General features: G+C 66.6%; 52 protein-coding genes (2 of these 52 only partly in view). 26 read left to right on the top strand and 26 right to left on the bottom strand.

Annotated elements, in window-relative coordinates; translation table 11 throughout:
* Together AC07Q9_RS18480 and AC07Q9_RS18475 are read right to left on the bottom strand one after the other, a co-directional pair.
* Window positions 1–48: the beginning of a carbon-nitrogen hydrolase family protein gene (locus tag AC07Q9_RS18480; RefSeq protein ID WP_095747289.1), read on the bottom strand. 771 nt of this gene lie to the left of the window's left edge; the window shows 48 of its 819 coding nt (coding positions 1–48); its start codon is at window positions 46–48; its stop codon lies off the left edge, out of view.
* A complete protein-coding gene (locus AC07Q9_RS18475) occupies window positions 45–4,181 on the bottom strand; it encodes a YhdP family protein (RefSeq protein ID WP_495311183.1) in 4,137 nt (1,378 codons plus the stop codon). The genes AC07Q9_RS18480 and AC07Q9_RS18475 overlap by 4 nt, the downstream gene beginning before the upstream one ends.
* 25 nt (window positions 4,182–4,206) lie before the next feature.
* On the opposite strand from AC07Q9_RS18475, the gene glnE reads away from it, so the two are divergent.
* Both glnE and AC07Q9_RS18465 read left to right on the top strand, forming a co-directional pair.
* A complete protein-coding gene (glnE, locus tag AC07Q9_RS18470) occupies window positions 4,207–7,002 on the top strand; it encodes a bifunctional [glutamate--ammonia ligase]-adenylyl-L-tyrosine phosphorylase/[glutamate--ammonia-ligase] adenylyltransferase (protein WP_495311182.1) in 2,796 nt (931 codons plus the stop codon).
* Window positions 6,995–8,095 (top strand): septal ring lytic transglycosylase RlpA family protein, encoded by a 1,101-nt coding sequence (locus AC07Q9_RS18465; protein ID WP_495311181.1) that lies wholly within the window; start codon window positions 6,995–6,997, stop codon window positions 8,093–8,095. The genes glnE and AC07Q9_RS18465 overlap by 8 nt, the downstream gene beginning before the upstream one ends.
* 3 nt (window positions 8,096–8,098) lie before the next feature.
* On the opposite strand, the gene AC07Q9_RS18460 is transcribed toward AC07Q9_RS18465, so the two are convergent.
* From AC07Q9_RS18460 to AC07Q9_RS18450, 3 genes are all read right to left on the bottom strand, one after another.
* Window positions 8,099–8,566 carry a carboxymuconolactone decarboxylase family protein gene (locus tag AC07Q9_RS18460; RefSeq protein ID WP_062475252.1) on the bottom strand — a complete coding sequence of 156 codons (468 nt, stop codon included), beginning with the start codon at window positions 8,564–8,566 and terminating at the stop codon, window positions 8,099–8,101.
* A gap of 104 nt (window positions 8,567–8,670) precedes the next feature.
* Entirely contained in the window at window positions 8,671–9,561 is an 891-nt protein-coding gene (locus AC07Q9_RS18455; protein WP_495311180.1) for an RNA polymerase sigma-70 factor, read from the bottom strand.
* Between the two features lie 97 nt (window positions 9,562–9,658).
* Window positions 9,659–10,516, bottom strand: coding sequence for a ferritin family protein (locus tag AC07Q9_RS18450; protein WP_095747294.1), 858 nt, complete (start codon window positions 10,514–10,516; stop codon window positions 9,659–9,661).
* Between the two features lie 128 nt (window positions 10,517–10,644).
* Here AC07Q9_RS18450 and AC07Q9_RS18445 point away from each other — a divergent pair, with 128 nt between their 5' ends.
* From AC07Q9_RS18445 to AC07Q9_RS18430, 4 genes are all read left to right on the top strand, one after another.
* On the top strand, window positions 10,645–11,259 hold the full coding sequence (locus AC07Q9_RS18445) for a glutathione peroxidase (protein ID WP_489060649.1): 615 nt from the start codon (window positions 10,645–10,647) through the stop codon (window positions 11,257–11,259).
* A gap of 293 nt (window positions 11,260–11,552) precedes the next feature.
* Complete coding sequence (locus AC07Q9_RS18440) at window positions 11,553–12,899, top strand: NAD(P)/FAD-dependent oxidoreductase (protein ID WP_495311179.1); 1,347 nt, start codon at window positions 11,553–11,555, stop codon at window positions 12,897–12,899.
* The gene (locus AC07Q9_RS18435) at window positions 12,896–13,702 is read left to right on the top strand and encodes a DUF1365 domain-containing protein (protein ID WP_495311177.1); all 807 of its coding nucleotides are present in this window, start codon (window positions 12,896–12,898) and stop codon (window positions 13,700–13,702) included. The genes AC07Q9_RS18440 and AC07Q9_RS18435 overlap by 4 nt, the downstream gene beginning before the upstream one ends.
* Window positions 13,699–14,943: a class I SAM-dependent methyltransferase gene (locus AC07Q9_RS18430; RefSeq protein WP_495311176.1), complete on the top strand. Its 1,245-nt coding sequence runs from the start codon at window positions 13,699–13,701 to the stop codon at window positions 14,941–14,943. The genes AC07Q9_RS18435 and AC07Q9_RS18430 overlap by 4 nt, the downstream gene beginning before the upstream one ends.
* Before the next feature lie 38 nt (window positions 14,944–14,981).
* Here the strand turns inward: AC07Q9_RS18430 and AC07Q9_RS18425 are convergent, their stop codons facing one another.
* Entirely contained in the window at window positions 14,982–15,593 is a 612-nt protein-coding gene (locus AC07Q9_RS18425) for a glutathione S-transferase N-terminal domain-containing protein (RefSeq protein WP_495311175.1), read from the bottom strand.
* Window positions 15,594–15,712: 119 nt separating this feature from the next.
* Here AC07Q9_RS18425 and purB point away from each other — a divergent pair, with 119 nt between their 5' ends.
* The 4 genes from purB to AC07Q9_RS18405 all read left to right on the top strand — a co-directional run bounded on the left by purB (window position 15,713) and on the right by AC07Q9_RS18405 (window position 21,162).
* A complete protein-coding gene (gene purB, locus AC07Q9_RS18420; RefSeq protein ID WP_489060639.1) occupies window positions 15,713–17,092 on the top strand; it encodes an adenylosuccinate lyase in 1,380 nt (459 codons plus the stop codon).
* A gap of 143 nt (window positions 17,093–17,235) precedes the next feature.
* Entirely contained in the window at window positions 17,236–18,360 is a 1,125-nt protein-coding gene (locus AC07Q9_RS18415; RefSeq protein WP_495311173.1) for a PepSY-associated TM helix domain-containing protein, read from the top strand.
* 56 nt (window positions 18,361–18,416) lie between these two features.
* Window positions 18,417–20,567, top strand: coding sequence for a TonB-dependent receptor family protein (locus AC07Q9_RS18410; protein WP_495311172.1), 2,151 nt, complete (start codon window positions 18,417–18,419; stop codon window positions 20,565–20,567).
* A 34-nt stretch (window positions 20,568–20,601) separates the two neighbouring features.
* Window positions 20,602–21,162, top strand: a complete 561-nt coding sequence (locus AC07Q9_RS18405; RefSeq protein WP_495302585.1) for a YaeQ family protein — start codon at window positions 20,602–20,604, stop codon at window positions 21,160–21,162.
* A 13-nt stretch (window positions 21,163–21,175) separates the two neighbouring features.
* Here the strand turns inward: AC07Q9_RS18405 and AC07Q9_RS18400 are convergent, their stop codons facing one another.
* A complete protein-coding gene (locus AC07Q9_RS18400; protein ID WP_495302584.1) occupies window positions 21,176–21,481 on the bottom strand; it encodes a putative signal transducing protein in 306 nt (101 codons plus the stop codon).
* Between the two features lie 2 nt (window positions 21,482–21,483).
* The gene (locus tag AC07Q9_RS18395; RefSeq protein ID WP_489060632.1) at window positions 21,484–21,948 is read right to left on the bottom strand and encodes a DUF3717 domain-containing protein; all 465 of its coding nucleotides are present in this window, start codon (window positions 21,946–21,948) and stop codon (window positions 21,484–21,486) included.
* A 507-nt stretch (window positions 21,949–22,455) separates the two neighbouring features.
* On the opposite strand from AC07Q9_RS18395, the gene AC07Q9_RS18390 reads away from it, so the two are divergent.
* The 3 genes from AC07Q9_RS18390 (at window position 22,456) to AC07Q9_RS18380 (ending at window position 24,202) form a co-directional block, all read left to right on the top strand.
* The gene (locus AC07Q9_RS18390; protein ID WP_495302582.1) at window positions 22,456–23,190 is read left to right on the top strand and encodes a TerC family protein; all 735 of its coding nucleotides are present in this window, start codon (window positions 22,456–22,458) and stop codon (window positions 23,188–23,190) included.
* 86 nt (window positions 23,191–23,276) lie between these two features.
* Entirely contained in the window at window positions 23,277–23,741 is a 465-nt protein-coding gene (locus AC07Q9_RS18385) for a hypothetical protein (protein ID WP_495311170.1), read from the top strand.
* A gap of 104 nt (window positions 23,742–23,845) precedes the next feature.
* Window positions 23,846–24,202 (top strand): phage holin family protein, encoded by a 357-nt coding sequence (locus AC07Q9_RS18380; RefSeq protein ID WP_495311168.1) that lies wholly within the window; start codon window positions 23,846–23,848, stop codon window positions 24,200–24,202.
* 18 nt (window positions 24,203–24,220) lie between these two features.
* Here the strand turns inward: AC07Q9_RS18380 and AC07Q9_RS18375 are convergent, their stop codons facing one another.
* Window positions 24,221–25,792 (bottom strand): M48 family metalloprotease, encoded by a 1,572-nt coding sequence (locus AC07Q9_RS18375; RefSeq protein WP_495311167.1) that lies wholly within the window; start codon window positions 25,790–25,792, stop codon window positions 24,221–24,223.
* Between the two features lie 54 nt (window positions 25,793–25,846).
* On the opposite strand from AC07Q9_RS18375, the gene moaC reads away from it, so the two are divergent.
* Window positions 25,847–26,335 (top strand): cyclic pyranopterin monophosphate synthase MoaC, encoded by a 489-nt coding sequence (gene moaC / locus AC07Q9_RS18370; protein WP_062475294.1) that lies wholly within the window; start codon window positions 25,847–25,849, stop codon window positions 26,333–26,335.
* 10 nt (window positions 26,336–26,345) lie between these two features.
* Here the strand turns inward: moaC and AC07Q9_RS18365 are convergent, their stop codons facing one another.
* Window positions 26,346–28,076, bottom strand: coding sequence for a PglL family O-oligosaccharyltransferase (locus tag AC07Q9_RS18365; protein ID WP_495311165.1), 1,731 nt, complete (start codon window positions 28,074–28,076; stop codon window positions 26,346–26,348).
* A gap of 158 nt (window positions 28,077–28,234) precedes the next feature.
* Between AC07Q9_RS18365 and AC07Q9_RS18360 the strand changes: the two genes are divergently transcribed.
* From AC07Q9_RS18360 to AC07Q9_RS18325, 8 genes are all read left to right on the top strand, one after another.
* Complete coding sequence (locus AC07Q9_RS18360; RefSeq protein ID WP_495311163.1) at window positions 28,235–28,732, top strand: type IV pilin protein; 498 nt, start codon at window positions 28,235–28,237, stop codon at window positions 28,730–28,732.
* 2 nt (window positions 28,733–28,734) lie between these two features.
* Window positions 28,735–29,358, top strand: a complete 624-nt coding sequence (locus AC07Q9_RS18355; RefSeq protein WP_495311162.1) for a GspH/FimT family pseudopilin — start codon at window positions 28,735–28,737, stop codon at window positions 29,356–29,358.
* Between the two features lie 58 nt (window positions 29,359–29,416).
* Window positions 29,417–29,824 carry a type IV pilus modification PilV family protein gene (locus AC07Q9_RS18350; protein WP_495311161.1) on the top strand — a complete coding sequence of 136 codons (408 nt, stop codon included), beginning with the start codon at window positions 29,417–29,419 and terminating at the stop codon, window positions 29,822–29,824.
* 1 nt (window position 29,825) lies between these two features.
* Window positions 29,826–30,962 (top strand): PilW family protein, encoded by a 1,137-nt coding sequence (locus AC07Q9_RS18345; protein ID WP_495311159.1) that lies wholly within the window; start codon window positions 29,826–29,828, stop codon window positions 30,960–30,962.
* A complete protein-coding gene (locus AC07Q9_RS18340) occupies window positions 30,962–31,666 on the top strand; it encodes a pilus assembly PilX family protein (protein ID WP_495311158.1) in 705 nt (234 codons plus the stop codon). Before AC07Q9_RS18345 ends, AC07Q9_RS18340 begins: the two co-directional genes overlap by 1 nt.
* Window positions 31,667–31,696: 30 nt before the next feature.
* Window positions 31,697–35,956 (top strand): pilus assembly protein, encoded by a 4,260-nt coding sequence (locus tag AC07Q9_RS18335; protein WP_495311156.1) that lies wholly within the window; start codon window positions 31,697–31,699, stop codon window positions 35,954–35,956.
* A 396-nt stretch (window positions 35,957–36,352) separates the two neighbouring features.
* Window positions 36,353–36,769, top strand: coding sequence for an IS110 family transposase (locus AC07Q9_RS18330; RefSeq protein WP_495311154.1), 417 nt, complete (start codon window positions 36,353–36,355; stop codon window positions 36,767–36,769).
* Entirely contained in the window at window positions 36,766–36,966 is a 201-nt protein-coding gene (locus tag AC07Q9_RS18325) for a hypothetical protein (protein ID WP_495311153.1), read from the top strand. The genes AC07Q9_RS18330 and AC07Q9_RS18325 overlap by 4 nt, the downstream gene beginning before the upstream one ends.
* Before the next feature lie 107 nt (window positions 36,967–37,073).
* Here the strand turns inward: AC07Q9_RS18325 and AC07Q9_RS18320 are convergent, their stop codons facing one another.
* From AC07Q9_RS18320 to sucC, 9 genes are all read right to left on the bottom strand, one after another.
* A complete protein-coding gene (locus AC07Q9_RS18320; protein WP_495311151.1) occupies window positions 37,074–38,762 on the bottom strand; it encodes a PglL family O-oligosaccharyltransferase in 1,689 nt (562 codons plus the stop codon).
* A gap of 71 nt (window positions 38,763–38,833) precedes the next feature.
* Complete coding sequence (locus tag AC07Q9_RS18315) at window positions 38,834–39,343, bottom strand: pilin (RefSeq protein ID WP_495311149.1); 510 nt, start codon at window positions 39,341–39,343, stop codon at window positions 38,834–38,836.
* 201 nt (window positions 39,344–39,544) lie between these two features.
* Window positions 39,545–40,348, bottom strand: a complete 804-nt coding sequence (locus tag AC07Q9_RS18310) for a 3',5'-cyclic-nucleotide phosphodiesterase (RefSeq protein WP_495311147.1) — start codon at window positions 40,346–40,348, stop codon at window positions 39,545–39,547.
* A gap of 29 nt (window positions 40,349–40,377) precedes the next feature.
* Window positions 40,378–42,639 (bottom strand): CHASE2 domain-containing protein, encoded by a 2,262-nt coding sequence (locus tag AC07Q9_RS18305; RefSeq protein WP_495311145.1) that lies wholly within the window; start codon window positions 42,637–42,639, stop codon window positions 40,378–40,380.
* A 72-nt stretch (window positions 42,640–42,711) separates the two neighbouring features.
* Window positions 42,712–43,362: an FHA domain-containing protein gene (locus tag AC07Q9_RS18300; RefSeq protein ID WP_099794133.1), complete on the bottom strand. Its 651-nt coding sequence runs from the start codon at window positions 43,360–43,362 to the stop codon at window positions 42,712–42,714.
* Between the two features lie 73 nt (window positions 43,363–43,435).
* Complete coding sequence (locus AC07Q9_RS18295) at window positions 43,436–44,245, bottom strand: Stp1/IreP family PP2C-type Ser/Thr phosphatase (RefSeq protein ID WP_489060603.1); 810 nt, start codon at window positions 44,243–44,245, stop codon at window positions 43,436–43,438.
* A gap of 28 nt (window positions 44,246–44,273) precedes the next feature.
* Window positions 44,274–44,957: a TerC family protein gene (locus AC07Q9_RS18290; protein WP_489060601.1), complete on the bottom strand. Its 684-nt coding sequence runs from the start codon at window positions 44,955–44,957 to the stop codon at window positions 44,274–44,276.
* A gap of 116 nt (window positions 44,958–45,073) precedes the next feature.
* On the bottom strand, window positions 45,074–45,967 hold the full coding sequence (gene sucD, locus AC07Q9_RS18285) for a succinate--CoA ligase subunit alpha (RefSeq protein ID WP_495302569.1): 894 nt from the start codon (window positions 45,965–45,967) through the stop codon (window positions 45,074–45,076).
* Between the two features lie 10 nt (window positions 45,968–45,977).
* Window positions 45,978–47,144, bottom strand: a complete 1,167-nt coding sequence (sucC, locus tag AC07Q9_RS18280; RefSeq protein WP_489060597.1) for an ADP-forming succinate--CoA ligase subunit beta — start codon at window positions 47,142–47,144, stop codon at window positions 45,978–45,980.
* A gap of 207 nt (window positions 47,145–47,351) precedes the next feature.
* On the opposite strand from sucC, the gene argC reads away from it, so the two are divergent.
* Window positions 47,352–48,275 (top strand): N-acetyl-gamma-glutamyl-phosphate reductase, encoded by a 924-nt coding sequence (argC, locus tag AC07Q9_RS18275; protein WP_062475332.1) that lies wholly within the window; start codon window positions 47,352–47,354, stop codon window positions 48,273–48,275.
* Window positions 48,276–48,337: 62 nt separating this feature from the next.
* Here the strand turns inward: argC and scpC are convergent, their stop codons facing one another.
* The 3 genes from scpC to AC07Q9_RS18260 form a co-directional block, all read right to left on the bottom strand.
* Window positions 48,338–49,837, bottom strand: coding sequence for a succinyl-CoA:acetate CoA-transferase ScpC (scpC, locus tag AC07Q9_RS18270; protein WP_495311144.1), 1,500 nt, complete (start codon window positions 49,835–49,837; stop codon window positions 48,338–48,340).
* A 68-nt stretch (window positions 49,838–49,905) separates the two neighbouring features.
* Window positions 49,906–50,856 carry a bestrophin family protein gene (locus tag AC07Q9_RS18265; RefSeq protein ID WP_495311142.1) on the bottom strand — a complete coding sequence of 317 codons (951 nt, stop codon included), beginning with the start codon at window positions 50,854–50,856 and terminating at the stop codon, window positions 49,906–49,908.
* Between the two features lie 133 nt (window positions 50,857–50,989).
* Window positions 50,990–51,712 carry a hypothetical protein gene (locus AC07Q9_RS18260; protein ID WP_495311141.1) on the bottom strand — a complete coding sequence of 241 codons (723 nt, stop codon included), beginning with the start codon at window positions 51,710–51,712 and terminating at the stop codon, window positions 50,990–50,992.
* Between the two features lie 114 nt (window positions 51,713–51,826).
* Here AC07Q9_RS18260 and yiaA point away from each other — a divergent pair, with 114 nt between their 5' ends.
* Entirely contained in the window at window positions 51,827–52,267 is a 441-nt protein-coding gene (gene yiaA, locus AC07Q9_RS18255; RefSeq protein ID WP_095747315.1) for an inner membrane protein YiaA, read from the top strand.
* Window positions 52,268–52,278: 11 nt separating this feature from the next.
* Here yiaA and AC07Q9_RS18250 read toward each other — a convergent pair whose 3' ends face one another.
* Genes AC07Q9_RS18250 through recA form a run of 3 tightly spaced genes read right to left on the bottom strand, consistent with a single transcriptional unit; the run spans window position 52,279 to window position 54,334 of the window.
* Window positions 52,279–52,722, bottom strand: coding sequence for a polyketide cyclase (locus AC07Q9_RS18250; RefSeq protein ID WP_095747316.1), 444 nt, complete (start codon window positions 52,720–52,722; stop codon window positions 52,279–52,281).
* On the bottom strand, window positions 52,691–53,164 hold the full coding sequence (gene recX, locus AC07Q9_RS18245) for a recombination regulator RecX (RefSeq protein WP_492743480.1): 474 nt from the start codon (window positions 53,162–53,164) through the stop codon (window positions 52,691–52,693). Before recX ends, AC07Q9_RS18250 begins: the two co-directional genes overlap by 32 nt.
* A gap of 60 nt (window positions 53,165–53,224) precedes the next feature.
* Window positions 53,225–54,334 carry a recombinase RecA gene (gene recA, locus AC07Q9_RS18240; RefSeq protein ID WP_062482792.1) on the bottom strand — a complete coding sequence of 370 codons (1,110 nt, stop codon included), beginning with the start codon at window positions 54,332–54,334 and terminating at the stop codon, window positions 53,225–53,227.
* 146 nt (window positions 54,335–54,480) lie between these two features.
* Between recA and AC07Q9_RS18235 the strand changes: the two genes are divergently transcribed.
* Together AC07Q9_RS18235 and AC07Q9_RS18230 are read left to right on the top strand one after the other, a co-directional pair.
* A complete protein-coding gene (locus AC07Q9_RS18235) occupies window positions 54,481–54,966 on the top strand; it encodes a MarR family winged helix-turn-helix transcriptional regulator (RefSeq protein WP_062482795.1) in 486 nt (161 codons plus the stop codon).
* A gap of 62 nt (window positions 54,967–55,028) precedes the next feature.
* On the top strand, window positions 55,029–55,703 hold the full coding sequence (locus tag AC07Q9_RS18230) for a response regulator transcription factor (protein WP_056575150.1): 675 nt from the start codon (window positions 55,029–55,031) through the stop codon (window positions 55,701–55,703).
* Between the two features lie 26 nt (window positions 55,704–55,729).
* Here AC07Q9_RS18230 and AC07Q9_RS18225 read toward each other — a convergent pair whose 3' ends face one another.
* Window positions 55,730–56,376: the 3' portion of a hypothetical protein gene (locus AC07Q9_RS18225; RefSeq protein ID WP_495311139.1), read on the bottom strand. The gene runs 313 nt beyond the window's last position; the window shows 647 of its 960 coding nt (coding positions 314–960); its start codon lies beyond the right edge, outside the window; its stop codon occupies window positions 55,730–55,732.

Genomic DNA, 56,376 nt, shown 5'->3' with positions numbered 1-56,376 from the left:
GGCTTCGCGGGCGATGGCGGACACCATCTGGATGGCTGCGACTTTCATTGCGTGGTCTCCATTTTTTTGCCTTCCCCCGCTGTCGATGCGCCCGGCAGGCCGGGCAGCAGCTGCAGCGAGCGCGGCACCTTGGCGATCTTCGGGTCGGCCCAGGTGCCTTCGACGTGGAACTCCTGCGTGGCGGCCGCCGCGAGCGGCTTGCTCAGCACCCACTGCGCGAGGAAGGTGCCCAGGCCGATGGCCGGGTTGATGGCCGTGGCCACCAGCGCGGCGGTGCCGGCGTTGATCTCGGGCACCACCACCACGCGCAGGTTCTGCGTCTCGCGCACGATGTCGGCCGAGCCGTCCATGAGCGCGGCGGCGTTGACGCCCTTCATCTGCAGGTTGTTGGTGCTGGCGATGCCCTTGTTGATCTTGGCGTCGCCGCGGATGAAGTCGAAGGCGAAGCCCTGGCTGAACACGTCGCGGAAATCGAGCGTGAGCCGGCGCGGCAGCGCCTGCAGGCTCAACACGCCCAGCAGCTTGGCCAGGCCGGGGTCGGCCTTGAGAAACTGGCCCTGCTCCACGTCGACCTGCAGCTGGCCGCCCAGGCTCGGGTAGTCGAGCGAGAACGGCGAACCGCGCCAGTTCACCTCGCCCTCGAGCCGCCCCTTGCCGCGCCGCAGCACGCCCGGCATGCCGAAGCGCGTGAGCAGGTCGCCGGCGTCGGCGATGTCGAGCTTGAAGTTCATGGCCGTGCGGCGCTGGCCGGCGCTGGCGCCCGCCGGTGCGGCCCAGGTGCCCTTGGCGGTGAAGGTGGCTTCGGGCACGCTGAACGCGAGCTTGTTGAGCAGCCATTCGCGCCCGCCGCGGTTGACGGCGTCGATCTCGGCGCGGCCCAGGTGCTTGCCGAGCAGCTCGAAGTCGTCGACCACGATGTCCAGCGCCGGCAGGGTGCCCGGTTGCTCGTCGAGCAGGGTCTCGACCTGCGTGGCCTCGGCCGGCGCGATCTTCAGCCGCGCGAGCCGCGCGTAGAGCCGGCCGGCCTGGCTGTGGCTGTACTCGGCGTAGCCGCTCAATTCGGTGGCGTCGACGTTGGCACGCCACAGCGTGCCGTCGCGCGTGCCGCCAAGCACCACGTTGTGCAGGGTGCGGCCCGCGATGCCCAGCTGCTGCGCGCGCACCGCGATGCGCGTGGGCAGGTAGGCCAGGTCGGGATCGTCGGCCCGCTCGCTGCCGGCGACCACCGCCGCGGTGCCCACCAGCGTCTGCCAGGCGCCCATGTCGAGCTTGGCGATGTTGACGTTGGCGAACACGCCCCGGTCGGACGGCAGCGCCGTCTCGCCCGGCGCCAGCCCGATGCCGATGCCGCCGCGCAGCACGCGCGCCTCGCCCGTGGCCGACAGCTCGCGCACGTACTGCACCGAGCCGATGCGGCCGAGTTCGAGTGTCAGCTGGTCCTGCGTGGCATGGCGGGTGTCGCGCGCCAGCACTTTCTTTTCGATGCGCAGCGGCATCTGCTCTTCGGCCGTCTTCACGAGCGGCGTCGGCAGCTGCAGCGCCAGCCCCTGCAGGCTGCTGGTGAGCGAGAACTCGGGCGTGTCGTCGCGCATCGAGAAGGTGGCGGCGTAGGGCGTGCTGCCGGTGGCGTGCTTGGCCAGGCGCGCGAGCCAGTCGACCTCGCGCGCGCCGCGCAGGCCTTCGGCGCTGGCGGTGCCCTGCGCCTTCAGTGCCAGTTCGCGCTGCGGTCCGCTGAAGCGGCCCTTGCCTTCGACGCGCACGTCGCCGCCCAGCAGGCGGGCCTGCACGCCGGCCAGCGAGAAGCCGGTGTCGGTGAAGCTGAGCGTGCCGCGCGCCTGCGTGAACGGCGGCGCCTCGGGCACCACCTGCAGCTCGTTGTCGGCCAGCGTCACGGTGGCCTGCACCTTGGTGCTGTTGACGTTCTCCAGCGGAAGGTCGAGGCGCAGCTTGTAGTCGGCCGAGCCGGTGGCGCGCGCGCGCTGCAGGAAGGGCCCGGCCTCGCCAGCCAGCGGCGCGCCCGCGCGCAGCACTTCGCCCAGCGGGCCCTTGGCCTGCGCGTCGACGCGCAGCAGCGCGGCGTGGTGCGACATGTCGGCGATCTGCGCCTCGGCCTTCGTGATCTCGACGCCGGGCGCGCCCGCGATGCGCCCGCGCGCGTTGCGCACCAGCATGCCCGCGCGCTCGAACACCAGTTCGCCCGACACGCCGGTGAGCGCCGGCCACACGGGCGGCGGCGCGGCGGGCGGGCCGGTGCGCGACGCCGGGGTCGCGGTGGCGGCGGCCAGCGACGGCGGCACGTAGGCGTAGTGCACGTCCGACACCTTGGCCGCGATGCGGAACTCGCCCTGCTTCGGGTCCATGAAGGGCATGTCGTGCAGGTCGCCGCGCACGCGGAAATCGACCGTGCTGGCGGTGCCCTTGACGACCGACTCGCGCACGTAGTCGCGCGTGTGCTGCGGAATGTCGAGCGGCAGGTAGCGGAACACGCGGGTGCCGTCGGCGCGCGTGAGCTTGCCCTGCAGGTCGAGCACGCCGGGGTGCTGCGCGCGGCTGCTCGAGGTGGCCGGGTCGCTGGTGCGCCAGCTGGCCTCGGCCTCGCCCTCGGCGTCGGCGTTGGCGAAGCGCAGCTTCGACATCTGCACCTGCATGGCGCCGTTGTCGAGCTTCCACTGCAGCTGGGTCGAGAGCCGGTCGATGGGGATCTCCGGGTCTTCGAACACGCCGGGGAATTCGAGCGAACCCTTGGCGATCGCCAGCGTGGCGGTGCCGCCGGTGTGGCTGGCGTCGAAGTCGAGCGTGGCGCCGCTGAGGCCGGGCGTGCCCGGATGAATGCGGGGCGGCGCGGCTGGCGCGCCGGCCGGTGCCGGGGGGCTCGGCGTGGTCGCGGCCGGCGCCGGCTGCGACGCCACGCGCAACCCGCTGACCCGGCCCTTGGCCTGGTAGCGCGCGATCGCGTCGGGCGCGCCCTGCCAGTTCACGTCGATGCGCTCGACCAGCCCGCGCGGCGCATAGGCGCCCAGCACGCGGTGGGTGGCCTCGCCCAGCGGCAGGCGGTCGGCGATGAGCGCCAGCGCCGCCAAGTCGAGCCGGTCGGCCTTCAGCGCGCCGTGCTCGGGCGTGCGGCCCTTGGTCGGCGTGTGCTGCAGCCACAGGTTGCCGCCGGGCCAGCGCAGGCCGTCGACGGTGTCGAACTGCAACGCGGTGGTCGAGAACTCGAAGGTGTCTGCGTTCATCTGCCCCGCGAGCCGGCCGGTGACGGCGCGCAGCACCAGCGGCTGCAGCCCCTTGCCGAGCGAGGCGTCGATGCGGTTCAGCCCGAGGTCGGCGGCGCCGCCGACGATGCGCCCGTCGTCCACGTCGGCCCACACGCGCAGCGCGCCGTTGCCTTCGCGGATGCGCGCGTCGAGCGAGACGTACTGGCCCAGCCGGGTGACGTCGATGTAGGGCAGGTCGGCATAGAGCTGGCCGTCCCAGGTCTGCCAATGGCCGCTGCGCAGCGACAGCAGCGGCTGGCGGAACTGGCCGCGCAGCGTGAAGCGCTCGCCCCAGCCGGCCGGCGGCGTGGCGTCCAGCCGCAGGCCGTGGCGGCGCGCGCCGTTGCGGGACACGAAGCGCACGTCGGTCAGCAGCAGGGGTTCGGCACCGCGCTGCTCGTCGGTCCAGCGCACGGTGCCGCCTTCGATGACGAACTCGCGCTGCGCGAAAAACCAGTCGGCGGCGCGGGTTTCTCCGGTCGTGTCGGTCTCCATGTGCAATCCAGCCACATGGAGTTTTCCCTGAGTGTCGCGGCGCACGTCGAGCTGCGGACCCTCGATATAGAGCTGCTCGAAATTCAGGCGCCAGAGCGACCGCGGCGACACGCTCGCCACCACGCGCACGAGGCGAAGGGCCTCGCGTTGGTCTGCGTCCTGCAGCACCACGTCGCGCAATTCGAAGGCCGGGAATAGCCCTTCGGAGCGGGCGGTGATGGCGCCGATGCGCACCGGGACACCGATGGCCTTGCTAGCCTGCGCCTCGAGTGCACCGCGAAAATCGCCGATTCGCGGCACAATCCACGCGTGCAGGACCACGACTGACAGCGCCAGCAGAAGCCACGCAGCGAAGAGCAGACCCAATAGCCAGCGCGCTGTCACAGCGGTGATTTGGAGCAGACGTGAAGGGGAAGACGCCGTGTCGTTCATTGAGGATCGCGCTGTGTCGGGAATTATGACCGCCAGCCTAGAGCCGGGTTCCGCGCCAACCCACACCAGTGTGAATCAGTTGCCATCCAATCCGACGCCTTCCGCGTTTTCTTCCAGTTCCCGATTCGTCCAGCGGCTGCGCCGCCGCTATGCGGCCGAGCTTGAATTGCTGCCGCCCGGCGAGCCCCGGCGCGAATCGATGACCGTCGCCTACGACGCCCTGCGCGCACGCGGCGTGGCCGTGGGCGATGCGTTGCGCATCGTGCGCCAGCTCACGATGGAACGTCTGGTCACACTCGACTGCGACCAGCAGGCCCCGCTCGCGGTGGTGACCACCGCCGTGACCGAGTTGGCCGAACTGGCCCTGGACATCGCCTGCCAGGACGCCTGCCATGAACTCGACGCCCAGCACGGCGCGCCGCTCGGCCCCGAAGGCCAGCGCTCGCAGCTGTGGGTGATCGGCATGGGCAAGCTCGGCGCACGCGAACTCAATGTGTCGAGCGACATCGACCTCATCTACCTGTACGACGTGGACGGCGACACGGCCGGCGATGCCGACGGGCGCGGCAAGCTGTCGAACCAGGAATACTTCGCGCGGGCCGTGAAGCGCATCTATGCGCTGGTGGGCGACGTGACCGAGCACGGCTTCGTGTTCCGCGTCGACCTGGCGCTGCGGCCCAACGGCAACTCGGGCCCGAGCGTGGTCTCGCTCGACGCGCTCGAAGAGTATTTCCAGGTGCAGGGCCGCGAATGGGAGCGCTTTGCCTGGATGAAGAGCCGCGTGGTCGCGCCGCGCACCGTGGTGCTCGGCGGCCAGGCCCAGGCGCTGCGCAACGTGGTGCTGCCCTTCGTGTTCCGCCGTTATCTGGATTACAGCGTGTTCGACTCGCTGCGCATCCTGCATCGCCAGATCCGCGAACAGTCGGCACGCCGCAGCGCCGGACGCCCCGAGCGGGCCAACGACGTGAAGCTCTCGCGCGGCGGCATCCGCGAAATCGAGTTCACCGTGCAGCTGCTGCAGGTGGTGCGCGGCGGCCAGTTCCCCGAACTGCGCACGCGCCCCACGCTCGATGCGCTGCAGCGGCTGGCACGCGCCAACCTCATGCCGCAGGACACGGCCGACACGCTGGCCGCGGCCTACGAGTTCCTGCGCCGCGTGGAGCACCGCATCCAGTACCTGGACGACCAGCAGACGCACGTGCTGCCGGTCAACGACGACGACCTGCGCTGGATCGCGCAGTCGATGGGTTATGCCGACTGCTGCCCCTTCCTCGAACAGCTCGACACGCACCGCGAATTCGTGGCCCAGGAGTTCGACAAGCTGCTGGGCGGCGAGAAGCCCTGCAACGGCAAGTGCAACGGCAAGAAGGCCGCCGCGCCCGCCGACCTGGCCGATCTGCTCGACGACCTGCCGCCTGTGTTCGCCGAGCGCATCCGCGACTGGTGCGAGACGCCGCGCGTGCTCGCCCTGCGCGAGGAAACCCGGGGCCGCCTGCGCCAGCTGGTGCAACGCACCGGGCAGTGGCTGAAGGAGCCCGACGGGGACGGCGCGGGACAGACGCCGCGCCATGTCGACGCCGCCATGCGCTGGGCCGACTGGATCGAGCCGCTGATGCGCCGCGAGAGCTACCTGGCGCTGCTGGTCGAACGCCCCGCCGTGCAGGAGCGCCTGCTGCGCCTGCTGGGCGCCGCGAAATGGCCGGCGCGCTACCTCATGCAGCACCCGGGCGTGATCGACGAGCTCGCGAGCGACGAAATGCTCTCGGGCCGCTTCATCGCCGACGAATTCGAGCGCGAACTCGAAGCACGCCACACCTCGCTCACCCGCACCGGCGAGGCCGACGAAGAGCGCCTCTTGAACCTGCTGCGCCACGCCCACCACGCCGAGGTGTTCCGCACGCTGGCGCGCGACGTCGACGGCCGCATCACCGTCGAGCAGGTGGCCGACGACCTGAGCGCGCTGGCCGACACCACGCTGCGCGTGACCGCGCGCTGGTGCTGGCCGCATGTGCGCAACCGGCACCGCGAGGTGCCGCAGTTCGCGATCATCGGCTACGGAAAACTGGGCGGCAAAGAACTGGGCTACGGCAGCGACCTGGACATCGTGTTCGTCTACGACGATGACGACGAGCGCGCCGGCGAGGTCTATGCGGCCTATGTGCGCAAGCTCATCAACTGGCTCACGGTGAAGACGCGCGAGGGCGACCTGTTCGAGATCGACACCGCGCTGCGGCCCAACGGCAACTCGGGCCTGCTCACCACCAGTTTCGAGGCCTACGAAAAGTACCAGCTCGGTCGCGGCAGCAACACCGCATGGACCTGGGAGCACCAGGCCATGACGCGCGCGCGCTTCGTGCTGGGCAGCGCCGACCACGGCGCCGAACTGGGCGCGCGTTTCGACCAGGTGCGCGAGGCCGTGCTGGTGGCCCCGCGCGACCGCGAGTCGCTGAAGGCCGAGATCATCGGCATGCGCAACAAGCTGCGCGGCGCCCGCCCCGTGAAGGCCGACCGCTTCGACGTGAAGCACAGCCCCGGCGGCATGGTCGATGCCGAGTTCGCGGTGCAGTTCCTGGTGCTGTCGGCCTCGGGCGCGCACCCCGAGCTGATCCCCAATCTGGGCAACATCGCGCTGCTGCTGCGCGCCGAACAGGCCGGGCTGCTGCCCGAAGGCGTGGGCCGCGACGCGGCCAAGGCCTACCGCGAGCTGCGCCGCGTGCAGCACACCGCGCGTCTGAACGAAGAGCCGACACAGGTCACGCCGCCCGCCCTGAGCGCGGAACGCGACGCCATGCTGGCGCTGTGGAAGGCGGTCTTTGGCTGACGGCGTCCTCGCTTCCCGCGCGCTGACGGCCTGCGCCCTGGCCGCCGCGCTCGTGCTGGCCGGCTGCGCCAGCGGACCGCGCAGCAGTGGTGACGGCGTCGCCAGTGGGCGCGACGGCCCCGGCAGCAACATCCCGTCGGACCTCGACCGCGTCCCCGACGCCGAGCCCCGCATCGAGCCGATCCGCAGCAGCGGCGGCACCAGCAAGCCCTACACAGTGCTGGGCCGCGGCTACCAGCCGATCACCGACGACCGGCCGTTTCGCGAATCGGGCATCGCCTCGTGGTACGGCCGCAAATTCCATGCAGCTTCCACCGCCAGCGGCGAGCCCTACGACATGTACGCCATGACGGCCGCGCACAAGACGCTGCCGCTGCCGAGCTACGTGCGGGTGCGCAACCCGGCCAACGGGCGCGAGGTGATCGTGCGCGTGAACGACCGCGGCCCCTTCGTGGACGGCCGCGTGATCGACCTGAGCTACACGGCGGCGCTGAAGCTCGACCTGCTGCGCGGCGTGGCGCCGGTGGAGATCGAGCGCATCACCAACGACGACATCCGCACCGGCGCCTGGCGCCGCGACGCGGGCACGGCCTATGCAGCGGCACCTGCGCCTGCGCCCGTCCGGGTGGCGGCGGCGCCGGTGGCCGTGCCGTCGGCCTGGGTCGCGCCGATCGCGATGACCGCCGCTGCAGCCCCCGCCGCGACGATGCCCGTGGCACCGCAGACGCCGGTGATGGCCGCTGCGCCGTCGGAGCCCGAGCCACCGGCCGGCCCGCGCGAAGCGATGGTGGTGACGGACCTCGCGCCGCTGGCCCCACTCGCTGCGCCCTCGGCGCCCTCGGCGCCTTCGTCCGCCGCTTCCGGCTTCTGGGTGCAACTCGGCGCGTTCCGCGAGCGCGACGGCGCCGAGAGCCTGAGAAACCAGGCCGCGCGCGGCCTGCCCACGCTGGCGCCGCAGCTGCGCGTGTTCAGCGAAGCCGGCACGCACCGCCTTCAGGCCGGCCCGTTCCCGTCGCGCAATGCGGCGGGCGAAGCCGTCACGCAGCTGCGCGACAGCCTGCGCATCGCACCGATGGTGGTCGAGCGGCGCTGAGATTCAGGGCATGGCCTTGGCCACGACCTGCGAACGCAGGCCCACGCCGAGGCGGTTCCACGCATTGATCTGCGCCACGGCGAGCGAGAGTTCGACGATTTCCTGGTCGCTGAACACGGCCTTCAGGGCTTCGAACTCGGCATCGCGATCGGCGTGGTGGTCGGCCAGGCGCGTGAGCGTTTCGGCCCAATCGAGTGCCGCACGCTCGCGTTCGTTGAACAGGCTCACCTCGCGCCAGGTGGCCAGGCTGTTGATGCGCTGCCAGTCTTCGCCCTGCACGCGCAGGTCGCGCACGTGCATGTCCAGGCAGTAGGCGCAGCCGTTGATCTGCGAGACGCGGGCAAAGACGAGGTCGATCAGCACCTTGCCGAGCGTGCTCGACTCGAAGCTGCCGTTGACGGCGATCATGGCCTGGAAGGACTTGGGGGCGAACTTGGTCCAGGCGAGACGGAGGGCGGGGGCTTGGCTCATGAGATGTACTCCAGGGTGGTTGAAGGAAAACAGCGAAATCTGCTTGCTACACCCTGAAGACGCGCCAGCCGTCGGCCCTGTGACAGGCCGCGCGATTTTTTTCCTCAGGCGCCCCGTTTGGCCGCGAACAGCTGCGCGATGCGCGCCAGCTTGTCGGGGTTGCGCTGGGCGCGGATGCGCACGATGCGCTCGCCCTCGATCTCGAAGGTCTGGGCCGATTCGAGTTCGCCGTCCAGAAAGCGCAGCATCCCGGGCTCGCCGTTGAGCTCGACCAGCTCCATGTGCACGCCGGCGCCCATGCGGCGCCAGAGCGAGAAGTACAGCTGCGCCAGTCGCTGGCTGCCGCGCAGGATCTTGCTGAAGGTCTGCACCTTGCCCCCGCCGTCGCCGATGAGTTCGACGTCTTCGGCCATCAGCGCCTTCAGATCCTGCATGCTGCCGCGCGCGGCGGCGTCGGCGAAGGCGCGCAGCAGGCGCTGGTGGGTGTCGCGCGAGACCTGGAAACGCGGGCGCGCCTCCTGCACCTGGGCCTTGGCGCGGTGCACCAGCTGGCGGCAGGCGGCCTCGCTCTTGCCCAGGGTCTGGGCGATCTCGTCGTAGTCGGCGTCGAACACCTCGCGCATGAGAAAAGCGGCGCGCGCCTCGGGCGCCAGGCGCTCGAGCACGGCCAGGAAGGCGACGGAGATGTTGTCGACGCGCTCGAGCGTTTCCTCGGGCGTGTCGGGCGACCCGGTGAGCGTGGGCTCGGGCATCCACGGGCCGATGTAGTGCTCGCGCTGGACCTTGGCGCTGCGCAGCCGGTCGATCGACAGGCGCGTGACGACGGTCACGAGCCAGGCTTCGGCACTGTCGAAACTGGCCTTGTCGGCCTCGTGCCAGCGCAGCCAGGCGTCCTGCACCACCTCTTCGGCCTCGGCGACGGAGCCGAGCATGCGGTAGGCGATGCCCTGGAGGCGGCGGCGGTGGCTGTCGAAGGTGAGGGTCAGGTCGTCCATGCCCGATTAGACGTTTGACGTCGCCGTGTTGTGACAGCCCGCGCCCAAAAAAAATCGCCCCGGCATGCGGGGCGATTTTCTAGATCTTGGGAGCGGCTCAGGCGCCCTGGTATTCGGGCTTGGGGCCCAGCGTGGCCGAGACTTCCTTGCGGTAGCGGTTCAGCTCCTGCACGGTCTTGAAGCTGCGGTTCATCAAGAGGCTCAGGTTGTGCAGGATGCGCTCGCCGACCTTGGTTTCCCAGACGGCGTCGAACTTGATCTGCTTGTCCAGCCAGTGCTCGAGCCAGTCGGGGTCGGGCATGCGGCTCTGGATGGTGTCGTTCGGGAACAGTGCCTTGTTCACGTGCAGGTTGGTCGGGTGCAGCGCCTGGGCCGTGCGGCGCGCGCTGGCCATCAGCACGCCGACCTTGGTGAAGGCGGCACGGGCTTCGTCGCCGAACTTTTCCATGGCGCGCTTCATGTAGCGCAGGTAGGCGCCGCCGTGGCGGGCTTCGTCCTGGCTCAGCGTGGTGTAGATGTGCTTGATGACCGGCTCGGTGTGCCACTGGGCGGCGCGGCGGTACCAGTGGTTCAGGCGGATCTCGCCGCAGAAGTGCAGCATGAGGGTTTCGAGCGGGGGCGCCGGGTCGAAGTCGAAGCGCACCTCGTGCAGCTCCTGTTCGGTGGGCGCGTGCTGCGGGCTGAAGCGCTTCAGGTACTCCATGAGCACCAGCGAGTGCTTCTGCTCTTCGAAGAACCAGATCGACATGAACGCCGAAAAGTCGCTATCGTGCCGGTTGTCGCGCAGGAACATCTCGGTGGCCGGCAGCGCCGACCACTCGGTGATGGCATTCATCTTGATGGTCTGCGCCTGCTCTTCGGTCAGCAAGGAAGCGTCGAACGACTGCCAGGGAATGTCCTTGTCCATGTCCCAGCGGACGGATTCGAGTTGTCTGAAGAGTTCCGGGTAGAGCATCAAAGTCTTTCAATGGCCGCCGATTTTAGTCGGGCCGTTTGGCGCGCCCGTGACAGACGCGCGATGATGTGCTTACGCGCGCGCTTGCGCCATAGATGCACACCCCCTTTTCGATCCAGGAGCCCGTCATGCGAACCCCCGCCCGATCGTCGATGCTGCGACGTTGCGCCACGGCCTTTTCACTCGGGGCGGGCCTTGTGGCCGCCCTCCCGGCGGGTGCCCAGACCGCCCCCGCCGCGCCCGTGGTGGGCGCTGCGGCGGGATGCCCGGCGATCCTGCAGCACAGCTTCCCGCGGCTGCAGGATGAAAAGCCCCAGAACCTTTGCCAGTACTCCGGAAAAGTGGTCCTGGTGGTCAATACGGCCAGTTTTTGCGGCTTCACCCCGCAGTACAAGGGGCTGGAGGCGCTGGACATGAAGTACCGCGCCCGCGGCCTCGTGGTGCTGGGCTTCCCGTCGAACGACTTCTCCCAGGAATCGGGCTCCAACAAGGAGATCGCCGACTTCTGCGAAAGCACCTTCGGCGTGAAATTCCCGATGTTCGCCAAGTCGGCCGTGCGCGGCACCGACGCCAACCCGCTGTTCAAGCAGCTCGCGCAGGCCTCGGGCACGACGCCGAAGTGGAACTTCTACAAGTACCTGATCGGGCGCGACGGCAAGGTGGTGCAGGCCTGGTCGAGCATGACGGCGCCGGACGAAACCGGCTTCGTGAACGTCATCGAGAAACAGCTCGGGCCAAATTAAGACTGATCAGTTCACAAAAATACGTATCGGTAATATTATTTGCCGATGCGTCCCTCTCACTGTGAACTGCACGTCACAAACGTTTACCACTCGACGGGGAACCGTGCGCCAAAACCCGCGCTCATACTTGGCGTGGGCGGCCAAGGCCCACAGGTTTTCATGTTGCGAGGTCTTCCGGGCGCCTGCCGTCCGGTTGAAATCCCGAGGCGATTCTTCTCCTCCTCCCTCCCTCCCTCCTTCGTGTCGGGGCGCCTCGCAGCATTTTTGTCTTCCCGCCGGAACCGGGGCTTGCGATGACGCAGCGCCCCACCGGCCCTCCCCGCATCGCCGTGATCGGTGCCGGCATCTCCGGCCTCGCAGCCGCCCATGCGCTGCAGGGCACGGCCCACGTCTCCCTCTTCGAAGCCAGTGACTACTTCGGCGGCCATGCGCACACGGCCACGATCGAGCTGCCGCGCTCGGCGCACGATGCCACGCGCGTCGCGCACGGCGTGGACACCGGCTTCCTGGTCTACAACGAGCGCACCTACCCGCAGCTGATCCGTCTCTTCGCCGAGCTGGGCGTGGAAACCGCCGCCTCGGACATGTCGTTCTCGGTGCAGGCGGTGCGCGACAACGGCCAGCCGCTCGAATGGAGCGGCAGCCACCTGGGCACCGTGTTCGCGCAGCGGCGCAACCTGCTCGACACTCGCTTCCTCGGCATGCTGCGCGACCTGCTGCGCTTCAACCGCCTGACCACGCGCATCGCCGAGGCGGGCACCGAAGGCGAACTGGCACAGCCGCTGGGCGCCTTCCTCGACACCCACCGCTTCGGCACCGCTTTTCGCGACTGGTACTTCCTGCCGATGATGGGCTGCATCTGGAGCTGCTCGACCACGCAGATGCTGGCGTTCCCGGTCGCGACCATGATCCGCTTCTGCCACAACCACGGGCTGATCCAGATCGCGAACCGCCCGGCCTGGCGCACCGTGCGCGGCGGCTCGCGGCATTACGTGGAGAAGATCGTCGCCGGCCTGCCCGACGCGCGCCTGCGCACGCCGGTGCGGCGCATCGTGCGCGACGACGACGGCGTGCGGGTGTCGACCGACGCGGGCACCGAGGTGTTCGACCACGCGATCCTGGCCACGCACACCGACCAGTCGCTGGCCCTGCTCGGCGACCCCGACCCGGCCGAGCTGGCGGTACTCGACACGATTCGCTACCAGCGCAACCACGCCGTGCTGCACACCGACGCCTCCGTGCTGCCGCGCCAGCGCGCGGCCTGGGCCGCCTGGAACTACCAGCGCAGCGCCACGGGCGACGACGAGGCGGGCCGCGTCTGCCTGCACTACCTGCTGAACAAGCTGCAGCCGCTGCCCTGGGAACAGCCGGTGATCGTGTCGCTGAATCCGGTCGGCGAGATCGCGCGTAGTCGGGTCATGGCCGAATACGACTATGACCACCCGGTGCTGGACCTGGGCGCGATCCGCGCGCAGGCCGAGGTGCCCGCGCTGCAGGGCCGGCGCCGCACCTGGTTCGCGGGCGCCTGGATGGGCTACGGCTTCCACGAAGACGGCCTGAAGGCCGGGCTGGCCGCCGCCGAGGGCGTGCGGACGCGGTTGGCCGGCGGCGAGGCGGCCCCGGCAAGGCGCGCAGCATGACCTCGCCGGTGCAGGCCGTGCCGTACCTGGGCTTCGGCGAAGTCCGGCACACGCGCCTGCGCCCCGCGCACCACGCCTTCGTCTACCCGACCTTCTTCCTGATGCTGCCGATGCGCACCCTGCGCACGCACGGCAGCGCGCAGCTGGCGCTGAACCGCCCGGCCGCACTGTCGTTCCACGACACCGACCACGGCGACGGCCGCAGCCCCGCACAGGGCGGCGCGCTGGCCTGGCTGGACGCGCTGCTGGCCGAGCACGGCATCGACGATGCCGACGGCGAGGCCTGGCTGCACTGCTATCCGCGCGTGTTCGGCTACACCTTCAAGCCTGTGAGCTTCTGGTACTGCCACACGGCGCGGGGCGCGCTGCGCGCCATCGTGGTCGAGGTGAACAACACCTTCGGCGAACGCCACTGCTACCTGCTCGACCAGCCCGGCTACGGCGTGGAACTGCGCGCCGCCAAGGCCTTCCACGTCTCGCCGTTCTGCCGGGTCACGGGCGACTACCGTTTCCGTTTCTTCATCGATGCCGCGCGCACGCGCACGGTGGTGCGCATCGACCACGACGATGCCGACGGCCCGTTGCTGCAGACCAGCGTGAGCGGCGAGCTCGCGCCGCTGAGCCCAGCCCTCGTGCGGCGCGCGCTGTGGCGCTACCCCGCCATGACCGTCGGGCTGATCGCGCGCATCCACTGGCAGGCCGCGAAGCTGTGGCTCAAGCGCGTGCCCTTCATCGCCAAGCCGGCACCGCCGCTTTCCTTCGTGTCGCGCGACACCCCTTCCTCCCCGCAGCAGCACCCATGACACCGACCACCACCACCGCCCCGGGCTTCCCCCTCGCGCTGCCGCAGGACGCGCCGCGCGCCGCGCGCACCGTGCTCGGCCTGCTGCAGCGCCTCACGCACGGCTCGCTCACCGTGCGGCTGCCCGACGATTCGGTGCGCCACTTCGGCGCCGCGCCCGGCAGCAGCACGCTCACGGCCTCGCTCACGCTGCGCAACTGGGAGCCCTGCCGGGCCGCGCTGCGCTCGGGCGACATCGGCTTTGCCGAAAGCTACATCGCGGGCGACTGGGGCACGCCGAACCTGGTCGAACTGATGCAGGTGGTCATCGCCAACCGGCGCGCGCTCGAGGACGTGGTCTACGGCCACTGGCTGGGCCGCCTCGCGTACCGGCTGCGGCACCGCCTGAACCGCAACAGCCGCGCGGGCAGCGCGCGCAACATCCACGCGCACTACGACCTGGGCAACGCCTTCTACGCGGCCTGGCTCGACGAGACGATGAACTATTCGGCTGCCTGGTTCGAGGGCGACCTGGCGCGCCCGCTGCCCGAGGCGCAACGCGCCAAGGTGGCGCGTGCGCTCGACCGGGCCGGCGTGAAGGCGGGCGACCGCGTGCTCGAGATCGGCTGCGGCTGGGGCGCGCTGGCGGAAATGGCGGCGCGCGAATTCGGCGCCTCGGTGACCGGCGTGACGCTGTCCACCGAGCAGTTGGCCTATGCCCGCGAGCGCACCGCGGGCCTGCCGGTCGACCTGCGCCTGCAGGACTACCGCGACATCAGTGACGCGCCGTTCGACGCCATCTGCTCCATCGAAATGGTCGAGGCCGTGGGCCGCGACTACTGGCCGGCCTATTTCCAGGCCGTGCACCGCCTGCTCAAGCCGGGCGGGCGCGCCTGCGTGCAGACCATCGTGATCGACGACCGGCTGTTCGAGCGCTACATCGGCGCGACCGATTTCATCCAGCAGTACATCTTCCCGGGCGGCTGCCTGCCCTGCCCGCGCGAGTTCCGGCGCGCCGCCGAGGCGGCCGGGCTGGAGGTGGTGAACGAATTCGCCTTCGGCGCCGACTACGCCGAAACGCTGCGGCGCTGGCGCGAGCGCTTCCTCGCGCAGCGCGCCACGGTCCTGCAGCAGGGCTTCGACGAACGCTTTCTGCGCATCTGGGAGTTCTACCTGGCCTACTGCGAGGCCGCGTTCCTGCAACAGAGCACCGACGTGGTGCAGTACACGCTGCGCAAGCGGCCCGCTCCGCCGGCCGGCTGAAACGCCATGAAAAAAGCGCCCTCGGGCGCTTTGTCGTTTCAGGGCTGGGTGTCGATGAAGCTCGGCCGCAGCATGAGCTTGTCGTACAGCCTGGCCAGGTTGGCGTGCTCGCCGCGCCAGTCGATTTCGGGAAAACGCAGCCCCAGCCAGCCCAGCGCGCAGCCGACCGCGATGTCCGACAGGCTCAGGTGGATGCCGCTGCAGAAGGGCTTGTCGCCCAGGCCCTTGGCCATGGCGGCCACGCCGGCCTGGACCTTGACGCGCTGGCGCTCGATCCAGGCGGCGCTGCGTTCGCCGTCGGCGCGGCCGGTCCAGGTGGCTTCGAGGCGCCAGAGCACGCCGGCGTCCATGACGCCGTCGGCCAGCGCTTCCCAGGTCTTGACCTCGGCGCGTTCGCGGCTTTGCTGCGGAATGAGCTTGCCCACGGGCGACAGGGTGTCGATGTATTCGACGATGACGCGCGAGTCGAACATCGCCTCGCCGCCTTCCATGATCAGGCACGGCACCTTGCCCAGCGGATTCGAATGGGCGATCGTGGTGTCGGCGGACCAGACGTCTTCGATCACGAACTGGTAGTCGAGCCGCTTTTCGGCCAGCACCACGCGCACCTTGCGCACATAAGGACTGGCGGCGGATCCGATCAGTTTCATGAAGGCTCTCTCCCCATCGTCTGTTAACGTTTGTTCGCAGGCATTTTAGGTGAACGGAAAAAGACGCCGCCCGAATCTCCCCGCGGCACGACCCGCCGGCGGCCGCCTAAAATTCGGGCATGAGCTTTTCCACCGTCTCCGCCCTCTCCCCCCTTGACGGCCGCTATGCGGCCAAACTCGCGGCCTTGCGCCCGCTGATGAGCGAACAGGGCTACATGCACCGTCGCGTGCAGGTGGAGGTGGCCTGGTTCATTGCGCTGTCCGACTGCGGCTTCGCCGAGTTCAAGCCCCTCACGGGCGGCGCCCGCAAGTACCTGATGGGGCTGGTGTCGCACTTTTCCGAGGCCGACGCGCTGGCCATCAAGGACATCGAGAAGACCACCAACCACGACGTGAAGGCCGTCGAATACTGGATCAAGTCGAAGTTCGAAGCCCGGCCCGAGCTGCTGGCCGCCGCCGAGTTCGTGCACTTCGCCTGCACCAGCGAAGACATCAACAACACCAGCCACGCCCTGCAGATCCAGGCCGCGCGCGACACCGTGGTGCTGCCGGCCATCGACGGCCTGATCGCCAAGCTGCGCGAAATGGCGCACCAGTTCGCCGACGTGTCGATGCTCTCGCGCACCCACGGCCAGACCGCCAGCCCGACCACCGTCGGCAAGGAAATCGCCAACGTGGCGGTGCGCCTGACCAAGGCCCGCGCACAAATCGCCGCCGTGCAGCTGCTCGGCAAGATGAACGGCGCCGTGGGCAACTACAACGCCCACCTGGCCGCCTGGCCCGAGTTCGACTGGGAAGCCTTCAGCCGCAAGGTCGTCGAGACGCCCGCGCCGCTGGGCCTGGGCCTGAGCTTCCAGCCGTACAGCATCCAGATCGAGCCGCACGACTACATGGCCGAGCTGTTCGATGCCGTGGCGCGCGTCAACACCATCCTGGTCGACTTCTCGCGCGACATCTGGGGCTATGTGAGCCTGGGCTACTTCAAGCAGCGCCTGAAGAAGGGCGAGATCGGCTCGTCGACCATGCCGCACAAGGTCAACCCGATCGACTTCGAGAACGCCGAGGGCAACCTGGGCCTGGCCAACGCGGTGCTGCGCCACCTGAGCGAGAAGCTGCCCATCAGCCGCTGGCAGCGCGACCTGACCGACAGCACGGTGCTGCGCAACATCGGCGTGGCCTTCGGCTACGCCACGCTGGCCTACGCGAGCCTGGCCACCGGCCTGGGCAAGCTCGAGATCAACCAGGAAGCGCTGGCCGACGACCTCGAGGCCTCGTGGGAAGTGCTGGCCGAGCCGATCCAGACCGTGATGCGCCGCTTCGGCGTGCAGGGCGCCTACGAGCAGCTCAAGGAAGTCACGCGCGGCAAGACCGTGACGGCCGAGGCGCTGCACGGGCTGATCCGCTCGCTGGAGATTCCCGAAGAGGAAAAAGCCCGCCTCCTGGCGATGACGCCGGCCAGCTACACCGGCAAGGCCGCCGAACTCGCTCGTAGAATTTAGGCTTCCCCCGCGACGATCCGCCGGCCCGTGTTGCCCACGGCCGGTGCGCTTCGTTCGCCATCCGACACTTCCAGCCAACGTGCCCCGTCCGGGCGCACGCCAGCCGACAACCCTGACGGGACGCTTCGACGTCCCCGTTGTTCATGCTGCGCGCCCCGCTGAGACGCTACTGGCTCAAGCTCCACCGATGGATCGGCCTCACGCTCGGTCCGCTGCTCGCCCTCACGGCGCTCCTGGGCGCCGTGCTGGTCGTGGCGCTGCCGCTCGATCGCGCAGCGCATCCTGAACTCTTCACTGCGCGCAGTCTCGGCAACTCGGCGCCGGCGCCGCTGGAGCCCCTGCGCCAGCGCCTGCTCGCCGAGTTCGGCCCCGACACCAACCTCACGCTGCGCCCGCCGCGCCAGCCCGGCGACACGCTCTGGGTGATGGTGCGCGGCCCGTGGGACGGCACGCTCTACCTCGACCCCGCCACCGGCGCCGAACAGGGCCGCCGCGGCACGCACGAAGGCGCCTACAACCTGCTGTTCGAGCTGCACAGCAGCCTGCTGCTGGAAGACACGGGCAAGGGCATCCTCGCCATCGCCGCGCTGGCCTACCTGTTCCTGCTGGTCACCGGTGTGGTGCTGTGGTGGCCGGCGCGCTGGCCGCCCTCGCTGCGCATCGTGTTGAATCGCGGCCTGCTGCGCGGGCTGTTCGACCTGCACCGCACCGGCGGCGCCGTGCTCGGGCTGCTGATCGCGGTGTCGGTCTTCACCGGCGCCTACATGGCCTGGCGACCGCTGGGCGGTTTCATCTCGACCACCCTTGGACAGACGCCGGCCAAGGCGCCGGTCGTGCCCAAGGGCACCGCCACGGGCCCTCGCCTGCCGCTCGACGACCTCGTCGCCCGCGCGCAGGCCGTGTTCCCCGGCCAGCCCATCGGCTACGTGCAGGTGCCCGGCCGCCCCGACCGGCCGCTGCGCGTGCGCTTCCGGCTCGCCGACGACCCGCACCCGAACGGCATCGGTTCGGTGTGGGTGCATCCGGTCACGGGCGAGCTGCTCGGCGTGCGCCGCTGGCAGGACATGGACACCGGCAACGGCGCCGTGGTCGTGATCTACCCGCTGCACACCGGCGTGCTCGGCGGCGTGGTGCACCAGGCGGTCACCGCGCTGCTGGGCCTGGCGCTGGCCGGCCTCGGCCTGAGCGGCGTGTGGCTCTGGTGGCGCCGGCGCGCCGTGGCTGCGGTTGCGCGCAGCCAGGCGCTGTCCCGCGGCACGGCGCCCTGAACGACGCACACACCCCATCCCTTCATCCATCACAAATACATCGAGGAGGACTCCCCTTGTTCCCGCATAAGAAAACCGCCATCGCCCTGGCCCTGCTGCCCCTGAGCCTGCACAGCTTCGCGGCCGATGCCGAGCCGTCGAAGTCGCTCGAGGCCATCACCGTCACCGGCGACTGGCTCGGCACGCCCACCGAGACCAAGGTGCTCGAGCACGCCGGCGCGCGCAGCATCGTCGAGCGCCAGCAGATCCAGGAAAGCGGCTCGGCCAGCGTGCGCGACGTGCTGCGCCAGGTGCCCGGCGTGCAGGTGCAGGAGAGCAACGGCACCGGCGGCAGCGACATCTCGCTCAACGTGGGCGTGCGCGGCCTGACCTCGCGGCTGTCGCCGCGCTCGACCGTGTTGCTGGACGGCGTGCCGCTGGCCTACGCGCCCTACGGCCAGCCGCAGCTGTCGCTGGCACCGGTGTCGCTGGGCAGCCTCGAGGCGGTCGACGTGGTGCGCGGCGCGGGCTCGGTGCGCTACGGCCCCCAGAACGTGGGCGGCATCATCAACTTCGTGACGCGCTCGATCCCCAAGCAGTTCGCGGGCGAAGTCGACGTGGGCGTGGAGAGCGCCAGCCACGGCGGCGGCACCAAGACCACGCCCAGCCTGTTCATCGGCGGCACCAACGAGAACGGCCTGGGCCTGGCGCTGCTGTATTCGGGTACGCACGGGGACGGCTTTCGCCAGAGCAACGACAAGACCCGCATCGACGACCTGATGCTCAAGGGCGCCTACCGCCTTTCGAAGACCGACGACATCGCGATCTCGCTGCACCACTTCGAAGGCAAGGGGCGCATGCCCGGCGGCCTGACGACGGCGCAGTTCGCGGCCAACCCGTTCCAGTCGGACCGCCCCTACGACGAGTTCACGGGCCGCCGCACCGACGGCTCGCTCAAGTACACGCACAACGACGGCGTGAACAAGTTCGAGATGCTGACCTACTACACGGACTCGTACCGCAGCAGCTACCTCGAGCAGGAAGGCACGGGCGCCAACGCCAACCGCCGTCGCCTGACCACCGCGCCGCGCAACTACAAGACCTACGCCTTCGAGCCGCGCTACTCGCGCCTGATCGACTCGGGCAGCGTGGTGCAGGAAATCAGCATCGGCGCGCGCTACCTCAAGGAAGAGGCCTCCGAAGTGGCCACGCGCAGCAGCTACTACCGGCCGGTGCCGGGCTACGACGCCTACGCGCTCGCGCAGCCCGCGTACCAGACCAGCAAGGGCGGCACGACCGCGCACGCGTTCTACATCGACGACCGCATCGACTTCGGCAACTGGACGGTCACGCCCGGCGTGCGCTACGAGTCCTTCCGTTCGTACAACGACGTGTTCACCATGGCGAACAACCGCGTCACCAACGCGATCTACCCGAAGATCGAGTCCAACGAAGTGCTGCCCACGCTGTCGGTGCTCTACCGCATGAGCGGGCGCTGGTCGCTGTTCGCCAATGCCGGCGTGTCGTTCGGGCCCCAGCAGTACGCTCAGCTCGCGCAGTCGACCACCAGCCTGCACCCCGAGAAGGCCAAGACCTACGAGATCGGCACCAAGTACAAGGGCGAATCGTGGAGCGGCGAGCTGACGCTGTTCAACATCAACTTCGACAAGGAGCTGCTGCTCGCGCGCTCCATCACCGGTGACGTCGGCCAGTGGACCGACCTGGGCGCCACGCGCCACCGCGGGCTGGAGTCGGCGCTGCGCTACGACCTGGGCAGCCTGAGCGATGCGCTCAAGGGGCTGTCGGTGTCGGGCACCTACACGTACACGCAGGCCACCTCGAAGGCGGGCGTGTTCGCGGGGCGCGACCTGCCCTTCTACTCGCGCCATGTCGCCACGCTCGGCGCGCGCTACGAACGCGGGCCGTGGACGCTCAACGCCGACCTCTACGCGCAATCGAAGCAGCGTTCGCCGGGCTCGCCGGACGACGGCGCGAAGTACATCACCGTGGAAGACCCGAGCGGCCGGCTCGGCGACATCCCGGGCTACGGCACGGTGAACCTGCGCGCCGCCTACGACTTCGGCCCCTCGCTGAGCCACCTGAAGCTGGCCGTCGGCGTGAAGAACCTGTTCGACCGCCGCTACTACAACCGCTCGGTCGACAACAACGGCGGCAAGTACGTGGGCCAGCCGCGCACGGTGTACCTGCAGGCGTCGGTGGCGTTCTGAGGCCGAAGGGGCGCGCGCATACACTCGCGCACCCATGGCTCTCAAATCCACCATCTTCAAGGCCACCCTCGCGGTGGCCGACATCGACCACGGCTACTACGCCGACCATGCGCTGACCCTGGCGCGCCACCCCAGCGAGACCGACGAGCGGATGATGATCCGGCTGGTCGCGCTCGCGCTCAACGCGCACCAGCTGCAGGACATCTGCAACGGCGACGGCACGCTGGCCTTCGGCGCGGGCCTGTCGAACGTCGAGGAGCCCGACGTGTGGCTGCGCGACTTCACGGGCCAGACCAAGATCTGGATCGAAGTCGGCCAGCCCGAAGACAAACCCATCATCAAGGCCTGCGGCAAGGCGGACGAGGTGATCGTCTACTGCTTCAACCACGCGGCCGAAATCTGGTGGCGCGGCATCGAGAGCAAGCTCACGCGGCCGCAGAACCTGAAGGTCTACCGTGTGCCCACCGAGGCCTCGCAGGCGCTCGCCAAGCTGGCGCAGCGCAGCATGCAGCTGCAGGCGACGATCCAGGAAAGCACGCTGACGCTGGGCGACGGCGTGAACAGCATCGACGTCGAACTGCTCAAGTGGAAGTAGAGGGTCCGCGCGGCTAGGCCGCCGGCATCATCTCGCCGCACTGCCAGCACTGCTCGAAGCCGCCTTCGACCTGCTCGCCGCACACGCAGCGCCAGCTGCGCTGCGGGCGGTTCTGCAGTTCGTGCAGCAGGCGCTTCGCGAGCTCGTACTGCGATGCGTCGTCGATCCAGATCTCGGGCAGGCACTGGTCGGGCGGCAGCTGGCCCATGACCGCGCCGAGGAATTCGCGCTGCACCGTCGCGGCCACGCCCTCCTCGCGCAAGGCATGCGCCCACACGGTCGCGATCGCGAGGTTGGGGGCTTGCGCGAGGCGGCGCATGGTCAGGGCGCCCAGTTTTTGTCGTCGTCGGGGTCGAACTCGGGCTCGGCGGCGGTGGGCTCGGCTTCGCGCGCGCGTTCGGCATAGCGGTTGAAGCGCCAGGCCGAGTCTTCCATGGTGATGCGGCGCCAGGTGACGCGCTTTTCGACCGGCGTCATGGCCGGCCAGTACTGCACCTCGTCGAAGCTGCGTCCGCAGCCCTTGCACTCGTCGTCGCCCTGGCTGGTCGAGCAGATCGCGATGCAGGGCGTGTCGGGCGTGCTGTGGTACCAGTCGAGCCAGGCAGCCCAGGCCTTGGCGGGAAAGCCGACCTCGTCGACCTCGTCTTCGTGGTGGAAGACCATGAGCGCGTAGACCTCGGCCAGTGCGCGCAATTCGGGCGCCAGCGTGATGCCGTCGGGCGAAGGAGACTTCTCGCGCCAGTGGTTGATGGCGGCCTCGATGTCGGTGATGTGGATGGCGGCCATGAAGAGTGAAAAAACAGCGAGCGGCGATCATAGTCCCGCAATGTCCCGCCCCTTCTTAGGGCCATAGGCGCTCCCAAAAATGGAGCATCAAATGCCCGCTGCATGCGCTCTTCCGGACCTTTGCCCTTAAATGTAAAGAAAACTTTCGGTTGCCTCGGCGCGGTCTTCAATGCTCTAATCCCGCCCACGAAGGGGAGTAGCTCCCGATCGCTGTCCCCGGGCAGCGTGAATCGTCAGGTCGTCAATACGAAGCACAACACTTCCGGCCTGGCGGGCGACACACGCGCCGACGCCTGTCGGCGCGCCTGCTGTTGTCGAGCGAGACCTTCGATTTGAACCTGCGCAGGTTTGGTCGAAGCGTTCGCAAGTCCCCGGTGTCACCCGGCCTTCGCTCCCCCGCTTTCGACCGCACCCGTGCAGGGTGAATCGAAACGCATCGGCATGCCGCTGCCCGTCGTGGTCCCATCCGGGGAGCTGCGGGCATGGCGCCAAGACAATGAGGAATCTATGGAACAGTTCATGACCCCGGAATTCTGGGTCGCGGTCGGTCAGATCATCATGATCGACATTCTTTTGGGCGGCGACAACGCCGTCGTCATCGCACTGGCATGCCGCAAGCTGCCGCCCGCGCAACGCACCCAGGGCATCCTGTGGGGCACCGCCGGCGCCATCATCCTGCGCGTGATCCTGATCTTCTTCGCGCTCACGCTGCTCGCGATTCCGTTCCTGAAACTGGTGGGCGCGATCCTGCTGCTGTGGATCGGCGTGAAACTGCTGGCCCCCGACCATGACGACGCGCACGGCAACATCGCCGGCAGCGACCGCCTCTGGGGCGCCGTCAAGACCGTGATCATTGCCGACCTGGTGATGAGCGTGGACAACGTGATCGCCATCGCCGGTGCCGCACAAGGCGCGGGCGAAGGCCACCAGATGCCGCTGGTGATCTTCGGTCTGCTCGTGAGCATCCCGATCATCGTCTGGGGCAGCCAGCTGGTCATCAAGCTGATGGACCGCTTCCCGATGATCATCACGCTGGGCGGCATGCTGCTGGGCTGGATCGCCGGCACGATGGCCGTGTCCGACCCGGCCCTGGCGAACCCCGCCAACTGGACCTGGGTGCCGAAGGTGCCGCAGACCGACACCATCAAGTACGCCGCCGGCGTCATCGGTGCGCTGCTGGTGCTGGCGATCGGCAAGTGGGTGGCCTCGCGCAAGCCGGCCCCCGCCACCCCGGCCCACTGAGCGTTCGTTGAACGATAAACGCCCCGCACTGAAACTTCTTGCATCAATCCGGTCTCTGTCACTCTAACTATCAAAGGAGAGCACTCATGGAAAAGATCATTCTTTACGTCGACGACGCCGTCTATGCCAGCGAGCAGTTCGCCGAACTGGCGCCGGACGCAAACAACGTCGTGGCGCGCCATTGGGTGCTCGTGGCCTGCGCGCCGCGCATGACACACCGGATCAGCAAGTGGGTGAGCCACAGCGCGCGCGAGAACTGGCGCGCCAAGTGGTTCAGCAAGGTGCAGGCGCAGATGCTGCCGCTGCTCGAGCGCAACGGCGGCCAGGTGACGGCGGTGCTGGCCAAGGGCCCGCTGACCGACCTGACGCAGCAACTCAAGCGCGAGCACGCGGCCACCCACGTGGTCGATGCGCGCCGCCCGAAGATCGGCGTCGACCTGGAACCGGTCACGCCCGAGCAGACCCCGGCCAAACAATCGGGCTGGGCTTTTCCCGGCGCCGTGATGGGCATGGGTGCGCTGCTGGTGCTGGCCAACGAGCTGGCCGAGTAGGCCTGCTTCAGGGCCACACGCCCGCCCGAACCGACACAAGCCCCGCTGCGGCAACGCAGCGGGGCTTGTTCTTTTGTGCGGGCCCGTGGGGTATCCTGCGGCGCATGCGCATCCTCCTCAAATGGCTGCTCAGCGCCGTGGCGCTGCTCGCGGTCGCCTACCTCTACAGCGGCGTCCAGGTCCAGAGTTTCGGTGCGGCGCTGCTCGCGGCGGCCGTGATCGGCCTGCTCAACATGGTCGTGCGGCCGGTGCTGGTGATCCTGACGCTGCCGGTCACCATCGTCACGCTCGGGCTGTTCCTGTTCGTGATCAACGCCCTGCTGTTCTGGGCCGCCTCGGGCCTGCTCGGCGGCTTCCATGTGAACGGCTTCCTCGCCGCGCTGCTGGGCTCGCTGATCTACTCGCTGCTCGGGCTGCTCATCGAGAGCGCGCTGGGCGGGCTGCTGTCGCCCCGGCGCTGAGCGCCGCCCCTCGACGCCTCACTTCAGCGGCGGCTCCTCGGCCTGCCGCTTGACCAGCACGTCGACGGCACGCGCGCGCGTGTCGACGATCGACGCCTCGTAGTGGTCGATGGACGCGCCCGACTTGCGGATCAGCTCCTGCGCCGCCTTGAAGCGGTCGCGCGCCGCCGGGTAGTCGAGGATCGCCACGTTGGCCTCGGCATCGGCGCGGATCGCGCGCAGCGTGTCGTTCTGCGCACCGTACAGATTGGCCAGCGTGCGCCAGGCCGTGGCGTCGCGCGGGTGAACAGCGACCCAGTCGCGCAGCGCGGGCACCATCGGCGCAGGCTGGCGCTGGGCGATCGCGGCTTCGGCCGCGAGGAGCATCTCGGGCCGCTCCTTCGACTTGGCGTCGAGCAACGCCGCCGCGCGGGGCGCGCCGCCGGCCGCGAGTTCGATCTCGGCCTGCAGCCAGCGCGCCTGCTTGGCCGCGGCTGCGTCGTCGGCCGTGCGGGCCACGAGCCGCTCGGCCAGCGCACGCGCCGCCTTGAAATCGCGCAGCTCCTTGGCCGCCATCGCCGCCGCGTAGAGCGTGCCCGCCTGCTGCGCCGGTGAACTGCCCGCGAATTCGCCGCTCGAGGCCGCGTTGACCCACAACCGCAGCACGTCGACGCCCGGGCGCGTCAGCACACGGGCGCGCGAAGCGACCATGGCGTGGTCCATCACCAGCGGCACCGTCGGCGGTGCGGCATCGGCACGGAACTGGAACCGGCCCTGCATGTCCGAGATGCGCTCGGTCGTCAGCGGATGGCTGCGCAAGTAGGGGTACGAGCCGTTGTCGTTCAGGCGCGAGGCGTACTGCAGCTTCTCGAACATCGCCGCGGCGCCCTGCGGCGCAAAGCCCGCCTGCGTCATCACGCCGAAACCGATGCGGTCGGCCTCGCGCTCCATGTCGCGCGAGAAGCTCAGCTGGTTCTGCATGAACAGCGCCTGGCTGCCCATGATCACCGCCTGGCCGGCGTCAGCGTTGCGGCTCTTGCTGGCCGCGATCATCCCCAGGATCAGGCCGGCGATCATCAGGGGCATCTGCTTGCCCTGCTTGCTCATGATGCGCGAGATGTGGCGCTGCGTGACGTGCGACAGCTCGTGCCCGAGCACCGTCGCCAGCTCGTCGCGGCTGCCGACCGCGGCCAGCAGCCCCAGGTTCAGCCCGAGGTAGCCGCCCGGCAGCGCGAAGGCGTTGATGTTGCGGTCGCGCCCCAGCAGGATGGTCCAGGCGAAACGCTCGTCGAGCTCGGGCGTGAGCTCGCCGCGCGAGCGCGCAGCGGCCAGCAGGCGCTGCCAGATGTCCTGCACATAGGCGGCGATCACCGGGTCGTCGATGTAGTCCGTGTCGCGGTACAGCTCGCGCACGATCTGGTCGCCCAGCTGGCGCTCGGCGCTGGCCGTCATCTCGCCGCCGTCACCGAGGCCCGGCAGGATCTGCTGCACCTGCGCCAGCGCGGGGACCGGCAGCAGCACCTGGGAAGCTATCAAAAAGGTAGCGCACACCGCATGCCGGAGGGGCGTCGGGCGGGTTTTCTTGTGGAAAGAGGGAGTCAAGCGCGGCATTCCTCGTCTGTGGCTCGGGCTCGTATGATGCATCTTCAAAACGAACGTTCACCGATGAGCACCCTCACCCATTTTGACGCCCAGGGCCAGGCCCACATGGTCGACGTGGCGGCCAAGCCCGCCACCCACCGCGTGGCCGTGGCCACCGGCCGCATCGAGATGCAGCCCGCGACGCTGGCGCTGATCGAATCGGGCACCGCCAAGAAGGGCGACGTGCTGGGCATCGCGCGCATCGCCGGCATCCAGGCGGCCAAGAAGACCAGCGACCTGATCCCGCTGTGCCACCCGCTCGCGCTGACCCGCGTGGCCGTGGCCTTCGCGCTCGCCGAGGGCGGCCAGGCGCCGCAGGTGGCCTGCACCGCGACCGTCGAGACCGTCGGCCCGACCGGCGTCGAGATGGAAGCCCTGACCGCCGTGCAGGTCGCGCTGCTCACCATCTACGACATGTGCAAGGCCGTGGACCGCGGGATGCGGATCACTGACGTGCATGTGCTGGAGAAGCACGGCGGGAAGTCGGGCAGCTACGTCGCGACGGCGGGCTGAACTCAGACGGCTACAGCTCGGGCGCGTCGTCCGGGCGGTTGTCGAGCCAGCGGGCGAACGCGGCCGGGAACGCTACACGGAAGCGCTCGGCCCACGCATGCGCCTCGGCATCGCGGCCCAGCAACTCGGCGCTTTCGATCAGCTTCACGATGACGCGCGGCTCGGGCGAGAAATGCAGCACCCGCCCGGCCAGTTCGTGCATGTGCGCGGCATTCGCCGGCGTGACGGCTGTCAGCGTCACCTCGGCGAAATCCACCTGGCGTGAGAACAGCCACGAGCCCTGGAGCTTGGCGAGCGTGTCGTCGCGGTAGGCCGGCATGCGCGCGTCGCGCGGCAGGTAGATCTGGCTGATGCGGGTGTAGTCCCAGGCTGCGTAGCCGATGAGGGCCATCCAGGCTGCTGCGGCTGCGAATGCGGCGCGCTTTCTGCCGTTCGCTTCCGGGCGCTTGGACGATCCTGGCCACAGGATGCCGAGGCACAGGCCGAACACCAGCTGGAATGGTCCGTACCAGAGCGGGTATTCGAGCAGGCTGTGCACGAGGATAACGCCGAGCAGGCCCCAGGCCATCAGGCGCAAGGGATCGCGCTCGCGCCACGGTCTTGCCGCACCCACCATCCATAGAAAACCACCGCAGATCAGCACCGCCGACGGAATGCCCAGCTCGACGGCGAGGTGCAGCGGCAGGTTGTGGGCGTTGTCGAGGATCACGGGGAAACGCGGGCCGTTGTACAGCGTGACGAAGTGCGCGAAGCTGAGTTCGCCCCAGCCCCAGCCGGTGAGGGGGCTCTGGGCGATGAGGGTCAGGACGTTCTGCCAGAGGACGACGCGGCTGTCGGTGGTGACGATGGCGGGTTGCAGGCGGTGGAGCATGCCGGTGCCGGAGGCGACCGCGTGGCCGGCGTCCCCGCCACTGGCCAGGTACGGCAGCAGCCAGTGCAGGGCGGTGTACAGCAGGATAGCGGCGAGCAGGAACGTGGGGGCTGGCAGGCGAAAGTCCACCGAGCCTGCATGCCGCGGTGCCAGGCGGCGCTCCCGCCACGCCATGGCGGCGGCACCAATGGCGATCAGCAGCAACTGCAGGAAACCGGTGCGCGATCCCGAGGCCACGAGGGCCGCCACCAGGAGCACGCCGGCGGGAGCAAACAGCCAGCGGATGCGCCGGGACTGCGACGTGGCATGCCACCACAGCGCCGCGACCATCGCCAGACTGATCAGGGTCGCGAACTGGTTGCGCTGGCGCAGGTTGCCCCAGGCGCGGCCGGACGGAGGTGACGACGTGAACGGCCCAAGAAACTCCGTGAAGCCGTAGTACTGGAGCAGGCCCAGGAGAGCGCTGAGCAGACCGGCGGCGAGCAGCCCGACGGCCAACGCGTGACCCAGCGGGCCGCGCTGCTGCGCCGCTCCTGCGCCGAGACAAGCTGCTGTGGCGATCCCGGCCAAAGCGCCCAAGGTCGGTAGCAAGAGCGTGGCTCCGGTACCCACGGCTGCGGACAACACGACGAAAAACGCCATCACCGCCAGCCCGGCGCGCAGTCCCCTCGAGGGAAAGGCGGACGGCGCCATCGCGAGCAGCCCCGCAACACAGCCCCATGACATCAGTTGCTGCCAGACATTGATCGAAGGGCCGCCCACCAGCGGGGAAAGAAACGGCCAGGCCACGAGGCCGGTACAGACGAATTCAGCAAGCCGTAAAGGCGTGTTCAGAGGAGGCGCCGGCAAGGACGCGTCAAGGCGATTCATCGACCCATCATGCCAACCGGCCGTCGCCGATAAGTGGCAGCGCGCGGCGGATGAGTGGATTTGCATTTGGAAACAGTTATGGACACTCTATAACAATCCTAAATAACCATTGCCTGCCGCTCGGCCACCGCCGCAGCGGCAGCCGAGAGGCCTGTTCGATGACCAGACAACAATTCGCCGTGAAAGTGGCTGCCGCGCGGCGCCGCAATTTGCAGGGGTTCACGCTCATCGAACTCATGATTGTCGTGGCCGTCATCGGCATCCTGGCGGCCATCGCGCTCCCGAGCTACAACGACTACGTTCGACGCGGGCAACTGCCTGCAGCATTCAACGGATTGTCGGAGTACCGCGTGAAGATGGAGCAGTACTACCAGGACAACCGGAACTACGGGAGCACCAACTGCGCCGACGGCACCAGCGGCACTGGATGGAACACGTTCCCCACCACGAAGGAGCGTTTTACCTTCAGCTGCGCACTGAACACCCGCACCGGCGTTTCGGGCGAGCAAAGCTACACCATCACCGCCGAGGGCGCCTCAGGGCGAGCGACCGGCCACATCTACACAATCAATGAACTTGGCATACGCCAGACCACCCGGTTCAAGGGAAGCACGGTCGCCCAGACCTGCTGGTTGACCTCCTCGTCCACCTGCTGACCATGCGCACTCGCCGTTCGCCGCGTTCGCCCGGCTTCACCCTCGTCGAACTGGTCGTCACCATCGCGGTGTTCGCGCTGCTTCTGCTCGCGGCCCTGCCATCGCTCGGCACCTGGACGGACAACACGCGCATCCGCAACGTCGCTAGCTCTTTGCTGGACGGCCTTCAGCTTGCGCGCGCGGAAGCCATTCGGCGCAACCAGAACGTTTCGTTCTGGCTGGTCAACATCGACAACCCCGCCGTGCTGAGCAACGACTGCACCCTGTCGAACACCAGCGGCTCATGGGTGGTCAGCGTGAACTCGCCCATCGGGCATTGTGCGGATGCCCCCTCCACCGACTCCTCGCCCATGCTGGTCACAGGCCGACCCGTCGGTGACGCCGGAGGCCGGGTGTCGGTGACGGCCGTATTGGCCGCCGGCTCCTCCACCGCCGCCAATTCGGTCACGTTCAACGGTTTCGGTCGCCTCGTGAACACAACCGACGCCATCGGTCAAATCGACATCACAGGCCCGACGAGCGGTACCACCTACCGCAACCTACGCCTCGTCGTCAGCCCTGCCGGCCAGGTTCGTATGTGCGACCCGGATTCGGGTATTGCAACCACAGACCCGCGGAGATGCTGACATGAAGACACGAGCCCCTTCGCACCTCCTCCCCCCGTCTTGCGCTTCACGTGGAGCCATGCCACCTGTGAGACGTATACGCGGCATTGCCCTGATTGAAGTGCTCATCGCGCTGCTGATCTTCATGCTCGGCGTGCTCGGACTGGTGGGCCTGCAAGCCACGATGACACGGGCGCAGACCGATTCGAAATCCCGCGCCGATGCCGCCTACCTGGCCACCGAACTCATCGGCCGCATGTGGGGCGACCTCACGAACATGGCGTCCTACAGCGGCTCCGGCTGCGCGTCGCAGACACGCTGCAAGGAATGGCAGGACAAGGTGAGTCAAACCCTGCCCCGAGGCACGGGCGCGGTGACCGTGGCCTCCGGCACGGGCGATGTCCAGATCACGGTCGGCTGGACCATGCCCAACGGCGATACGCGCCAGTACGTCACGAGCACCACGATTTCCAAGTCGGCGAACTGAGATGAAATCGACCTCTTCACGTCCTTTCGCTGCACCTTCCCAGCGCGGCTTCACGCTGATCGAGCTCATGGTCGGCCTGGTACTCGGCATGCTCACGGTGCTCGTTATCACGCAGGTGCTCGCGCTCGCCGAAGGCAAGCGGCGCGCCATCACGATGGGCGGCGATGCGCAGATCAACGGCTCACTGTCGATCTTCGCGCTCCAGCGGGACATCCAGCAAGCCGGGTATGGCGCGGCAGCCAGCCCCGACGCACTGGGTTGCCCGGTGACGCGCCAGTTCGATGCCTCCGGCACCTCCACGACCTTCACGCTTGCGCCGGTGGTGATCACCGACGGGGGTAGCGGCGGTGCACCCGACACCATCACCATTCTTCAATCCAACACCCCCAACTTCTCCACCCCGATGCTGTTGATGGGCAACCATGCGCAGACCGATGACCATTTCACCGTCAGCTCGTCGCTCAACGCCAGCGTCGGCAATCTGATGATCGCAGTGCCGAAAACGCAATCGGCCAGTGCCGGCTGTACCCTCTTCAGTGTGACCAACGACACCAGCGCTGCGACCACGACATTGAGCAGCACCAACGTGCCGCACGTCGCGGGCGCGGGGCCGTTGACCAAGTGGAACCAGAGTGCCGTCTTTCCAACGGGCGGCTATGAGGCTGGCAGCTACCTGCTGAACATGGGTTCGATGGTGCTGCGCACCTATTCCATCGATCAACTGAGCTTGAAGACGGACGACTTCACACCGACCAGCACGGCAGTCACGTCTTCGATCCTCTATCCGCAAATCGTCAACTTGCAAGCGTTCTACGGCAAAGACACGAACGGTGACGGCATCGTCGATGCCTACGACACGGTCCTTCCAACGACGAGCGCCGGCTGGATGCAGGTGCTGACCATTCGGATTGCAGTGGTCGCTCGCAGCAACCAATACGAGAAAGACGCGGTCACCGGCGACACGATTCCATGGGATATCGGCACCACCTCGACCTTCGTCGGTCTCACGCCGACCACTTGCAACGGCGCGAGCAAGTGCCTCCCACTCAAGATCAATCACGTAACCGAATGGGCGCACTACCGCTACAAGGTCTACGACACGATCGTGCCGCTGCGCAACGTCATCTGGAACTCATGATGAAGCCTTCTTCGACCTCCTGGCGCACGCGCGCCTCCGCCGCCCGTCCACAACGCGGCGCCTCGCTGCTCTTCGCGCTGCTCACGCTGGTCGCCATGCTGCTGGCCACGCTCGCGCTGGTGCGCTCGGTAGACACGAGCACTACGCTGCTGGGCAACATCGGCTTCAAGCAGGACGCCACTGTCGCAACCGACCAGGCGGCACGGACCGCCATCGACTGGCTGTCGACGAACGCTGCCAGCCTCAACACCAGCCTGGCCGCCAACGGCTACTACGCCAACACCAAAGAGTTTGCCGACGACGGAACCACCGCCGCCGGCCAGGTCGACGTGACAGGCGGCCAACTGGCTGCCGCCAGTCGACGCCTCGTGGACTGGGACAACGATACGTGCCGCTCGGCGACCTCGGGCACCTACGCAGACTGCACCATCAAGACCGCGAGCGCCGGCACGATCAATGGCAACAGCGCGCGCTACGTCATCTTCAGGCTGTGCAACAAGCCGGGCGACTATGGGACCGACAACACGATCCATTGCGCCAAGCCCATGAATGCCGCGGGCACGTCGGCGACGAAGCGCGGCGAACTGAACTATTCGGACTACGCCCGCTTTTCCAATGCCGCTGGGCCTTATTACCGCGTTGTGGTACGCGTGACGGGCGCCCGCAACACCGCCAGTTTTGCCGAGACCATCGTGCACTTCTGAGTGCGACGGAATGCCCAAGAAAGCCTGCTCATGACGCCTCAATTTCTCCGCTCGTCGAACACCGGCCGTGGCGCGCATTGGCGCCTCGCGGCGCTGTGCGCCCTGATCCCGCTTGGCGTTCTGGGCTTCGCGCTCAGCACCTCGTCACAGACATCGAACACCACCGACCTCGCCAACGAGCCGCTGGCTACGCGTGGCAACGTACAGGCAAAACCGAACCTGCTTTTCCTGCTCGACAACTCAGGGTCGATGAACTGGAGCTACATGCCGGACAAGCTCGGCGTCTCGTCGGGCAATGCCGACCAACCTTACGCCGAGTGGTATGGCTATCGGACGGCCCAATGCAACGGCATCGCCTACGACCCCTCCTTGACCTATGCACCGCCGCTCAACTCGGCAAAAACGGAGTACGCAGCCTCATCTTTCAATGCGGCCTGGCCTGACGGCTACACCAAGGACTCGACCATTGATCTTGCCAAGGCGACGCCGATCACGACGTCTTCGATCAGCACCGGCACGGGAACGAAAACCTTCACGATGACGACCGGGACTTACAGCAGTTCCACCTTCGCCGTGGGCGATAGCGTCACGATTGCCAGCGGGACGACTTCCGCAGCCAGCATGAGCGGCGTGATCACCGACTGGAGCAGCGTCAACGCCGGGGGAGGAAGAAGGACTTGGTATCTCGAAGTTCTCGTGAGCGATATCACGGGCAGTGGCTCCTACACCGACTGGACGGTGACACTCACACCCACCTACTACACCTATAAAGCTCCCGGCACCCAGGCCGCCGTCAACTGGACCTACAACAGCAACGGCACCGTCGACACCTCCACGACCTTCTACCAGGAATGCACGAGCAACATTGGCGCCACTCCGGGAAGTAACGTCTTCGAAAAGCACACGGTGACGAATGCATCGACGACGGAAGTCAAGACCAACTACGCCAACTGGTATTCGTACTATCGCAAGCGCTATCTTTTGATGCGTACAGCCATGGGACGGGCCATTTCGCCGCTGAACGAAAACTACCGCGTCGGCTTCTCGACCATCAGCGACGTGGGCGTGGTGGATGGGGCCAGCGACGGGGGTTCGGGCACCGGCTACTTCCGCGACGTCAAGGACTTCACTCAAACCCAGAAGGACAACTTCTACAGCAGCCTGTACGGCTCCCAGCCCAGCGGCAGCACGCCGTTGCGTGTCGCCCTCTCCAAGGCGGGACGCTACTTTGGCAAGAAGTTCGACGGCCAATACGACCCGATGCAGTACTCCTGCCAGCGCAACTACGCGCTGCTATCGACCGATGGCTATTGGAATGGCGGCAAGGGCGTCCAGTTGGATGGCACTGAGATGGGGCAGCAGGACGGTGACGAAGTCCGCCCCATGGTGGACAACTCGGTCGGCGTGGTGACAAGGGTCGTTACCTACACAGCGCCCGCAACGGCAACGGAAACGCTGCGCCAGACGCGAACGCTGGACTGGTCGCGCAAGGCGGTCACCGTGGCCCGATCGACGGGCGGTGGAGACTGCTCGAACAAACAGTATCTGATCACCAAAAAGCCGCAGACCTACACGCAGCAAACCGAGACCCAAACGTCCGTGACACCGCAACGCGGCACCGCCACCTACACTGTCACGACTGTGATAACGGGTGGCGTTGCAGGACAGCCGGTGACCAGTCCGATTGCTTATTCAGGCTGGACCTATTCGGGCGTCGCAAACATCACCACCAGCAGAGACACTCTACGTTCCAACCCGACCACCTCCAGCACCGGCTGGTTCGACAATGGCCCGATCGACACCTCGACCTGCTCGGGGACAAGAGGCACATTGAACAACATCGCCTACGACCCAAGCGGCGGCGGTGCTTTGAGTGGCTGGAGCCCTCTCTCGAGCGGCACGCCCAGCAGCACGATCAATACCCCGCGCCAGGATCAGTTCACCGCCAGCGATCCTGCGGACACCCGGTCGTCCACGGGTGGCACCGCCAACACGCTCGCCGACGTCGCCCAGTACTACTACAAGACGGACCTGCGCAACGGCAGCAACTGCACGTCCACCTCGTCCAGCAACGGTTCTCAGGACGTGTGCGCGAACATCGTTCGCACGACTGCCACCGACCTTGCCACCTGGCAGCACATGAACACGTTCACCATCGGTCTCGGTGTGAGCGGCACGCTGGCGTATGACAAGGACTACCTGACACAAACGGCTGGCTCCTATGCCGACATCGTCCGTGGTCCGCTGAACTGGCCATCGCCAGGCAACACCGAATCCACCTCGGGCAGCGGCGGCGACGCCCGCAACGTAGACGATCTGTGGCATGCCGCAGTCAATGGACGCGGTCAGTATTACTCGGCGCTGAATGCCGGCTCACTGGCCGAGGCCATCAACGGTGTCGTCTCGACGGTCCAACAGGTGGCCGGTGCCGGTGCCGCAGCCTCGACCAGTTCGCTGGAACTCGTGGCCGGGAACAACAACCAGGTCTTCCGGGCCAGCTACACGACCCAGGCCTGGACCGGTGACCTGCAAGCCTATGCGCTCAACGGCGCGGACGCCACCATCGGCGCACGCGCCTGGTCCGCGCAAGCGCTGTTGGATGCCGCGACGCCCGCAAACCGCAATATCTATTTCAACAGCAGTGGCACCCTGCAAGGCTTTACCTACAGCAATCTGGGCTCCACGCTGCAGGCATATTTCGACAATCGAATGTGCTCGACCAGCTTGACGGCGACCCAGTGCTCGCGGCTGTCCGTGAATGACAAGGCCACGGCGAATTCTGGCGCCAACCTCGTCAACTATCTACGCGGCGTTCGGACGCACGAATCGCAGAGTGTCAATGCCTCCGTTGCGGCGCTCTATCGCAAGCGGGAACATGTGCTGGGCGACATCGTGAACGGTGCTCCAGTGCATGTCGGCAAGCCACCATTCCGCTATGCGGACACGGGCTACGCGGACTTCATTGCCGCGAAGGCAACACGCAAGAATGTCGTCTACGTCGCGGCCAATGACGGCATGCTGCACGCCTTCTCGTCCGACACCGCAGACGGCGGCACCGAACTCTGGGCTTTCGTCCCCACCGCGGTGATGCCCAATCTGTACAAGCTGGCGGACTCCGCCTATGGCGCCAACCACCAGTATTTCGTGGACGGTGCGCCGGTGATGGCTGACATCAAAGTCGGTACCACATGGAAGACCATCCTCGTGGGTGGACTCAACCTTGGCGGCAAGAGCTACTACGCACTGGACATCACGGACCCCACCAGTCCCTCAATGCTGTGGGAGTTCACCGACGACAACCTGGGCTACAGCTATGGCAACCCGGTCATCACCAAGAAGGCGGACGGCACCTGGGTGGTCGTGTTCGCCTCCGGGTACAACAACACCTCGGGGGACGGCAAGGGCCACTTGTTCGTGTTGAATGCCAACACCGGCGAGAAGCTACATGACATTCTGACCACCGCCGGCAGCTCTACTACGCCCAGTGGGCTGGCCAAGATCAACGCATGGATCGACGACGCAGCGAACAACACAAGTAAGCGCTTCTACGGCGGCGACATGCTGGGCAACCTTTGGCGTTTCGACATTGACGGCCTGATCGAGCCGAAGCATGCAGCCCTCAAGCTCGCGACCTTCCAGGTCGGCACGACACCGCAGCCGATCACAACGAAACCGGAAACCGTGGAGATTGCAGGAAAGCCGGTAGTCATCGTAGGAACCGGCCGCTATCTGGGCCAGAACGACATCACGAACTCCACGCAGCAGAGCATTTATGCAGTGAAGGACCCGCTGACCAACAACGGGTGGGGCGACGTTCGCGCCGATACGACGAATTTCGTGCGGCAAACCTTTACGCTAGCCGGAACAGAAGCCGAGGCGCGGACCGCATCAGTTTCCAACAATGCGGTCAACTTCTCATCGAAGGCAGGGTGGTGGATCGACTTGCCGCATGGTCGCGAACGCATTGCGACCAACCTGGGCTTGCAGCTGAACACTCTTGCGATTGCGACCGCCATTCCCAATGGTGACGCCTGTGCTTCGGGAGGTTCATCGTGGCGCTATTACCTCAACGCGGCCAATGGCGGCGTGGTGACTACCAACCCCTCAGGGACCCTGTGGAGCGACAACTCGCTGATCGTGGGAATGAGCTGGGTGAAAGACAGCAACGGGAACATCCGCATCATCTATCAGCGGAGCAATGGAGATCTAGGGTCAGAAGTTCCCCCGGTCCCGCCCTCGTCGGGAGGGGGCTCTGCACATCGGACTTCATGGCGAGAGCTGGTGAACTAGATGTAGCGTCTCAACTAGGTGTTTCCCGAAACGGAGAAGGAACATGACCGCGAAGCCAAACCATCTTCTCCCAGTCACACCGGAGAACCATCTGGGGGCAGCCACGCATAAAGAGATGCCACTTGCTGCCCGGGAGTTAGGGCCGGCATCGAGGTCCCAGCTTCCGTCATGTCCCGTACAGCTTGTATGGCTGAGGTGCTGAGACTCGTTTCGCACTCGGTCGCAGCAGCGGAGCGACAGTTGTTTTGAGATTTCTCCCGTCTCATCTTCCAACGTCGATTCGGAACTGAGCGGAGTTCCATTTTTGGAAGGGACGACCGCCGGTCTGGACGCAAACAAACGTGGTCGGTGGCTGCACAGCAGCTTGGCAAATTGTCCAACTGCAGGTGCTGTGCCATGCAAGAACCCACCCTGTTCATCAGGGTGGATGTTTTCAAGGCCGAACTGCTCGTTTCACTGGGGCCTGAGCATCGACCTCGCAGCGTGAGCAACACTGCGCCTAGCATTGCCAGCTGGCTGGCAGAGGTGCCGCCCGGCGCCCTCATCGCGATGGAGTCAATAGGGCGGTATCACGGGTTGTCAGCCCATCTGGCAATCCAAGCCGGCCTGAAGGTGTACGTGCTCAATGCACGCGACGTGTACTTCTACGCCCGGGCCCTGGGCACCAGGGCCAAGACCGATGGTGTGGATGCCGGGGTCATTGCCCGCTATCTGATCGAGCATCATGAACGTCTGCACCCCCGGCAGCCAGCCAGCGGCTGCAGGACCTGCCAGTCCGTCGGGCACAGCTGGCGACGCAACGCTCGGCCTTGAACCAGATCGTGGGTGGCGTAGATGCTCGAGGCATCGATTCCAGTGGCGTGTACCAAGCCTTCAATGCGTTGCTGGACGCGATAGACGAGAAGGGGCTGGAACTGATCGTCAGCAATGCACGACTGCGTAGCGGATGCCAGAGATTACACACGATCATCGGCATCGGTGCGCAGACTTCGGCGTTGCTGGCGACGTAGCAACAAACAGGCTCATTCTCGAACAAGCACCAGATAGCTGCCGCAGCAACACTACCAAGGTTCGAGCAAAGGAGTCACAGACTGCGCATCCCGCATTCCTAATATTTTCAACCCAATACAGGAAGCGCAACCAATTTCAGCTCTGGATAAGCCGAATCAGAAGAAATTCTCCGCCAATCTTCTAAAACTTGGTCGCAAACACGAGGCGCTTGGGTTTTGCATATCAAAGCCAACGAATGTGCTGCTGACTCTGGCGCTCCATTCAATGCTGCCGCAATCGCATACCGTGTCAGCACCGACGGCTGACCAAATCGCTTCGCAACCTCACCCATCCAGAGAACTTTCTTTTCGGTCATGCCCCGCTCAGGCACGGTTCTGGCGAACTCCGAATAATCTCGCAAATGAGTTAAAAAAGTTGGCTTGTAAGCCTCCCAACCTTCTTCCGGATGAAAAATCCCGGAAATTTCCATTCGAGTGCGGCGCCAGTCATTTTCAAATCGAATATATTCATTTGAAATCACAATAAATCCCGCCAACGTAAATGCACCAATCCCAGCAAGCCCTCTTCGAAATAGAAATTGAATTTTTCTATTCCCCTTCAACTCAATCACTTCAAATCGACTTAACGCCCCCACGAAAAAACAAGTCGGCAGCAAAACATAAGCATAGGCTAGCGGATATTCAACCATGGCATGACAAAAAACAAACCCCACCGCGAGCAGAACACTCCATGACAAAGGATCCCGGCAGCTTTTAATTTGCTGCCTAAACCAGAATATTAGCCAAATAGAAAATATCACCGCTACAGGCAGCCCAGCCGAAACAGCAACATCCATCCCAACATTGTGGGCTGAGTCAAAAAATACGTAAGTCGCAGGATACTTCAATGCCGTGGTTTGCTGCGCCAGCGGAACTTGCCCCCAGCCATAGCCGAGCCACGGGGATTGGCTGACAGCATCCATCATGCTTCGCCAAAGATCGAAGCGACTGTCTTTATTCACCCGGTCAATCAACGAAGGCGGCGCCTTCAATAAAAGCACCTCATTGAGCAAAGGCCACGTGAACATAGTCAAACAAAAAATTCCACTCAAAAATAGAATTGATTTTCCAGATGTGCGAAAATGAATTCGTTGTCGAAATCCCCAGTACAAGGCCCACAAAAAAAATAATGCGAGAACAGTCATTCGAGATTGTGTCATCGCAAGGCCAAAAACCAAAAACGCGCCCAGCAATGTTGCCGAATATGCATTCAGCACCTTATTTTCAAACAAGAACAAAGTGCAAGCCACACCCAGCAAAAGAACTGTCGCAAGCTGATTTGACTGCGCCAAATTAGCGCCGTACCTTCCCTTAATTTGTGAATTGGCGACAAATTCGGAAAGAAAATTCAAATCAAGCCATTGAATCAATGAAACTCCAACCGAAAGAATGCCAGCGACGACTAATGCAAAAATCACCGGCTGAATTTCTTGTATTGGGTTTTTCAATTTACTATCACGCAAAAAAATTGCCGCAGAAGTCAACGAAACAAATGCCGCAGAAATGTACAACCACGAAACCCACCCGTCACCAAAAAATAAAATCTTCCCAACCGCCATCTGCAGCAATGGAGTAATTGAGAGAAAGAAAATGAGGATTGCGATTTTCGGAACAGCTGTCCGCCTCCAAATCACATAGCACCCCAACGGAAAAAATCCAATTCCAATTAAAAATTCATTCCTAAAAGCAGGCCAAGGCATGAAGTGATCCGGGACAAGTATGCTAGAAATCAGCATAGCCCCCAAAAACAGCATCATCCGCTCTCTCATTTTCATTAAATTTCCAAAAAAAAACGCTCCCGAGGGAGCGCTTTTTGATTTTCAACCAATTAACCGCGGCACGAACCGGGCAGGTATTTCGGAGGAATGCTTGTGCCATCCGTGTCCTTACCGCACCTCCAAGCGAAGATTGTCTTACCCGCGCCGCTGGCGGCAGCGAGGGCAGTCGTAGCGTCCGTCAAAGGAACAAGTGTCAACGCATCTTGAGATCCAGCCGTCAGTTGTGAGATACCTTGTGACGTCACGGTGACCTTGCCATTGGCATCGACTGCGATGCTCTTGACATACTTCGACACCGTCACGCCCGAAGCGGCGCCGCCGTCGCAAGGGAACATTGCGGAGGTCAGGGTCGTCGCAGAAGTCGACTGAACAGCTTCTGTAACGGTGGTCCGGCAAGATGAAGCTGCCAGCACAATTTCAGAAACCTTGGCACGGACCGTGTAGTCCTGATACGCCGGCAGAGCCACAGCAGCCAAGATACCGATGATCGCCACAACGATCATCAATTCGATCAGGGTGAAACCCTTTTGCACATTGCGTGCGATAGAACGACGGTTCATTCATTAACTCCAGGTTGGTTTGTAGAGCCCGGGAACCAGCCCGGAGCGGAGTAACTTCCGCAGCATCCGTGCCACCCGGCTTCCCCACCCTGCAGCCCCCGATCAGGCCGTCTTTGGTCACAAGATGGTTACATGATGTGACACAACTCGCACTCAGATGCCAATTGTGTCGACAAATTTGTCATACCCGGCCGGCTCCGGTCAGAAGGTCAGCACCCCGTTCGCCTTGAGCCAGCGGATGTCCCGCTGCGCCAACCCCGCCACTTCCCGCCCCGCCAGCATCTCAATCTGGCTCATGATTTCTTCGGTCTCTGCCGGCTTGGTGTGGGTGATGTAGATCGGGTATTGCTTGCCCGGGTCGATGTGCGCCAGTTCGTGCGCCAGCGCCACCGGCGACAGGTGCAGGCTGCGTTCGGCCAAAGCCTCCTCGCGGGAGCTGAAGGCCGTCTCGATGACCAGCATCGCCACGTCGATCGCGTTGACGCGCTCCCAGAACGGCGGGTTGCGTTCGGTGTCGCCGCTGAAGACCCAGTGGGCGCCGCCTTCGGCCCGACGGATGGCGAAGCCGCAGGCCGGCACGGTGTGGACGGCCGGCAGCACCTCGATGAGCTTGGGGGCGTCGGTGCCCAGCTCGAGGCACTGCCCGACCGCGATCTCGTGAAAGCTCACGAACGGCGATTCGGGGCTGGGAATGCGTTCGAAATTCGGCCAGATGACGTTGTTGAACACATGCGCGCGCAGCGCGTCGATGGTGGCTTTCAGGGCATGCACGCGCAGCGGCCGGGTGCGGCGGCTGCCGACAGCGTCGAGCATCAGGGGCAGGGCGGCGATGTGGTCGAGGTGCGAGTGGGTGAGCACCACGTCGTCGATGGCGGCCATCTCGTCGAGGGTGAGATCGCCGACGCCCGTGCCGGCGTCCACGAGCAGGTCCGCATCGACCAGGAACGAGGTGGTGCGGCAGTCCTTGGCGATGGCGCCCGAGCAACCCAGCACGCGTACCTGCATTGTGGAAGACCCCTTGGTTGCGTCTGTCGTCATTTGGTGTCGAACCGGGTGGCGCCGTCCCAGTCCGGGTCCTGCGGGCGTAGCGCCATCGAGGCTAAACGCTGGGCATAGAGCTGGTAAAGGACTTTTTTGGCATCCGCGGCGAGCAGGGGAGCCAGCAAGTTTCGGCCCAGCGCCCAATCCTGGCGGCGGTAGGCGGCGAGCACCTGGGTCCAGCGGTCGAGCTGCTGCCGTGTGGTGTCCTGCGCTTCAGCGCCGACCTGCGCCGAAAGCGGGGTGTAGATGGCGACGGCCTGGGCCTTGCCCTTGACGCGCACGCTGTCGAGCTCCTGCCAGACGAACCCGGGCGCCGCCTCGCGGGTGGCGCCGCTGGCCACGATCTCGACCCCGTAGTGTCCGCTCAGGCCCTCGAGCCGGGACGCGAGATTGACCGCGTCGCCGACCACGGTATAGCTGCGGCGCGCGGTCGAGCCCATGTCGCCGACGCTCATGAGGCCGCTGTTGAGGCCGATGCCGGCGCTGATCTCGGGACGGCCGTTGGCGCGGTGCTGGCGGTTGATGTCGTGCACGGCGGCCGCCATGTCGATCGCCGCCTGCACGGCGAGTGCGGCGTGGCCGGGCGTGTCGATCGGCGCGCCCCAGAAGGCCATGACGCAGTCGCCCATGTATTTGTCGACGGTGCCGCGGTGCGCGCTGATCACCTCGGTGAGCCGGCTGAAGACGGTGTTCAGGAAGGCCTGCAGCTCGGCCGGCGCCATCTGCTCGGACAACCGGGTGAAGTCGCGCATGTCGCAGAACATCACGGTCATTTCCTTGCTCTCGGCGCGCATGCTGTAGCGGCCGGGGCGCACGAGCATTTCGTCGACCAGTTGCGGCGGCACGTAGGTGCCGAAGAGCCGCACCAGCCCGCGCCGCGCGCGCGATTCGACGAAGTAGCCCCAGCTCATGTTGAGCGCAAAGGCCAGCGCCACCATGACGAGCGCCGACGCCAGCGGAAGCACGAGGCTGTGGCCGATGTAGAGCCAGGTGTTGAGGCCGACCAGCGCGGCGACCACGCCCGCGCCGAGCAGCACGGCGCGCGATGCCGACAGCAGCGACAACCCGAAGGCGAGCACGAGTCCCGCCGCCAGCACGGTCAGCACTTCGTAGCCCGGCGCATAGTCGGGCACGGCCAGCAGGCGCCGGTCGAGCAAGCCCGAGACGATGTTGGCGTGCACCTCGACGCCCGGGAACGCAGCACCGACCGGGGTGGCGCGCAGGTCCTGCAGGCCGGGGGCGGTGGCGCCGAGCAGGACGATCTTGTCCTTCAATTCACCCGGTGCCAGACGGCCTTCGAGCACATCGGCAGCGGCCACGTAGCGGAACGACCCTGCACGCGGACCACCAGGCCCACGGAACGGCACCTGCAGGCTGGCGGTCTGGTCAACCGGGATGCGCAACGACCCGAGCACCAGCGCCTGCAGGCGCGGAAAGTTGCCGTCGCCAGCCACGAGCGCCGGCCGCACCGGCGGCGAGCCGTTCGCGATGCGGTACACCGCCAGTGCCAACGATTCGTAGTGCCCGGGCGCCGCGTGCTCGCCTTCGTAGCGGGCGATGAGCGGCACGCTGCGGATCACGCCGTCGTCGTCGCCGTCACCGACCAGGGTGTTCAAAAACCCCGCGACTGGCGCCGCGCGCCCCAGCACCGGCAGGCTGGCGCCGAACCCGTTCCAGAGCGTGACGAAGGAAGCCTGAGGCGGAAAGGCGTCGGGCGGCAGCACCGGCGTCGCCGGCAGCAGTCCCTTGGCGCTGGGTTGCTCGGTGCGCGTGAAGTAGTAACCCAGCGCCACGGGCTGGCCGCGCAGGGCCTGGGCCAGGGTCGCGTCATGGTCGAGAGTCGGCGCGAGCTGGTCGATTTCGGCGGAAAGGCCCGGCACATCACGCAGCGGGCCGGCCGCAATTTCCTTCAGGCGCCCGAGGCCGGAACTGCGGTCGGGCTCGAGAAACATCACGTCGAAACCGAGCACGGCCGCGTGCTGGCGGGCGAGCAGTTCCGTCGTGAGGCTGGCGATCTTGTCGCGCGGCCAGGGCCACTGGCCCTCGCGCGCCAGGCTGGCATCGTCGACATCGACGATCACGACCCGCGTGTCGGGCGTGCCCGGCATGGTGGCGCGCAGGCGGGCGTCGTAGATCAGGTGGTCCAGGTGCTCGATCACGCCCAGCCGCCAGACACCGGTGGCATGGAGCAACGCCAGCACCACCGGCAGCAGCGTGATGGCGATGCGCGGCCAGTGCCGCCGCAATGCGCTCATGGCCAGTCAGCCTTGGACAACGGATGCCTGTCGGCGAGAAAACGGAGGGCGGAGCGGGGCGCCGGGCGCGGCTCAGATCCGAACGAACTGCATGCGCGTGGCACCGCCGAGTTCGAGCACGTCGCCTTCCTGCAGCGCGACGGCTTCGGCGCCCAGTTGCACGCCGTTGAGCGTGACGCTGCCCACGACAGTGGCAGCCACGTAGCCTTGCCGGCGGCGCGTGACGACGGCCACGGCCACGCCGGGCTTGCCGATGGTGGTGACCACTTTCTGCAGCGGGACGTCCTGGCCTTCGTTGGCGCCCGAGAGCACGCGCAGCATGGGCACGCCCAGCTCGACCAGCGCGCCCGATTCGGTGGGCGCCGACGAGAGCGGCATCGGAGCGGAATACTCGGAGAGCGAGGCCCGCACGGAGCCGGGGCCGACCATGAGGTTGCTGTGCGAGCGGAAATGGATGCGGCAGCCGCCGACCTCGATGACGTCGTTGTCCTGGAGCGCCTGCTTCTGGATGGCCAGCGCATTGACGTAGGTGCCGTTGGTGCTGTTGAGATCTTCAATTTCGACTTCGCCGCCGCTCATGTGCAGCACGGCATGCTCGCCGCTGACGGCGAGATTGTCGATCACGATGTCGTTGTAGGCGCGCCGGCCCAACGTCGTGCGATTCTTGGCGAGCGCCACTTGACCGATGACGACGCCATCGACCGAAATGATCATCTTCGGCATGGCCGATTACTCCCCGTTTGCAAAGATCCAGCACCGTCAGGCGGCGCAAACGGTCCGCCGCCTGGGTTGGCTGCTACATGGCCCCGCGGGTCGCTTCGCTGACGCCCGCCTTGGCCAGAACAACTGAAATGTTATCCCGTCCGCCATTGTCGTTTGAAATTGCAACCAAAAGTGAAGCCATCTCCTTGAGCCCGAGATCGCGAGTCAAAAGCGTGAAAAGCTGCGCATCCGACACCATCTCGCTGAGCCCGTCGGAGCACAGCATGTAGAGATCGCCCGGCCTGGCGCTGTGCTCGTGCATCTCCAGCAAGACCTGGGCCTCCACGCCCACGGCCCGCGTCACGAGGTTGCGGGTGGGGGAATTCAGGGCCTCTTCGGGGGTGATGGCCCCGGCGTCGAGCTGCTGCTGGCGCAGCGAATGGTCGCGCGTGAGCTGCTCCAGCTTGTTGTTGCGCAGGCGGTAGCAGCGCGAATCGCCGATGTGCCCGACCACCACGCGCTGCGGGCGAAACGCCGCCAGCACCAGGGTCGTGCCCATGCCCCGCAGTTCTTCGTGAGTGATGCCGGCCTGGAGGATGGCGCCGTTGGCCTCGTCGGTGGCCGCCTGCAATGCACGCCGGACCACGCGGGCGGGTGCCTGCATGCCGGCCTGGGCGAACCACCGGCCGAAGCTCGCGTGCATCAGCGAAATGGCCATGGCACTGGCCACCTCGCCGCCCTTGTAGCCGCCCATGCCGTCGGCCAGCAGCGCCAGGCCGAGGGCCGGGTCGACATGCACCGCGTCTTCGTTGTGGGCGCGCAGGCGCCCGACATCGGTCAGCGCCGCAAACTCCCAGCTCAGCGCCGGTCGACTGGAGAAAAGGGAAACGCCAACACCTGCCATCGTTTGTCAGCGCTCGCTTTTTAGAAGATCAGTGCGCAGCAGCGCGTGCGCGCCGTTGCAGGAGGCGGCCCAGACCCACGACGATCACCACGCCGGCGATGGCGCCCGCATAGTGCATCCAGGGGTTGGCTGCCAGCATGTCGTGCAGCGACACATCGCTCACGATGGTCTCGCCGCCGACCCAGCCGATCAGCGCGGCGCCCAGCATGACGATGATCGGGAAACGTTCCATGAGCTTGATCATGAGCGTGCTGCCGAAAATCACCAAGGGGATGCTGATGGCCAGACCCAACACCAGCAGCACCATGCTGCCTTGCGCCGCGGCCGCCACGGCGATCACGTTGTCCAGGCTCATCACCAGGTCGGCCAAGAGGATGGTCCGCACGGCCACGAACATGCTGCCGTATTCCTTGGACTCGCCTTCGCCCTCGTCGTCCTCGCTCAGGAGCTGCAGGCCGATCCACAGCAGCAAGGCTCCGCCGATGATCTGCAGGTAAGGCAGCGCGAGCAGCTTGGCCGCCACCACCGTCAGCACGATGCGCAGCACCACGGCCGCGCCCGAGCCGAACAGCACGGCTTTTTTCTGTTGCGCAGGCGGCAGCGATCGCGCCGCCATGGCGATCACGACGGCGTTGTCGCCCGACAGGATGATGTTGATCCAGACGATCTTGATCAGACCGATCCAGAAGTCTGTGCTTTGAAGAAGTTCCATGTCTCTGATCCCACTGTGTTGTATTGAAAAAAGCGCCCGCAACTCAATGCGGGCGCTTTCTTATTTCTGCGTGGTATTGCGAGCGGCGGGAGCGCCGCCAGCGGTCCTGGTGCTTTTTACAGCTTGCCCTTGAGCAGCTTGGCGAGCTCCGAGAAGTTGCGCGTCACGGTGAAGCCGCACTCTTCCATGATGGCGAGCTTGGCTTCGGCCGTGTCGGCACCGCCCGAGATCAGCGCGCCGGCGTGGCCCATGCGCTTGCCGGGAGGGGCGGTGACACCGGCGATGAAACCGACGACCGGCTTCTTCATGTTGTCCTTGCACCAGCGGGCTGCGTCGGCTTCGTCCGGGCCGCCGATTTCACCGATCATGATGACGGCGTCGGTTTCGGGATCGTCGTTGAAGGCTTGCATCACGTCGATGTGCTTCAGGCCGTTGATCGGGTCGCCGCCGATGCCGACTGCCGACGATTGGCCCAGGCCGATTTCCGTCAGTTGAGCCACGGCTTCGTACGTCAGCGTGCCCGAGCGCGAGACCACGCCGATGCGGCCCTTGCGGTGGATGTGGCCGGGCATGATGCCGATCTTGATTTCGTCGGGCGTGATCAGGCCAGGGCAGTTCGGGCCCAGCAGCAGGGTCTTCTTGCCGCCGGCCGCTTCCTTGGCCTTCATCTTGTTGCGCACTTCGAGCATGTCGCGAACCGGGATGCCTTCGGTGATGCAGATCGCCATGTCCAGGTCAGCTTCGACAGCTTCCCAGATGGCGGCCGCGGCGCCTGCCGGCGGCACGTAGATCACCGACACGGTGGCGCCGGTCTGCGTGGCGGCTTCCTTCACCGAACCGAAGATCGGGATGTTGAAGATCGACTCGCCGGCCTTCTTCGGGTTCACGCCGGCCACGAAGGCGTTCTTGCCGTTCGCGTATTCCTGGCACTTCTCGGTGTGGAACTGACCGGTCTTGCCGGTGATGCCTTGCGTGATGACTTTGGTGTCTTTGTTGATGTAGATCGACATGACTTGTTCCTTAGGCCTTCTTGACTGCTGCCACGACCTTCTGGGCCGCGTCCGCCATGGTGTCGGCGCTGATGATCGGCAGGCCCGACTCGGCCAGCAGCTTCTTGCCTTCGACTTCGTTGGTGCCCTTCATGCGCACGACCAGCGGCACTTGCAGGTTCACGGCCTTGCAGGCTGCGATCACGCCGGTGGCGATGGTGTCGCACTTCATGATGCCGCCGAAGATGTTCACGAGGATGGCTTCCACGTTCTTGTTCTTCAGCATGATCTTGAAGGCTTCCGTGACCTTCTCGGGGGTGGCACCGCCGCCCACGTCCAGGAAGTTGGCCGGCTCGCCGCCGAACAGCTTGATGGTGTCCATGGTGGCCATGGCCAGGCCGGCGCCGTTCACCAGGCAGCCGATGTTGCCGTCCAGCGAGATGTAGGCGAGGTCGAACTTCGAGGCTTCGACTTCGGCCGCATCTTCTTCGTCCAGGTCGCGCAGGGCCACGATTTCGGGGTGGCGGAACAGCGCGTTGCTGTCGAAGTTGAACTTGGCGTCCAGCGCCATGACGTTGCCCTTGCTGTCACGGTTGAGCGGGTTGATCTCGACCAGCGAGGCGTCCGTCTCCATGTAGCAGGTGTAGAGCTTCTTCAGGATGTCGACCGTCTGGGCGGTCGAATCGGCCGGCATGCCGATGCCGTCGGCGATTTCCTTGGCTTGCGCGTCGGTCAGGCCGTCCTTCGGATCGGCGTAGACCGTGATGATCTTCTCGGGGGTGGAATGGGCCACTTCCTCGATGTCCATGCCGCCTTCGCTCGAAGCGATGAACGCGATCTTCTGCGTCGCGCGGTCGGTCACGGCCGAAATGTAGTATTCCTTGTTGATGTCGGCGCCGTCTTCGATGTAGAGGCGACGCACCTTCTGGCCTTCAGGGCCGGTCTGATGGGTCTTGAGCTGCATGCCGAGGATCTCGCCAGCCAGCTTCTTGACGTCTTCGATCGACTTGGCGACCTTGACGCCGCCGCCCTTGCCGCGGCCACCCGCGTGAATCTGGGCCTTGACGACCCAGACCGGGCCTCCAAGCTTCTGGGCGGCCTCGACCGCCTCCTGAACCGTATAGGCCGGAATGCCGCGCGGCACCGGCACGCCGAACTTGGCAAGGATTTCCTTGCCTTGGTACTCGTGAATCTTCATGAGGGATGTCTCTCGGAAGGAGGAGGTTGAGAACGGGAGATCGGGAGTGAGACTGTTGTTTCTGCTCTGTTGTTCGCGGGCGACGGCAGCCTGACGGCTGGGGGCGGCGAACAACCGCGGACTGTATCATGGTGCGCCGCACCAATACTTGATGCGCGGTTGCGGTCAATACGTACTTTCTTCTAGCCACCCTACGCATACTCCGATATGGCCAAGGTTTTCATCGACGGCGAAGCCGGCACCACCGGCCTGCAAATTCGCGAGCGGCTGCAAACGATGCCGCAGATCGAGCTCGTGAGCATCGCGCCCGAGCTGCGCAAGGACGTGGCCGCCAAGCGCGAGCTGATGGCCGGCGTCGACCTCGTGGTGCTGTGTCTGCACGACGACGCGGCGCGCGAGTCGGTCGCGCTGATCGACCAGCTCCCGGGCAAAAAGCCCAAGATCATCGACGCCTCGACCGCCCACCGCATCGCGCCGGGCTGGGTCTTCGGCTTCCCCGAACTCGTCGAAGGCCACTGGCAGGCCGTGGCCCAGGCCGACCGCGTCGGCAACCCCGGCTGCTACGCCACCGGCGCGATCGCCATGGTGCGCCCGCTGGTCGATGCGGGCCTGCTGCCAGCCGATTTCCCGGTGTCGCTGCCTTCTGTGAGCGGCTATTCGGGCGGCGGCCGGACCATGATCGAGGACTACGAGGGCGGCAAGGCGCCGCTGTTCGAGACCTACGCGCTGGGCCTGAAGCACAAGCACATCCCCGAAATCATGACCTACACCGGCCTCACGCGCCGCCCGGTCTTCATTCCGTCGGTGGGCAACTTCAAGCAGGGCATGCTGGTGCAGTTGCCGCTGCACCTCGACCTGCTGCCCGGCAAGCCCAAGGCCGGCGACCTGCAGGACGCCCTGGCCGCGCACTATGCCAAGAGCAACACGCCTGAGCAGTTCGTGAAGGTGCTGCCGCCGACCGACGACGGCAAGCTCGACGCGCTGGCGCTCAACGACACCAACCAGCTCGAGATCCGCGTGTTCCCGAACGAGGACCACCGCCACGCCGTGGTGATCGCGCGCCTGGACAACCTGGGCAAGGGCGCCAGCGGCGCCGCGGTGCAGAACCTCAAGCTGATGCTGGCGCTCTGAGCCCCCGCTTCAAGCGCTGACAAGAAGGAAAGGCCGGCCCGCAAGGACCGGCCTTTCTGCTTTCAGTCGGCCCGCATCGTGCCCGTGTCGCGGTAGCGCACGTGCCACGAAAACGCTTCTTCGAGCCGGTGCGGCGTGTGGCCGCCGCAGGTCGCCACGGCGCGCGCGTGGTAATCCTGCAGCATCGCGCGGTACGGCTCGGCCGCGCAGTTCGCGATGATCGCCGCCGCCCGTTCGCGCGGTGCCAGCCCGCGCAGGTCGGCCAGGCCCACCTCGGTGACCAGGATGTCGACGTCCTGCGGCGCATGGTCCACGTGCGACACCATCGGCACGATGCTCGACACCGCGCCCTGCTTGGCGACCGACTTGGTCGCGAAGATCGACAGGTAGGCGTTGCGCGCGAAGTCGCCCGAGCCGCCGATGCCGTTCATCATGTGCGTGCCCAGCACGTGGGTCGAGTTGACGTTGCCGTAGATGTCGGCCTCCAGCGCCGTGTTCAGCGCGATGATGCCCAGGCGCCGGATGATCTCCGGGTGGTTGCTCACCTCCTGCGGTCGCAGCACCAGCCGGTCCTTGTAGCGCGCCAAGTCGCCGAACACCTGCCGCGCCTTCGCGGGCGACAGCGTGATCGACGAGCCCGAGGCGAAGTCCAGCTTGCCGGCGTCGAACAGGTCGAAGGTCGAGTCCTGCAGCACCTCCGAGTACATCGTGAGGTGCTCGAACGGCCCCGCGCCCAGCCCCGACATCACTGCGTTGGCGACCGTGCCGATGCCCGCCTGCAGCGGCAGCAGCCGCTCGGTGAGCCGGCCCTGCGCCACCTCGCGCTCGAAGAAGGCCACCAGGTGCGCCGCGATGGCCGCGGTCTCGGCGTCCGCCGGCAGCACGGTGGAGGTGCTGTCGGCCTTGTCGGTGATGACGATGCCCAGGATCTTCTCGGGCGGGATCTCGATGGCGCTGGTGCCGATGCGGTCGTGCGGCGCCACCAGCGGCATCGGCTCGCGCTGCGGGCGGTGCTTGGGAATGAAGATGTCGTGCAGGCCTTCGAGCGCGGTCGACTGCGAGGTGTTGATCTCGACGATCACCTTGTCGGCCAGGATCGCGAAGCTCGCGCTGTTGCCGATCGAGGTGCTCGGCACCAGCGCGCCGGTCTCGGTGATGGCCACGGCCTCGATGATCGCGATGTCGATCGGCGGAATCTGCCGCGTGCGCAGCATCTCGACCGTTTCCGACAGGTGGTGGTCGATGAACATCACCTCACCGCGGTTGATCGCCTGGCGCAGCACGGTGTCGACCTGGAACGGCATGCGCCGGCTGATGGCGCCGGCCTCGGTGAGCTGGCGGTCCACGTCGCCGCCGAGCGAGGCGCCCGTCATGAGCGTGATCTTCATCGGCGCGCGGCGCGCGCGGGCCGCGAGCGCCAGCGGCACGGCCTTGGCGTCGCCGGCGCGCGTGAACCCGCTCATGCCGACCACCATGCCGTCGCGAATCCATTCGGCGGCGGCTTCGGCGGTGGTGATCCTGCTGCGCAGGGCGGGCAGGCGGATGCGGTCTTCGTGCGGCATGGGGGACAAAACGTCTTTCTTTCGTCAGGCAGGAAAAAGAAAAGCCGGCACCGCGCGCGCGGCGGGTGTCAGCGCAGGAAGTAGTCGACCGGCACCAGCGGCGCCGGCGCCGGGGCGCCCACCGACTGGCACAGGTCGATCTCGAGCGTGCGGCACAGGGCCTCGAGCGGCAGGTCGTTCGACTCGGTGCCGAAGGGCTCCTCGATCTCGTCGCCGAGCGCGTCGAGGCCGAAGAAGGTGTAGGCCACGATCAGTACCACCACCGGCGTCATGAACCCGACCGAGTCCGCCAGCCCGAAGGGCAGCAGGTAGCAATACAGGTACGCCGTGCGGTGCAACAGCAGCGTGTACGAAAAAGGAATGGGCGTGCTGAGGATGCGCTCGCACGACGCAGCCGCCGCACTCAGCGCCGACAGCGTGCCATCGACGCCCGCCGCCAGCGCCGGGTCGATGCGCCGCGCGCGCAGCGCTTCGCGCAGGTCGGCGCCCATGTGCATCAGCAGCGCGTGCGGCCGGTTGGCGACCTGCGTCAGGCCCTGCCATTCCGCTTCGCGCAGGAAGGGCCGGGTGTCGGCGGCGGCATCGGTGCCGCGCAGCTGGTGGCGCAGCGCATGGGCGAAGGCTGCGGCGCGCAGGGTCATGCGCACGCGCAGGTCGTCCAGGCGGCGGACGGTGTCGGCGCCGGCGTTGACCGGCGCATCGCCGTCGATGAGGCTCTGGCACTGGCGCGCCAGGTTGCGCGAACGCAGGATCACCTCGCCCCAGAGCTTGCGCGCCTCCCAGAAGCGGTCGTAGGCCGCGGTGTTGCGAAAGCCCAGGAAGATCGCCAGCGGCAAGCCGAGCAGCGCGAAGGGCACGGTGCCCAGCGGGATCTTGATGGAGCCGAAGCGCCCGTGCAGCACCGTGACAACGATGGCCACGATCACGTTGAGCGTCAGCGCCGCGGCGATGCGCGGCAGGACGGAGCCCCGCCAGGACAGAAACAGCTTGAGCCCGGACGGGCGTTTCCGGACGATCATGAAAGCGGGGAGTGGGGCAGACAGGGAGGCATGGAGGCCGCGCACACCGCAAGGCCCGCGCGGGCGCTGATTGTCGCCGAGGCGTCAGCGCCGCAGCTGCTGCACGCCTCAAGACCAACGAAGACGGTCGGGCTCAGCGCACGAGCCACAGCCCTATGCCTAGGAGGACGGCCTGCGCAGCCAGCGCGATGTAGAAGAGCTTGCGCGAGGGCGTCGCCATCTCCTGCAGCACCTCGTGGATGCGGCGCGTGAGCAGGGCGCGCAGGGCAGGGTCTTCGCCCGTCGCAGGCGTCGTCGCACCGTGCGCGGCACGCTCCTGCTGCCACTCGGCCAGCATGTCGCTCAGGGGCAGGCGGCCCAGCACGAAGCCGACCACCGCGCGCACAGCCCGGCCTTCGCCGAGCACCGGCGCGAGTTGCTGGCACAGGGCGTCGGGCGAGAGCCAGTCGGCCACGCGCTGCAGGCCGCCGTGGGTGCGCGGCATGGCTTCGATGCGGCCCGCGATGGCGTCGCCCAGCCGCTGCGACACGGCCTCGCCGCGCGCCGCGACCAGGTGCTGCATCGCGCGGGCGCGGCCCCGTTGCACGCCGAGCAGGAAGTACACACCAATGAACAACGACAGCAGCACGGCCACCAGCAGCGGCGGCGACATGATCAGCGCCAGGATGGCGCCCGCGCCACCGGCCCGCGCCGCGGGGTTGCCCGAGCCTTGCAGCTGGCTCAGGTAGTAGAAGAACACGCCACCGCCGAGGAACAGGCCGATCAGCGCGCCCTTGATGGCCGAGCCGGCGAAGGCGAAGCCGGCCTTGGCGCCGGTGCGAACGAGAGACTGCGGTTGGGCGGGTTGTGACGACATGAACGGGTCCTCCGGTTTTTTTGGAAAGCCGCCTCCTGGGAGGCCGGTCGCTGGCGATCATGCCACCGCCTTCCCGCACCATAATCGCGCCACACAACAACGAGGAGGATCGCCATGGGAACCGTCAGATTTCAGAAACCGACCGCTGCATTCGTCGCCGCCTCCTGGGCCGCGCTGATCATCGGCGCCATCGTGTACCTGCTCGGGCTGTGGAATGCCGCGATGCAGCTCAACGAGAAGGGCTACTACTTCACCATCCTCATGTACGGCCTGTTCTCGGCCGTGTCGCTGCAAAAGACGGTGCGCGATCGGCTCGAGGGCATCTCGGTCACCGGCATCTACTTCGGCCTGTGCTGGGTCTCGCTGCTGCTGTCGGTGGGCCTGCTGGCCGTGGGCCTGTTCAACGCCTCGCTGGCTGCGAGCGAGAAGGGCTTCTACGCCATGGCCTTCCTGCTGAGCCTGTTCGGCGCGGTGGCGGTGCAGAAGAACGTGCGCGACATCGCCGCGTACAAGGCCGAGAACCCGCTGGCCGACGACGTCACGGCCACCGAGTAAGCCAGGCCGGCTCAGCCCGCCTCGAGCAGGCGGCGCAGGGCCTGCAGGTCGCGCGCGATCCATCCGGCATCGCGCGCAAAGGCCGCATCGTCCATGTGCGGCTGACGCAGCAGCGTGAACTGCAGCTCGCACACGCCGGGCGCCACGCCGATCACGCGAAACGGCAGGTAGACCTCAGGCACGCCTTCGGGCGCCACCCAGTGGTCGAGCACGCCCAGGTCGTTGGGCGGCGCAAAGCGCATGCGGGCCTCGCCGCTTTCGGGCGTGCGCACGATCCAGTGGTCGCCGTGCGGCACCAGCGCGCTCTTCGCGAGGCCGCTGGCCCAGTCGGGCAGCCGCTTCGGGTCGGACGCGAGCGCATAGGCGTCGCGCCATTCGCAGTGCACGCGCTGCGTGATGACGCGGGACAGGGCCGCGTCGCCTTCATTCGCCGTTGGGGTCGTCGCTTGTGTCATCGAAGTCGCTCCTGAGCACCTTGGACACGACAGCGCCCGAGAAACCGCGCGCCATCAGGAATCGCATCTGTTTCGCGCGCTCCTTCGCATCGGCGGGCGGCGCGTCGAAGCGGCGGCGCCACAGGGCCGTGGCGCGCTCGACTTCGGTCTCCTGCAAGCCGGCCACCGCCTGCGCGATGGCTTCGGGCGCGATGCCCTTGGCCTGCAGCTCCTGCTTCACGCGCAGCGCGCCCGAACGGGCCGCGCGCTGGTGCAGCACCGAGGCCACAACGCGCGGCTCGCTGATGAAGTCCTTGGCGGCCAGCTCGTCGAGCGCTTTCGCCAGCGTGCCGGGCTCTTCCTCGTGCTTGGCCAGCTTGCGCTCCAGCTCCGCGCGCGAATGCTCGCGCTGGCTCAGGAGGCGCAGGGCGCGGCCTTTGAGGGAGGGGGCACTGAAGGCCATTCGGGGGTGCTGGGTCGCTCACGCGGCCCACGCACTGCGCGAAGGGCCGCCTTGTCTAACTTACTCCGCCGCCTTGTCGGCCTTCGATGCCTTGGCAGGCTTCTCGGCCTTCTCGGGTTCGCTGCCGGCATCGGCCGCGAGCAGCGGAATGCCCAGCGACTCGCGCACCTTGTTCTCGATCTCGCGCGACAGGTCGGGGTTCTCGCGCAGGAACTCGCGGGCGTTGTCGCGGCCCTGGCCGATCTTCTCGCCGTTGTAGGCGTACCAGGCGCCCGACTTGTCGATGATCTTGGCGTTCACGCCCATGTCGATGATCTCGCCCTCGCGGCTGATGCCTTCGCCGAACAGGATGTCGAACTCGGCCGTCTTGAACGGCGGGCTCACCTTGTTCTTCACCACCTTCACCTTGGTTTCGTTGCCGATGGCTTCGTCGCCCTTCTTGATGGTGCCGATGCGGCGGATGTCCAGGCGCACCGAGGCGTAGAACTTCAGCGCGTTGCCGCCGGTGGTGGTTTCGGGCGAGCCGAACATCACGCCGATCTTCATGCGGATCTGGTTGATGAAGATGACCATGCAGTTGGTCTTCTTGATCGTGGCCGTGAGCTTGCGCAGCGCCTGGCTCATCAGGCGGGCCTGCAGGCCGGGCAGCGAGTCGCCCATTTCGCCTTCGATTTCGGCCTTGGGCGTAAGCGCGGCGACCGAGTCGACCACGATCAGGTCGACGGCGCCCGAGCGCACCAGCGAGTCGACGATTTCGAGCGCCTGCTCGCCGGTGTCGGGCTGGCTGATCAGCAGATCGGACAGGTTCACGCCGAGCTTCTGGGCGTACTGCACGTCGAGCGCGTGCTCGGCGTCGACGAAGGCGCAGGTGCCGGCCTGCTTCTGCATGGAGGCGATCACCTGCAGCGTGAGCGTGGTCTTGCCCGAGGATTCCGGGCCGTAGATTTCAACGACGCGGCCACGCGGCAGGCCGCCGACGCCCAGGGCGATGTCCAGGCCCAGCGAGCCGGTGGACACCACCTGGATGTCTTCGAGCGCCTCGCCTTCGCCCAGGCGCATGATCGTGCCCTTGCCGAACTGCTTTTCGATCTGGGCCAGCGCGGCCTGCAGGGCCTTGGCCTTTTCACTGTTGGCGACCGAGATGCTTGCGCCCTTGACGACTGCGTCCATGTGGAAATCTCCTTGAATATCAACGGTTTGTGTCGGGGTTCATCCATCTGCTTTTAACCACAGGCTGGATGCTTGAACAGTAGTGTAGGGGCTCATGGCGTTTCGCAAACCCACTTTAAAGTCAGTTTGCCTTACCATTTGAGGCCATGGCCGACCCCGCCTTTCCCACCGATCCCGACGCCTGGCGCCAGACCCACCTGGGCCGCCTGCTGGGCCATGCGATGCGCCGCTTCGACGAGCGCGTGCTGGCGCTCATGGCGCACGACATCGACGTGCCGCTGGCGCTGTCGAACCTGGCGGCGCGCGCGCAGGTGAGCGCGGCGCACATCCACATCACGCGGCACCTGGCGCGCGAGGGCTCGCGCCTGACCGAGCTGGCCGAGCGCGCCGGCATGACCAAGCAGGCCATGGGCACGCTGGTCGACCAGTGCGAGGCCTGGGGGCTGGTCACGCGCGGGCCCGACCCGCTCGATGCGCGCGCGCGGCGCGTGCTGTTCACGGCCGACGGGCTGGCCTGGCTGGACGCCTTCCGCCGCGCCGTGACCCAGACCGAGCGCGAGTTCCGCGCCAGCGTGGGCGACGAGATCGCCACCGTGGTAACCATCGGACTCGAAGCCTATACAGCGGGCTAGACTCGCGTTGAGACAAATGTGAACAGCGCCGGCATGGCGCCTGAATCCGCCGGAGGTGGCTCATGCGAATACTGATTGCCGAAGACGACCAGGTGCTGGCCGATGCCCTGCTGCGCAGCCTGCGCACCTCGGGCGCGGCGGTCGATCACGTGGCCAACGGCTCGCAGGCCGACACCGCGCTCATGACCCACAGCGAGTTCGACCTGCTGATCCTCGACCTCGGGCTGCCCAGCCTGCACGGCATCGAGATCCTCAAACGCCTGCGCGCACGCGGCTCGCAGCTGCCGGTGCTGGTGCTCACGGCGGCCGACAGCGTGGAAGAGCGCGTCAAGGGCCTGGACCACGGCGCCGACGACTACATGGCCAAGCCCTTCAGCCTGCAGGAGCTCGAGGCGCGCGTGCGCGCCCTCACGCGGCGCGGCATGGGCGCCACCAGCAACGCGATCCGCCACGGCCCGCTGGTCTACGACCAGGCCGGCCGCGTGGCGACCATCGACGGCAAGATGATCGAGCTGTCGGCGCGCGAACTGGGCCTGCTCGAAGTGCTGTTGCAGCGCGCCGGCCGGCTGGTCAGCAAGGACCAGCTGGTGGACCGGCTGTGCGAATGGGGCGAAGAGGTGAGCATCAACGCCATCGAGGTCTACATCCACCGCCTGCGCAAGAAGATCGAAAAAGGACCGGTGCGCATCGCGACGGTGCGCGGGCTGGGCTACTGCCTCGAGAAGATTCCCGGTTGAGCCTGCCCCGCCCGCGCAGAACGCCCTCAGGGCTGCTTGCGCAGGCCGACCAGCAGCGTGGCGCCGGTGTTCGAGCGGATCAGGAACATGAGGCTGCGGAAGTAGCCGTTGCTCTCGTACACGCCCGCCGGCACCAGTCCGATGGCGGCCGGCCCGACGTAAGAGCCGGCGGCGGCCAGGGTGAGCTCGCAATCGTCCTTGCTGGCCGTCGCGGCATTCACCGCCTTCAGCTTGAGCTCGTACATGTTCTTGGCCGAGCCGGGCTGCGCCAGGGCGACGGTGCCCGAGAGCGTGCACTGGCCAATCTCGGCGCCGCTCGTGCTGCCGGTGAACACGCCCTTGTCGTCGACCTGGACCGTCACGCCGAGGCTGCTGTCGTTGTTGGACCACGTGCCGGCCACGCTCGCCTGCGACACCGCCAGCGCGTTCTCGACGGTGTAGGTCAGGGGACCGAAATCGGCCGGGGCGCGGGTGCCGTAGGCATAGGTGCCGTTCATCGTCTTCTTCGGCGCGAAGGTGCCCGAGCCGGTGACCTGCGAGACAGTAGTGAAATAGAACTCGGTGTCCGCGTTGAACGACCAGTCGAGCCCCGTGACCTTCAGCGTACCCCACAGCGTGCCGACGGTGAAGCTGCGCGCGATGGAGCCGTTGGCGCCGACGAAGGCGAGCCCGC

This window comes from Variovorax sp. GW821-FHT09A10 (assembly GCF_059418385.1).
The sequence above is the reverse complement of the archived record's forward strand: the minus strand, read 5'-3'. Positions and strand labels throughout refer to the sequence as shown.

Coding starts and splice junctions, on each gene's coding strand:
- AC07Q9_RS18475 (WP_495311183.1), bottom strand. CDS start 4,181: ATGAACGACACGGCGTCTTCCCCTTCACGTCTGCTCCAAATCACCGCT.
- glnE (WP_495311182.1), top strand. CDS start 4,207: ATGACCGCCAGCCTAGAGCCGGGTTCCGCGCCAACCCACACCAGTGTG.
- AC07Q9_RS18460 (WP_062475252.1), bottom strand. CDS start 8,566: ATGAGCCAAGCCCCCGCCCTCCGTCTCGCCTGGACCAAGTTCGCCCCC.
- AC07Q9_RS18455 (WP_495311180.1), bottom strand. CDS start 9,561: ATGGACGACCTGACCCTCACCTTCGACAGCCACCGCCGCCGCCTCCAG.
- AC07Q9_RS18450 (WP_095747294.1), bottom strand. CDS start 10,516: ATGCTCTACCCGGAACTCTTCAGACAACTCGAATCCGTCCGCTGGGAC.
- AC07Q9_RS18445 (WP_489060649.1), top strand. CDS start 10,645: ATGCGAACCCCCGCCCGATCGTCGATGCTGCGACGTTGCGCCACGGCC.
- AC07Q9_RS18440 (WP_495311179.1), top strand. CDS start 11,553: ATGACGCAGCGCCCCACCGGCCCTCCCCGCATCGCCGTGATCGGTGCC.
- AC07Q9_RS18435 (WP_495311177.1), top strand. CDS start 12,896: ATGACCTCGCCGGTGCAGGCCGTGCCGTACCTGGGCTTCGGCGAAGTC.
- AC07Q9_RS18430 (WP_495311176.1), top strand. CDS start 13,699: ATGACACCGACCACCACCACCGCCCCGGGCTTCCCCCTCGCGCTGCCG.
- AC07Q9_RS18425 (WP_495311175.1), bottom strand. CDS start 15,593: ATGAAACTGATCGGATCCGCCGCCAGTCCTTATGTGCGCAAGGTGCGC.
- purB (WP_489060639.1), top strand. CDS start 15,713: ATGAGCTTTTCCACCGTCTCCGCCCTCTCCCCCCTTGACGGCCGCTAT.
- AC07Q9_RS18415 (WP_495311173.1), top strand. CDS start 17,236: ATGCTGCGCGCCCCGCTGAGACGCTACTGGCTCAAGCTCCACCGATGG.
- AC07Q9_RS18405 (WP_495302585.1), top strand. CDS start 20,602: ATGGCTCTCAAATCCACCATCTTCAAGGCCACCCTCGCGGTGGCCGAC.
- AC07Q9_RS18400 (WP_495302584.1), bottom strand. CDS start 21,481: ATGCGCCGCCTCGCGCAAGCCCCCAACCTCGCGATCGCGACCGTGTGG.
- AC07Q9_RS18395 (WP_489060632.1), bottom strand. CDS start 21,948: ATGGCCGCCATCCACATCACCGACATCGAGGCCGCCATCAACCACTGG.
- AC07Q9_RS18390 (WP_495302582.1), top strand. CDS start 22,456: ATGGAACAGTTCATGACCCCGGAATTCTGGGTCGCGGTCGGTCAGATC.
- AC07Q9_RS18385 (WP_495311170.1), top strand. CDS start 23,277: ATGGAAAAGATCATTCTTTACGTCGACGACGCCGTCTATGCCAGCGAG.
- AC07Q9_RS18380 (WP_495311168.1), top strand. CDS start 23,846: ATGCGCATCCTCCTCAAATGGCTGCTCAGCGCCGTGGCGCTGCTCGCG.
- AC07Q9_RS18375 (WP_495311167.1), bottom strand. CDS start 25,792: ATGCCGCGCTTGACTCCCTCTTTCCACAAGAAAACCCGCCCGACGCCC.
- moaC (WP_062475294.1), top strand. CDS start 25,847: ATGAGCACCCTCACCCATTTTGACGCCCAGGGCCAGGCCCACATGGTC.
- AC07Q9_RS18365 (WP_495311165.1), bottom strand. CDS start 28,076: ATGAATCGCCTTGACGCGTCCTTGCCGGCGCCTCCTCTGAACACGCCT.
- AC07Q9_RS18360 (WP_495311163.1), top strand. CDS start 28,235: ATGACCAGACAACAATTCGCCGTGAAAGTGGCTGCCGCGCGGCGCCGC.
- AC07Q9_RS18355 (WP_495311162.1), top strand. CDS start 28,735: ATGCGCACTCGCCGTTCGCCGCGTTCGCCCGGCTTCACCCTCGTCGAA.
- AC07Q9_RS18350 (WP_495311161.1), top strand. CDS start 29,417: ATGCCACCTGTGAGACGTATACGCGGCATTGCCCTGATTGAAGTGCTC.
- AC07Q9_RS18345 (WP_495311159.1), top strand. CDS start 29,826: ATGAAATCGACCTCTTCACGTCCTTTCGCTGCACCTTCCCAGCGCGGC.
- AC07Q9_RS18340 (WP_495311158.1), top strand. CDS start 30,962: ATGAAGCCTTCTTCGACCTCCTGGCGCACGCGCGCCTCCGCCGCCCGT.
- AC07Q9_RS18335 (WP_495311156.1), top strand. CDS start 31,697: ATGACGCCTCAATTTCTCCGCTCGTCGAACACCGGCCGTGGCGCGCAT.
- AC07Q9_RS18330 (WP_495311154.1), top strand. CDS start 36,353: ATGCAAGAACCCACCCTGTTCATCAGGGTGGATGTTTTCAAGGCCGAA.
- AC07Q9_RS18320 (WP_495311151.1), bottom strand. CDS start 38,762: ATGATGCTGTTTTTGGGGGCTATGCTGATTTCTAGCATACTTGTCCCG.
- AC07Q9_RS18315 (WP_495311149.1), bottom strand. CDS start 39,343: ATGAACCGTCGTTCTATCGCACGCAATGTGCAAAAGGGTTTCACCCTG.
- AC07Q9_RS18310 (WP_495311147.1), bottom strand. CDS start 40,348: ATGCAGGTACGCGTGCTGGGTTGCTCGGGCGCCATCGCCAAGGACTGC.
- AC07Q9_RS18305 (WP_495311145.1), bottom strand. CDS start 42,639: ATGAGCGCATTGCGGCGGCACTGGCCGCGCATCGCCATCACGCTGCTG.
- AC07Q9_RS18300 (WP_099794133.1), bottom strand. CDS start 43,362: ATGCCGAAGATGATCATTTCGGTCGATGGCGTCGTCATCGGTCAAGTG.
- AC07Q9_RS18295 (WP_489060603.1), bottom strand. CDS start 44,245: ATGGCAGGTGTTGGCGTTTCCCTTTTCTCCAGTCGACCGGCGCTGAGC.
- AC07Q9_RS18290 (WP_489060601.1), bottom strand. CDS start 44,957: ATGGAACTTCTTCAAAGCACAGACTTCTGGATCGGTCTGATCAAGATC.
- sucD (WP_495302569.1), bottom strand. CDS start 45,967: ATGTCGATCTACATCAACAAAGACACCAAAGTCATCACGCAAGGCATC.
- sucC (WP_489060597.1), bottom strand. CDS start 47,144: ATGAAGATTCACGAGTACCAAGGCAAGGAAATCCTTGCCAAGTTCGGC.
- argC (WP_062475332.1), top strand. CDS start 47,352: ATGGCCAAGGTTTTCATCGACGGCGAAGCCGGCACCACCGGCCTGCAA.
- scpC (WP_495311144.1), bottom strand. CDS start 49,837: ATGCCGCACGAAGACCGCATCCGCCTGCCCGCCCTGCGCAGCAGGATC.
- AC07Q9_RS18265 (WP_495311142.1), bottom strand. CDS start 50,856: ATGATCGTCCGGAAACGCCCGTCCGGGCTCAAGCTGTTTCTGTCCTGG.
- AC07Q9_RS18260 (WP_495311141.1), bottom strand. CDS start 51,712: ATGTCGTCACAACCCGCCCAACCGCAGTCTCTCGTTCGCACCGGCGCC.
- yiaA (WP_095747315.1), top strand. CDS start 51,827: ATGGGAACCGTCAGATTTCAGAAACCGACCGCTGCATTCGTCGCCGCC.
- AC07Q9_RS18250 (WP_095747316.1), bottom strand. CDS start 52,722: ATGACACAAGCGACGACCCCAACGGCGAATGAAGGCGACGCGGCCCTG.
- recX (WP_492743480.1), bottom strand. CDS start 53,164: ATGGCCTTCAGTGCCCCCTCCCTCAAAGGCCGCGCCCTGCGCCTCCTG.
- recA (WP_062482792.1), bottom strand. CDS start 54,334: ATGGACGCAGTCGTCAAGGGCGCAAGCATCTCGGTCGCCAACAGTGAA.
- AC07Q9_RS18235 (WP_062482795.1), top strand. CDS start 54,481: ATGGCCGACCCCGCCTTTCCCACCGATCCCGACGCCTGGCGCCAGACC.
- AC07Q9_RS18230 (WP_056575150.1), top strand. CDS start 55,029: ATGCGAATACTGATTGCCGAAGACGACCAGGTGCTGGCCGATGCCCTG.